We start from the raw sequence: 55,871 nt of genomic DNA, 5'->3' as shown, positions 1-55,871 counted from the left end.
TGGCGCTTCACCTGCCGGTCCACCACCTCCAGCGCCCGCCCCAGCCGCTCCGGCGTGAGGGCTGACGGCCCGCGCTTGAGCCCCGCCAGCAGGCTCTGCACCTGGAGCTGCAGCGCGCTGATGGGCGTCTTCAGCTCGTGGCTGGCGATGGAGAGGAACTCCTCGCGCAGGCGGATGGCGTGCCGGGCCTCGCGGTACAGCCGCGCGTTGTCGATGGCCAGGGCCGCGCGCCGCGCCAGCTCCTGCGCCAGCGCCAGGTCCTGCGCGTCGTAGTCGCGCCGCGAGGTGACGAAGGACAGCGCCCCCAGCGTCTGTCCGCGCACCTGGAGCGGCACGCACAGCCACGCCCAGCAGCCCTCCCCGCCGGGCGGGCGCACGCACTCGGGCGCGTCCGCGCTCAGCCCGGTGCGCAGCTCCGCCTCGCCGGAGGCCACCACCCGCGCGACGACGGCGAGCCCCGGCGCGGGCTGCCCGTCCGACGCGCGCAAGCCCGCGTCCGCGTGCGCCGAGGCCACGCACCGCACCTGTCCGTCCTCGTCCGCCAGGAAGACGCCGCAGCAGTCCGCGTACGACGGCACCGCCAGGTGCGCCACGCGCTCCAGCGTCTCCTCCTGCTCCAGGCTGGTGGCCAGCACGCCGCCCGCCTCCGCCAGGAAGTGCTGCGCGCTCTCGCTGCGCTGCCGCTCGGTGACGTCCACCGCCATGCTCAGCACCTGCTCGGAGCCGCCGCTCGCCGGCTGCACCACCGCCGTCCACAGCGCCACCTGCAGGGGCGTGCCGTCCTTGCGCATGCGCTGCATCACCGCGCCGCCCAGCGACTCACCCCGGCCCGCGCGGGCCAGGTTGCGGCGGAACTCCTCCTGCTTGCCGGGCGGCACCACCGGCAGCACCTGCCCCATCGCCTCCTGGGCCGTCCACCCGAAGATGCGCTCCGCGGCCGGGTTCCACATCCGCACCGTGCCATCCGCGTCCACCAGGATGATGGAGGCCGGCGAGGCCTGGATGATGGCCGCCAGCCGCTCGTTGACCTCGGCCAGCTGCGCGCGCGCCCGCTCCTCCTGCTCCAAGAGCCGCGCCCGCGCCAGCGCCTGTCCCGCGTGGTGGGCCAACAGCTCCAGGAACGCGCGCTCGTCCGCGTCGAACACGCGCGGCGCGGAGAAGGCGAACAGGAGCGTGCCCAGCGCCCGGCCCTCCACCGTCAACGGCAGACACGCCGACGCGGGGGACGGCGCGCGGATGGCGTGGTGGCGCTTCTGGTCCACCTCCGGATAGCGCGCCGTCAGCGCCTCGGGGGACTCCAGCCACACGGCCCGCCCCTCCCGCAGCGCCTCCGTCACCGGCCCCCGGCTCTCCAGCGGCAGCAGGCCGAACGCCTCCTCCACCGAGTCGGCGTCGTCATAGCCCGAGCACCTCAGGAGCCGCGCGTGTCCGTCCTCCTCCACCCACAGCCCGCCGCGCGCCGCGCCCACCGCCTCCACGCCCTGCTCGACGATGACCTCCGCCACGCGCGACGCCGACAGCACCTGGGACAGCTCCGCCGTCACCCGCTGCAGCCGCGCAAGCCGCCCCGCCGCCACCTCCGCCGCCTGCCTCGCCTGCTTCTCCGCCGCGTACGCGCGCGCCACGTCCAGCGCCATCGCGGCCCGGTCCGCCAGCTCCTGCAGGAGCAGCTGCTCCGCGGCCTCGACGGTGCGCTCGGGCGTGGGGGCCTTCCACACCGTGAGCGTGCCCAGCGCCTTCCCCCGGGCGCGCAGCGGCAGCACCATCCACCGCGTGAAGGGGAAGTCCTCCAGCAGCCCGTGCTGCTGCGGCGGCACCAATTGGCGCAGCTCCTCCGGGCTCGAGTCCGGCGCCCACTGCGCCTCGCCCGTGCGCAGCACCTCGCGCGAGGGGCCCTCGTCCGCGCGCAGCGCCGGAGGGCTGAGCGTCTGGAACAGGAGCCGGGCCTCGGGCGAGGCGGCGGCCGAGGCCATGGTGCGCAGCCACAGGCCATCCTCGGACAGCAGGCGCAGCGTGCACGCGGCGCCCAGGAAGGGCACCACCAGGGCGCACAGCCGCTCCATCACGGCGGGAGGCTCCAGGCTGGCGTCGGCCAGCACCCGCGACGCCTCCGCCAGCAGCGCCAGGCGCTCCTCCACCTCCGGGGCATGCGCCCCGAACTGTCGTGCGTCCGCGTACCGGGATACCGCCATCGTCATCGCGCCCCCGCGAGGTGGCATGGGAGCACGTGAAAGCAGGCAGGGGCATGTCCCCCGTGGCCCCCCGGCCTTCCTTCATGGCCAATCAACATACGCCCCCCTCTGACTGTTCGTTCCGGACGCCTGCTCCGTCGCGAACCGACGGAAGGAGCCGGCCTGGGGCTACCTGCTCGCACATGGGCGCACCTGGACGTTGGAATCCACGGGGCCCGTCTCCGGGTGGGTTGCTACTCATGTGGGTTCGGCTAAAGGGGGGCGCGTGAAAGCCACCACCACCGGAGTACCGGGCGGCGAGGAGATTCGGGAAGGCCCCGATACCTTCAAGCGCACGGCGCTCCTGGCCCTCGGGGCCCTGGGCATCGTCTATGGCGACATCGGGACGAGCCCGCTCTACGCGCTGCGCGAGTGCTTCACCGGCCCGCACGGCATCCACCCCACGCCGGAGAACGTCCTCGGGGTGCTGTCGCTCATCTTCTGGTCCCTGCTCATCATCGTCTCGGTGAAGTACCTCATCTTCGTGATGCGGGCGGACAACCGGGGCGAGGGCGGCATCCTGGCGCTGATGGCGCTGGTGATGCAGCGGCAGAAGGGACAGACCCACCTGAACCGCCCGGTGCTCATCACCCTGGGCATCTTCGGCGCGGCGCTCCTCTACGGCGACGGCCTCATCACCCCGGCCATCACGGTGCTCAGCGCGGTGGAGGGCCTGAGCGTGGCCACCCCCGTGTTCGAGCCCTTCGTCGTGCCCATCACCCTGGCCATCCTCTTCGTCGTCTTCATGGTCCAGCGTCACGGCACGGCGGGCATCGGCGCGGTGTTCGGCCCGGTGATGTGCGTGTGGTTCTTCACGCTCGCGGCGCTGGGCGTGAAGGAGCTGGTGCACAACCCCGCGGTGCTGGGCGCGCTGTCCCCCGTACACGGGGTGATGCTCTTCGTGCACAACGGTTGGCACGGCTTCCTGGTCATGGGCGGCGTGTTCCTGGTCGTCACGGGCTGCGAGGCGCTCTACGCGGACATGGGCCACTTCGGCTGGAAGCCCATCCGCTGGGCGTGGTTCGGCGCGGTGCTGCCGGCCCTGATGCTCAACTACCTGGGCCAGGGCGCGCTGCTCCTGCGCGACGCGAGCGCGGCGCGCAATCCGTTCTACCTGCTGGCCCCCTCGTGGATGCTCTATCCGCTGGTGCTCCTGTCGGCGGTGGCGGGTGTCATCGCCTCCCAGGCGCTCATCTCCGGCGCCTTCTCGCTGACGCGCCAGGCGATGCAGCTGGGCTACAGCCCGCGCATGGAGGTGGTGCACACCTCCGCCGAGGAGATGGGGCAGATCTACCTGCCGGGCATCAACTGGGCGCTGATGGTGGGCGTCTTCACGCTGGTGCTGACGTTCCGCTCCTCGAGCGCGCTGGCGTCCGCGTACGGCATCGCCGTGTCCACGACGATGCTCATCACCTCCGTCATGGCCTATGTCGTCGCCCGCGAGCGCTGGGGCGTCAGCCGCGCGCTGGCCCTGCCCGTGGCGGGCCTGTTCCTCACGGTCGAGCTGGCCTTCTTCAGCGCCAACGCGATGAAGGTGGCGGACGGCGGCTGGTTCCCGCTGCTGCTGGCCGTCGTCATCTTCACCCTGATGACCACGTGGAAGCGCGGCCGCGACATCCTCGCCGCCAAGCTGCGCGCCGCGAGCATCCCCCTGAAGGAGCTGCTCGGCAGCTTCGGCGACCACCCGCCCGTGCGTGTGCCGGGCACCGCCATCTTCATGACGGGCAACGCCGAGGGCACGCCCCCCGCGCTGCTGCACAACCTCAAGCACAACAAGGTGCTGCACGAGCAGGTGGTGCTCCTGACGATGCAGACCCAGGACGTGCCTCACGTCCCCGCCGAGGAGCGCGTGGAGGTGGAGCCCCTGGAGCAGGGCTTCGTCCGCGTGGTGGCCACCTACGGCTTCACCGAGAACCCCAGCATCCCCGACGTGCTCAAGCGCTGCCGGGAGAAGGGGCTCCAGTTCCAGCTCATGGGCACCAGCTTCTTCCTGGGCCGCGAGACGCTGATTCCCTCCAAGAAGCCGGGCATGGCCATGTGGCGCGAGGCGCTCTTCTCCTGGATGAGCCGCAACGCCCGCAGCGCCACCGCCTACTTCCGGATTCCGCCCAACCGCGTGGTGGAGCTGGGAAGCCAGGTCGAGCTGTAGCCGTCATGCGGTCACCCCGGCCCGAGGCTGGCCCCGGGGCGCGCCCTCCACCCGCGCGCCCCGGTGTGGCCCCTCCCGCCCGGTGGAAAACCCCCGATGAAATCCCCCCCGAAATTCCGCCTCGAAGCGGGAGTCCCCTGTCCGGTTGCGTCCGGCCACGTGAAACCCGCGTGGCGGCGTCCCTGGAATCCGCGTTTACGTTCCCGGAATCACCGCCAGGGCTGTAATCCTCCGCCGTTGGCATCACTTCCGCTTGGGGGTCAGAAAAGACGCGCTGCGTCTGGGCACCCAGTGACGGTGTAACTCTCCGGAAACACGGGCCGACTCGTCCCGATAATGGGGTGCTGCTCACCCCAGTCAGCGCGTTGACGCTACGCGTTGGGTGTGGGTGTGGGGGGCTCTTCGGCGCACTCCTGGTGCAGTGAAACGGTGATTTATTTCCTTCCACGGTAGAAAATTACCGCTCACCAGCAACATTCGGCACGCTGTGGCGAGAATATTTTCATCAGGCAGAAATAATCCTGTACTGACGGAAGGCAGCTCGTTTACAGTGCTTTCAGGTGTCGCGCAGAACCCCGTGTCCGAACTGAGGTCATCCCCCATGCTCGACGTCGCCCCCGCCTCGCTCCTCTCCTCCGCTCTCTCCTCCGGCGCCCCCTCCGCGACGCCGTGGAACGACGTCCCGCAGCGCGACTGGTCGAACCTGGCCCCGCACACGGTGCTGAGCGCGCAGGAGCTGTACCCGCGCATCTGCGTGCGTGATCCGTACTTCGCGCTGAAGGACGTGACGGTGATGGGCAAGGGCGAGGTGGTGGCGCGCATCCCGGTGCAGCAGGACCCGGACGCGGAGGCGGGGCTCATCGGCATCGCGGAGGCGGGCCGTCACCTGGCCATCCTGGGCTCGTGCGCGTCCGCGCTGGTGGCGCCCAAGGACGGGCAGCACTTCTACCTGGCGTGCGGCGCGCGCGGTGAGTGGCTGCGCCGCGAGCCGATGGCGCGCTCCACGGACCTGCTCTGGGGCCTGGCGCAGGCCAGCCTCACCGGCAAGCGCACCGCCACCGCGCGCACGCTGCTGTCCGCGCCGGACGGCACCCCGGTGTTCCGCCTGGAGGTGGACTACAACGTGCTGTCCGCCGCCGCCTTCACCCGCCTGTTCGGCGAGGCGCGCCAGGACATGCGCCGCGAGCCGCGCCGCGACGACGGCATCCAGCGCACCCCCGAGGAGTGGGCCCGCCTGCGCTCCAACCCGTACGGCAAGGCGCTGGCCCTGCGCGACTGGCGCCCGGACGATGAGAGCCTCACCGCGTCCCTGGGCCCCGTCACCCCGGAGATGTGCAAGGGCCACTTCGCCCTGCACCCGGTGATGCCCGTGGCGATTGTGGCGAGCGGCATGACCCGCGTGGCGACGACGCTCCTGCGCAAGCTCGAGGGCGCGCCGTGGGCGCGGGTGCTGGCCAAGGACGTGCGCCTGAAGGCGGACAGCCTGGCGTACGCGGGCCAGACGGTGGTGTTCGGTGCGCACCGCCGCTCGCGCGATGGCGCCAACCACGTCTTCTCCTGCCAGGCCTCGGTGGGCGAGCGCGTGGTGGCGGAGCTGGACGTCACCTACGAGCGCGTGGAGTAGTCACTCCCAGGTGATGTCGTAGTCGACGCGGTCGATGCCCTGCGGATGGGCCTTCGCCGTGCCCTTCAATCCCAACACCTTCAATGCGCCGGTGAGGATGCCCTCGTGGTACGCGGGGGGCAGCATGTCCCGACGCACGCGCAGGGTGCCGGACTTGGGCCCCGTGGTGACGTACTCGCGGGTGCCGTACGTGACGGCCGCGCTGTAGCCCATCTGCGCCCCGGAGAAGAGCTTCTGCGGGTCTCCTCGGGAGATGATGCCGAAGATGAGCATCCCCGGGCCCGTGGAGTAGCGCGTGACGTTGGACTCACCACACGCGTGGTACACGGCCTCCTCGGAGCCCATCGGCTCCTCGAGCGCGTCCGCCGCCAGGTACAGCAGGTTCAGGAACTCCTGCACGGGGTAGGTGCGCAGGTCCGAGTAGTCCTTGGCCAGCGCCCCCACGCGCACCTGCTCCATCGCGGCCAGTCCGGCACGCTGTTGGACCAGGCTGAACACCGCCTTGAAGAACAGCCCTCGCACCGCGTCGCCGGGCTGCGTGGCCGCCAGTCGCGCGGCGAGCTCCGACTTGTTGGACGGCATCTCTCCACTCCTGCCTCGGTGACCGGCCCTGGGTGTATGGACGATGAGCGGTGGAGCTTATCCTCACGCCTCGTCGAGCAGCACGGGCGAGAAGCCCGCCGCGTCGCACGACGCCAGCACGTAGCGCACGCCGGCCCGCTCGCCGGTGAAGCCCGCGGGGATGCCCGTCGAGTGCAGGTGACCGTACACGCACACCTTCGGCTTGAACGCCTCGATGGGGTCGCTGAACGCGGTGGCCTTCTCGTTGGCGTACAGCGGCGGGAAGTGCACGGCGGCCACGCGCACCAGCGGCGTGGGACTGGCCGCCTCCTTCTTCTTCGCGTCCTCGATGGACGTCGCGAGCCTGCGCGTCTCGCGCTCCACGTAGCCCTGGTCGATGGGCTCGTCGCCCATCTCTCCGCCCGGCATCGGCGGGGCCTCGGGCGCCGTCCACAGCCGCGTGCCGGCAATCACCCACGGCCCCATCACCGCCGCGCTGTTGTGGAGGAACGCCTCCAGCGTCTTGAACGGCTCGAGCAGCTTGCGCAGCTTCGACGCCGAGTCGCCCCACCAGTAGTCGTGGTTGCCGCGCACCAGGAGCTTGCGCCCCGGCCGCTCGTCCAGCCACTTCAGGTCGTCCATCACCTCGTGAGGCCGCGTCGCCCAGGAGATGTCCCCCGCGACGATGACGATGTCCTCCGGCCGCACCTTCTCGTCCCACGCGCGCTGCAGGGGCCGCGGGTGCTCCATCCACCCGAAGCGCTCCATGTCCTTGTTCCGCGTGGAGGGCAGGTGCGTGTCGCCGATACCGAAAAGCCGCATGGCCCCCTCATAGCGGATGATTCGACCTCCCGCGCCTGGAACCCGGCCCGCCCCCCAGGACGCCTCCCACCCCTTGGGCCAGGCCCCATCCGACCCGGTGGGAAAAGACGAGGGACACCAGAAAAATAGTAAAACGTGTTTACGTGGCCCCTGTCCCGAAACACGCCACTGCGACACCGGCGGCCATTCCGGACGCGCCGGATGGGTAGCCCTCTGTGGGCGACCTCGTGAATTCATGGGCTTGAAATGTTGACTCAGCTTCCGGGGCCCGCGTGAGGGGAGGTAGGCGCTGGAGCATCGGTGCTCCAGTTCTCGAGGGTTGGGAGGCTAAAAGCGGGGAAGTCGGGGTTGGCACGCATGGTGCTCAGGGCACGCCGCACCGCCGCTCCCGAGAACGGGTGCGGAGCGCAGAGCTGCTGATCCCCTCTCAAGGAGCTCCCATGCACGTGTTGAGTAAGACGTTCGCGGCCACCGCCGCGGCCCTGGCCCTGTCTGCGTGTGGTCCGCAGCAGGAGGCGCCGCCGCCGGAGGCCCCGCCTTCCACGGAGGTGCCCTCGGGCGCGGCGGACGACGCGGCCCGCGCCATCGCGGACCAGGCGCGCCGCACCCCCAGCGAGCTGGACGCGCTGTTCGCCCAGGCGGCGAAGGAGTTCGACGTCCCGGTGAGCCTGCTCAAGGCCATCTCCTACACGGAGACGCGCTGGGAGCACGTGAAGGGCGAGGAGGAGTTCGAGGGCCGTCCCGCGGCGTTCGGTCTGTTGGCCCTGCGCGGTGAGAAGATCACCCAGGGCGCGGCGCTGGCCGGTGTGACGGAGGACCAGGTGCGCGGCGAGCCGCTGGCCAACCTGCGCGCGGGCGCGGCGCTGTTGTCCAGGCACGCGGCCGAGGCCGGCATCGACCGGAAGGATTTGGGCGCGTGGGCTCCGGTGGCGGTGGCGCTGACGGACATCACCGACCCGGACGTGCAGGCGTACTACGTCCACAACGAGGTCTACGCCACGCTGCGCGACGGCGCGGGCGCCTTCACGCCCGAGGGCAAGGTGGCCGTGTCGCTCGAGGGCGCGGCGGTGGAGGCGAAGTTCGCGCTGCCGAGGATGCAGGCGATGGCGGCGGGCCCGGACTACGCGGCCTCCATCTGGCGCGCGTCGCCCAACTACAACGCGCGTCCGTCCGGCACCAACGTGTCGATGATCATCATCCACACCTGTGAGGGCGGCTACTCCGGGTGCTGGGGCTGGCTGACGAACTCCGCGGCGGGCGTGTCCGCGCACTACGTGGTCAACGAGAGCGGCAGCGAGATTTCGCAGCTGGTGCGTGAGTCCAACCGCGCATGGCACGTGGGTGCGTCCTACGACTGCAACCTCAACGGCAAGGTGGACTGCGGCCTCCAGGGCACGTCGGTGAACCACTTCTCGGTGGGCATCGAGCACGGCGGCTTCGCCAGCCAGTCGTCCTTCCCGGCCGGGCAGATCGACGCGTCCGCGAAGCTGTCCTGCGACATCACCAAGGGGCAGGGCATCGTCCGCGACAGCTACCACATCGTCGCGCACGGCCGGCTCCAGCCCGCGTCCCGCACGGACCCGGGTCCGAACTGGCCGTGGAGCAGCTACATCAGCAAGATCAAGAGCTACTGCGGTGACGGCGGCACGCCCACGGGCACCATCGTCGTGGACAGCCACAACGCCAACAACGACACGAGCAAGGCGCGCGCGGACGTGCCTGCCTCGTGGGCGGCCGGCACCAGCGCGGGCTACTACGGCAGCGGCTACTACTACGCCTCCACGCAGCCCATCTCGGAGCCGGTGGTGTTCAACTTCTACCTGGCCTCGGCCGGCACGAAGACCATCGACGCGTGGTGGGTGGCGGGCACCAACCGCTCCCCCGCGGCGCCCTTCATCATCAACCACGCGGGCGGCAATGCGACGGTGACGAAGAACCAGCAGACCGGCGGCAGCGCGTGGAACACGCTGGGCACGTACTCCTTCAACGCGGGCTGGAACACGGTGCAGCTGAGCCGCTGGGCCACCGAGGGCTACGTCGTCATGGCGGACGCCATCCGGGTGCGGTGACGTGAGGATGCGAGGCCTCGAACGGATGCCGCGTTCCTGGCCGTGGTGGGCGCGGTGGAGTCTCACCGCGCTCGCCGTGCTCGGCGTCGGATGTTCCGGCCGGTGTGGCGGGACGTCGGGCGCCGGGCCGCTGTCGAAGGAGGAGGCGCGCGCCATCCCCGGCGCGGTGGTCTTCCTGTCGGAGCGGGCGGGTCAGAAGGACGTGTGGCAGGTGAGCCCTGACGGGACGGAGACGCGAATCACCAAGGGCCCCGAGGACGAGTACCCAGGCCCCGTGGCGCCGGATGGGAAGTCCCTGCTCGTGGTGGCGGTGCGGGATCAGGGCGGGATGCAGTTCCAGCAGCTGCGCGTCCAGCCGCTCGCCGGTGGAGACGCTTTGCCGCTGCATGCGCCCCGGGCGCGCTCGCGCAACGCGAGCTGGGCGCCGGACGGCACGTGGCTGGTGGCCGAGTCGGACGCGCAGGGCTTCAGCGACCTGGTGCGACTGGAGCCGCGCGAGGGGGTGCAAGAGGTGCGGCTGACGCAGGTGAAGGAAGGCTGCTTCGAGCCCGCCATCTCCCCGGACGGTCAGGAGGTGGCCTTCGTGTGCAGCCGCGAGGGCGACCCGGAAATCTACGTGACGAAGGCCGACGGGACGGCCGAGCGGCGCCTCACCGCGTTCCATCGCGAGGACCGCTCCCCGGGTTGGAGTCCGGACGGGAAGTGGCTCGTCTTCATCAGCGACCGGGAGAACCGGGAGCGGCTGTACCTGGTGCGGCCGGATGGCTCGGAGCTGCGCGCGGTGTCGGGCGAGCACTTCTCCGGTGACGAGCGCGAGCCGGCGTTCAGCCCGGACGGCCAGACGCTGGTGTACGTGAGCCGGGCGTCGGATGGCAGAAGCCGCATGTGGCGCGTGCCCGTGGCGGGCGGCGTGCCGGTGGCGCTGACGGACGGCCAGCGGCGCGACGACATGCCGGCGTGGAGCCCGGATGGGAAGTACCTGGCCTTCGTGTCGGAGCGCGAGGGGAACACGGACGTGTACCTGATGCGCGCCGATGGCAGCGGCCAGACGCGCCTCACCACCGCCCAGGCGCCGGACTGGCTGCCGCGCTGGGTGGCGCGACGGTAGGGCTCACTCCTCCAGGCCCTTGGGTCCCATCTCTTCCTCGGGAGGGTGGGGCTCGGGGCCCTGGGGCGTGGCGGGCAGGCTGAAACAGAAGGTGGAGCCCTGACCCGGCTCGCTCTCCACCCAGATGCGTCCGCCGTGGGCCTCGATGATGAGCCGGCTGATGTAGAGGCCCAGCCCCAGGCCCTGCGTGTCGGACGCGCTGCCCTGACGGGTGCGGAAGTACTTGTCGAAGACGTGCTCCGCGTCCTCGCGCGCCAGGCCCGGGCCCTCGTCGCGCACCGCCACCACGACGTGGTCCTCCGGCGAGGCGGACACGCGCACGTGGATGGGGCGCCCGGCGGGGCTGTACTTGGCCGCGTTGCCCAGCAGGTTGGTGAGCACCCGCTCCAGTCGCGCGGTGTCCACCCACGCCAGGGGCACGGGTGTGGCGACCTCCAGCAGGAAGCGCTCGCGCAGGTCCGGCGGGACGTCGCGTTCGAGCACGCCTTCCAGGAAGCGCACCACGTCCGTCGGCTCGCGGCGCAGCTCCACGCGGCGAGACTCCAGGCGCGAGCCCTCGAGCAGCTCTTCAATCATGGACTTCATCCACTCGACGTTGCGGAGGATGGCCTCGGTGAGGGCCTCCTCGCGCGCCATGCCGCGCTCCTTCAGCGCGTGGGTGAGCAGGCTGGCGCGCAGGGTGATGCCCTGCAGGGGATTGCGCAGGTCATGCGAGATGAGGCTCACGTACTCCTCGCGCAGGCGCTCCAGCTCGTGGCGGGTCGTCAGGTCCTGGCCGGTGACGACCACGCCGCGCGGCTCTCCCTGGGGGCCGAACACCGGCGCGGCGGTGATGAGCACGGGCGTCGTCCCGCCATCGGGCCGCGTGATGAGCAGCTCCTCGGGGCCCACGACCTCGCCGGTCCGCACCGCTCGGGTGGAAGGCAGGTCCTCCATCGTCAACGGACGCCCGTCGGGGTGTCTCAGCCGGTCCAGGTAGGCGCCGCGCCTGGGATGCTCCGGCATCGGGCCGAGCATCGTCTGTGCGAAGGGATTGGCCATCAGCAGCGAGTCCCGCGTCGGGTCCGTGAAGAGCACGCCCACGGGGGCGTGGTTGAGCACCGCCTGCACGAGCCCGCGTTGCACCTCGGCCTCTTCGTGCGCCGCCTGGAGCCGGGCAAGGGCCTGCTCGCGCTCGGTGACGTCGCGCAGGACGACGAGCAGGCTGGGGCCCTCGGGGCCATGGACGTTCCGCAACCGGGCTTCCAGCGCAACCGGGGTGCCGTCCGCGCGTCGTCCGCGCAGGGCGCGCGCGGTGGAGTCTCCGTCCAGACGCTGGCCGCCGAAGAGTCCCTCGGGGACGAGCACCTCGACTCCGTGTCCGAGCAGGGCTTCTCGGGGGTGGCCGAACACGCGCTCCGCCTCCGCGTTGACGAAGCGCATCCGTCCGCTCGCGTCGACCATGAGCAGGGGCTCGGGGGTGGTCTCCAGCAGGCCGCGGTAGCGGGCCTCGGAGGCGGCGAGCGCGGCGGTGGCGCGGCGTTGTCCTGCTTCGAGCAGCTCCAGCGCGCGCGCCACCAGCAGCACGAGCACCGCGCCGCCCGCGCTGAGGAGCGTGGCGAAGAGAGGCAGCTTCGCCTCGCGTCCGAGCAGTCCCGCCAGATGGAGCAGGGCCAGGCTCGCGCCCAGCACGGTGGGGCCCAGCAGGGCGAGGGGCACCATCCGCCGCGCGAGGAAGCCGCCCAGCGAGTCCCGGGTGAGGCGCTCCGCCAGCCCTCGCTCGGGCCGCGAGCAGGGCACGCCCACGCCCAGCAGCAGCACGGCGATGGCGGTGTAGAGGCCCATGCTGCGCTGGGCCGGGAAGGTCTCTCCCGCCGCGCCGACGAGCGGGCCGAGCAGCAGGCCATTGAAGCCCAGGAGCGCCACCAGCACGGCCGCCATCACGAGCGCGTCGTTCCACGACAGTCGAGGCCCCTTGCGCTCGGGGAGGAGCATCGCGGTGCCGAGCAGGAGCAGGCACAGGGCGGTGAGCGGCGAGGGGCGGATGCGCAGGTCGAGCACGCCGGACGCCTGGGTGAAGAGCACGTCCAGGGGGCCCATGGGAGGCATGACGTCCTGCGCGGCGCTGACGCAGCCGATGAGCCACATGCCGGCGGCGCAGAGGGCGGACAGTCTCCGGCGCGTGCGGGAGGAGCGGGCAGACGACCTCAGGGCCAGGGCCAGGCCGCCGAGCACGAGGGCCAGGCTGGTGCGAGGCGCGGTGGCGGGTCTGCTATCGCCCTCGGGAAAGAGGGGGCGCGCCGAGAGCAGCCAGCCGGTGAGGGTGGCCAGTCCCAGCAGGAGGACGACCAGCGCCGCGACCCAGGCGAGTGCGCGGGCCACGCTCTGGTTGCGGGTCTGGCCCCCGCCATTCGGCTGCATCGGCGCCCCCCTGGGCCGCGCGGAGGTGGCGGTCGCGCGCGGACGATGTCGTCACACGCGTCGGTCCTCCGACTCGCTCCTCACGCACCTGTCCGGGAGATGGATGCACATCGCGTCCGAGCCCCGCGTCGCACGGCGGGGCAGGGTGGACGCTCGGCTGCCCAGGCCGCCGCGCGCGGGGCTCGTGCGCCCAGTCAGGGCGCGGCGGGCGCGTAGATGCCGGGGTAGACAGTGAGCACGAAGCCCCACCCGGGCGCGACGGAGGCGTTGCGAGCCACGTACGTGTCGTCACCCTCGACGCCGAGTCGGAACGTCTCCGCGTCCAGGCCGGTGTGGACGTAGATGAACAATCCATCCGAGGACGTGCCGACCTGGTCGACGCCGTTGAAGTCCGCGGACGGGTAGAAGATGCGCTCGGCCAGCTCGCTCCGGTCCGGCACCACGCGCACGCCCGCGCGAGGCTGTCCGCTCGCATCGACGACGCGTCCCAGCACGAAGCCCGCGTCGCGCAACGTGCGGGCGCGGTCACTCGTCAGCCCGCGAAGGAGGGGCTCACCGAAGGTCGTGCTCAGCGCGTCATGGAACTGTTCGGGCAGGGCCCACACGCTCGCCTCGATGACGTCCGTGCGGGGGCGTGCTCCGGTGAAGACGGTGTCGTAGACGGGCGTGAGCGTGCGCACCAGGCCCGCGCCTTCCAGGCTCGTCGCCAGCCCCTGGTGGACCTCGCGGACGGGGACGTCCTCCACGGCGAAGGCGCCATCGGCTTCCACGGTGCCGGCGCCGAACGTGGGGTTGTCGTCATTCACCGCCACCCGGAGCGGCTCCTGGATGGCGATGGGGACTCCGTCCAACGTGGGCGTGGGTTGTCCCTGGGCGGCGAGCCATCGCTCGGCCTCGGGGAGCACGCGCGCGCGTCCGCTGACGCGGATGCGGAGGTTGTCCAGGTCCACCGACTCGGCATCCTCGGTCTGGAAGCCAGGGTCGGGGGCAGGGCCCCCGGAGCCACAAGCGGACGACGCGAGCCCGAGCAGTACACAAGAAGTCAGAAGAAAAGGGCGCTTCATCGCTCGCCAACATTTCCATGCCCTCTTCGCACGGCAATCCACCGCCGAGCTCTCCGTCCCCTGTTCGACGACTCGCCCCCACCCCGGAAAGCAGACACCGGGCCGCCCACCCGTCCGAGAGGGACGTGGGACGTGGCCCGGTGTCTTGAATCCATCAACTCCGAGGCGCGCTCGCGCCATGTGTTTCAGGGCCAGCCCCGCCTCGGAAGCGAATCCAACAACCTCCGAGGTGCGGCCGGTGAGTCAGCACCCGCCGCCAGGCCCATCGACTCCGAGGCGCTCGCGGCCGGTGTGTCCCGTCGCCAGGTCCCTCGACTCCGAGGTGCTCGCGGCCGGTGAGTCAGCACCCGCCGCCAGGCCCATCGACTCCGAGACGCTCGCGGTCAGTGAGTCCCGCCGCCAGGTCCCTCGACTCCGAGGTGCTCGCGGTCAGTGAGTCCCGCCGCCAGGTCCATCGACTCCGAGGTGCTCGCGGCCGGTGAGTCAGCACCCGCCGCCAGGTCCATCGACTCCGAGGTGCTCGCGGCCGGTGTGTCCCGCCGCCAGGTCCCTCGACTCCGAGGCGCTTGTGCTCGATGAATCAGCGCCAGCCGCCGCCGCTGCTCTTGGAGCCGGAGGAACCGGAGCGGCCACTCGGCGCCGAGGAACCACCGCCAGAACTCCGACCGCCACCGCTGCTTGAGCCGCTGCTGCCACGCCCGCCACCGTTGCTCCAGCCGCCGCCACTGCTCCCGCCGCTGCTGCTGCCGCTGCTGCCGCGCCCGCCACCGTTGCTCCAGCCACCACCGCTGCTGCCGCTGCTCGAGCCGCTGCTGCCGCTGCTCGAGCCGCTGCTGCCGCGTCCGCCACCAGTGTTCCAGCCGCCGCCGCTGCTCCCACGTCCGCCGCTGTTCCCACGGTCATTGCCACGGTCGTTATCGCGGTCATCGTCGCGGTTGCCGCGGCCGTAACCACCGCCGGAGTTGCCGCCGCCGCTCGGAGGCGTGCCGCCACCGCTGTTCCCGTACCCACCGCCGGAGCTACCACCGCCGCTCGGAGGCGTGCCGCCACCGTTGTTCCCATAACCACCGCCGGAGTTGCCACCACCGCTCGGAGGCGTGCCGCCGCCGTTGTTGCCGTAGCCGCCGCTGTTGCCCCAGCCGCCGCCGTTGTTGCCACGGTCGTCATCGTCGCGGTCCCGACCGTGGCCGCGTCCCGGACGCGAGCCACCGTTGTTGTCCCGCCCGTAGCCACCGCCGTTGTTGTTGCCCCCGCTGCTGCCCCAGCCGCCGCCGTTGTTGTTGTCGTTGTAGCGCGAGCCGCCGCGAGGAGGCTGCGTGCCCCAGCCCGTGCCACCCGGAGGCGGACGGTCATTGTCGCGAGGCGTGTAGTTGCGCGTCGTCGTCGGCCGCGAGCCGGGCCGCGTGTAGCTGTAGACCGCGGAGGCCGCGTGGGTCCGGTCGTACACGTAGCCGCGGTTGCGCTCCCAGCGGTACGCCCGACCCGAGGAGGGGTAGTAGTCGTGCGAGTGCCGCCCGTGGTGGTGGCACGCGACGCCCAGCGGATCCAGGTGGAAGTCCCAGTACCAGACCACCGCCGGACCCCGGTAGTAGTACACGTCGTCGGTGTACGTGTAATACGTCGTCGACGGCTGGTAGCCGTGCGAGTGCACGTGGTCATACGGGCACCAGCCACCGCCGTCGTCATCCGGAATGGGGTGGTAGCCCGAGTAGCTGTACTCCACCACCACGGCGCGGCGAGCGGCGGGGCCGTGATAGTGGGCGTAGCAACCCGTTCCCATCATCAGGGCCAGGGGGATGGCGAGTGCGAGCAATCGGCGCATGTGACGAGTCTCCCGCGCGAAGGGCCTCTGCAGCCAGTCCCCCTTCGCGACCACGGAATTCCAGACGGGCAGGCCCCGGGAAAATTCACGCCCCCGCGCTTCCCGCCCGCCCGCCTCCTGCTTAAGCGCCCCTGTGCCCTGGTGAACACAGGGCTGGCTGGTGTAGGTCCTTCACGCAAGGACGGCGCGAGTCGAGGCAGCCGGGGTGTTCCGGACCCGTCGCGCGAGGAGCAGGGCAATCATGTCGTATTCGGATGACGGAAGGGCGAGGGGCGCGACGTGCCCGCTGCACCCGGATGACCTCGCGCAGCGCACCTGTACGCGCTGCGGCAACTTCATGTGTGACACGTGCAGCGAGCGCGGCACGCAGTCGCACTGTCCCCCCTGTCGCGCCCGCGAGGGCCTGGGCCGGGACTTCCCGTTGGACCGGGACAACTGGTCCTTCAGCCGCCTGTTCGACGTGTGCCTGGACGCGTTCAAGCGCGAGTGGGTGATGCTCAGCGTCGGCGCGCTGCTCGTCTTCGCCGCGTCCATTGGCGGCAACCTCCTGTCCCAGATGTTCTCGTTCATCGGCGCCGCCACCGACAGCGTGGTCGCCATGGTGATGACGACGCTGGTGGGCATCGCGCTCACGTGGGTGATTCAGGGCGCGGTGACGCTGGGCTTCCTGCGCATGGCCATGGACGTGCTCCAGGGCCAGCGCGCGGACCTGGCGCGCGTGTTCTCCCAGTTCTCCAAGCTGGGCACCTACCTGCTCACGATGCTGCTGACATTCGCGCTGGTGCTGCCGCTCGTGCTCGTCGGCCTGGGCATCCTGGTGGCCATCTTCGTCGCCGGCGCGGGCATCTCCCTGGCCGAGCTGAACTCCCTCTCCGAGTTCGACGGCGCGATGCGGGGCGTGTCGCCCGGTCTCATCGGCTTGATGGTGCTCGTGTCCGCGGTGCTCTACCTGGGCCCGGGCATGTGGCTGATGCTCCCGCTGGTCCTCGTCCAGCCCGCGCTGGCGGACCAGGAGAACCCCACCGCGCTCGAGACCATGCGCCTGGCCTACACCCACGCGAAGGGCTTCCGGCTCTCCATCTTCGGCGTGCTGGCGCTGGGCGGCTTCATCCTGGTGCTGGGCTTCATCCTGTGCTGCCTGCCCGCGCTGCCCGCCATGGGCTTCTTCCAGCTGCTGCTCGCGGGCCTCTACCTGGCCATCAGCCGCGGCGGCCGCCAGGAGCGCTTCGGCTGAGTCGGAGGACGTGAAGCCCACGGGGCCCGCGCGGCATGGCGGGCCCCGGTGACGGCTTCGGTGCTTCAGTGCACCAGCCGCTCGGAGGAGCCCGAGCGCGGCACGGCCACCCGGCCCATGCAGGCCAGGATGTGCTCGCGGTACTCGGACAGCTCGCGCAGGCCGCACAACATCCAGCGCCCACCGATGACCAGCGTGGGCACGCCGCGCACGCCGCGCCCGGCCGCGTCGCGGTGCTCATCCAGGATGAGCCGGCGCGTCTCCTCGGAGCGGAAGGCGGCGGAGAACTCGTTCATCGCCAGGCCCACGCGCGACGCCAGCTCGAACACCACGTCCGGCCGCGACACGTTGACGCCCTGCTCCAGCGCCGCGCGCTGCATCGCCCGCGCGAGGAACATCCGCGCATTGGGGCCCTGCAGCCGCGCGGCCTCCAGCGCCGCCAGCGCCGGCACGCTGCTGCGCGGCGGGTCTCCGCCCAGCCACAGGTCCGTGGAGAGCAGTGGCGCGGTCAGGTCCGCCTCGCGCTGCGCACGCTGCACTTCTTCCACGAGCCCGCGCTTCTCGCGCTCCGTGGGAAGCACGTCGTGAACGCGCAGAGGGTAGGGCCTCACGCTCCAGCGGACGGCGTCGCCAAACTCCTGGCGCAGTACGTCCAGGCGCAGGTCGGCGAGATAGCACCAGGCACAGAGCACGTCCTGGTAGACGGTAACCTGCAGCGGCTTGTGCAGCGTTTTCATGGGGGGCCGCCAGATTAGAGGCCACGCCGCGCCGCTGCCAACTCCCCATGACAACCGGCCCGTGAAGGCATTCCTGTGTTCCTGTGGAGCATCCAAGGTACCTGCGGCCCTGGCTGCTCGCCTGCTCCAGGGCATGCGAGCAGTCTTGGACACCGCGCCTGCTACCCGCCGGACACCCGCGTGCCACCGGACTTCGCCGCCGCGTAAGCCAGCGCGTGCTCGACGATTTCTCCCGCGATGTCGCGCCCCGTCGCCCTCTCCAACCCCTCGAAGCCGGGGCTGGAGTTGATCTCCATCAGCCGGGGACCCGCGTGGCCCTCCAGCATGTCCACGCCCGCCACCTCCAGGCCGATGATGCTCGCGGCCCGCACGGCCGCCTCCGTGTATGCCGCCGGAAGCTCGATTGCCTGCCCCTCGCCGCCGCGGTGGATGTTGGAGCGGAACTCGCCCTTCTTCGCGCGCCGCCGCATCGCCCCCACCACGCGCTGGCCCACCACCAGCGCCCGCACGTCCCGGCCCTCGCTCTCCGCGACGAACTCCTGGAGCACGATTTCCTGACCCAGGTCCCAGAACGTATCCAGGATGGTCTGCACCTCCGGCAGCGTGTGCGCAATCATCACGCCCACGCCCTGGGTGCCCTTGATGAGCTTGATGATGACGGGCAGCCCGCCCACCTCCTGCACCAGCTTCTTCACGTTGCTGCGGTCGTGCGCCATCACCGTGCGCGGGATGTCCAGTCCGGAACGCGACAGGAACTGCAGCGCGCGCAGCTTGTCCCGGCTGCGCGCGATGGAGGTCTGCGGGTTGAGCACCGGCACCCCCATCATCTCGAAGTGGTTCACCACCGCCAGCCCGTACGCGGTGATGGACGCGCCGATGCGCGGCACCACCACGTCCACGCCGCGCATCTCCACACCGCGGTAAGTCATGCGCGGCGTGCCCTGCGCGAGCAGCAGGCAGCAACGCAGCGTGTCCAGCACCAGCGGGCGGTGTCCCCGCTCCCGGATGGCCGCCACCAGGCGTCGGGTGGAGTACAACGAGCGCTTCCGGGACAGGATGGCCACCGTCTTCTTCACGCGGCCACGACGCGGCGCGGGATGCTCGGGTGCCTTGGACCCAGGCATGGCCGGGGCCTTCTTCTGCTGGATTTTTCGGGGAGACATGGGCGGAGCAATCGAGCGTAGCACGTACCCGCGGACACAGGCGGCTGCGGGGGGCGCGTTTGCTATCCTCCCGTGACAGATGAGCGCGACAGATCCGCATCCCGACGACATCCACACCAGCCCCGGAGATGCCGCCGGGTTAGACCTCGCCCACTCCCCGTTGTTGGGAGAGACGCTCGTGGTGGACCCGCGCACCACGGTGAAGCTCCACAAGTGCCGGCTGGCCGTGACGTCCGGGCCGGACACGGGCCGCTCCGTGGTGAGCGACAAGGAGCGCCTGCGCTGCGGCGCGCACCCGGGCAACGACCTGATTCTGGTGGAGGACCGCACCGCCAGCCGTCACCACTTCGAAATCCAGTTCACCGAGCGCGGCTACCTGCTCGTGGACCTGGGCTCCACCAACGGCACGTTCCTGGACGGGCGCAGGATTGAGCGCGCCTACCTGTCACCGGGCTCGCAGATTCGCGCGGGCTCGTCGGTGCTCACCTTCGCGCCGCTCGACGAGGAGGTCACCGTCGAGCCGGACCGCGACGGCGAGCTGTGCGGCATGGTCGGCCAGAGCATGAAGATGCGCCAGATATTCGGGCTCATCAAGAAGATCGCCCCGCTCGACGTGTCCGTCATCATCCAGGGCGAGACGGGCACCGGCAAGGAGCTCGTCGCCCGCGCCATCCACGAGCTGTCGGGCCGCAACAAGTCCCCCATGGAGGTGCTCGACTGCGGCGCCATTCCGCCCAACCTCATCGAGAGCGAGCTGTTCGGCCACGAGAAGGGCGCCTTCACCGGCGCGGTGAGCGGACGGCCCGGCGCCTTCGAGCGCGCGCACGGCGGCACCATCTTCCTGGACGAGCTGGGCGAATTGCGCCTGGACCTTCAGCCCAAGCTGTTGCGCGTGCTGGAGAACCACGAGGTGCGCCGCGTGGGCGGCAACGACGTCATCGAGGTCAGCTGCCGCGTCATCGCCGCCACCAACCGCGACCTCATGAAGGAGATACAGGCCGGCAACTTCCGCGAGGACCTCTACTTCCGCCTCTCCGTCATCACCATCCAGCTGCCCCCGCTGCGCCAGCGCCGCGACGACATCCCCCTCATCCTCAAGGGGGCCCTCGCCGCCCCCGACGTCGTCCAGAAGCACGGCAAGAAGCGCTTCTCCGCCGAGGCCATGGGCCTGCTCATGGCCTACCCCTGGCCCGGCAACGTCCGCGAGCTCATGAACGTCCTGTCGCATGTCTTGACGTTCAGCGAGGGTGAAGAAATCCAGCCGTCGAGCCTTCCTCCGCGCGTGCGGGGTCAGGCGCGGGAGGGCCCGCTGCCGTTCAACGAGCACCTCTCCTTCAAGGACGCCAAGGAGCAGCTGCTGGAGAACTTCGAGCGCGAGTACGTCACCAGCGTGCTCACCCGCTGCGAGGGGAACCTCTCCCGGGCCGCGCGCGAGAGCGGCCTGCACCGGAAGTCCATCGAGCGGCTGGTGAAGAAGTATCAGCTCGACACCAAGGGCATGAAGCCGCGCTGACCCTGGGGGTGTTTCCACCCCGCTCCCGGTGCATGTGACAGACATGAGACATGACGCGCTCGGTCTGTAGCGCCCACTGACAGACATCCCGCCCCCACGGGCAAGTTGACGTATGTCCTCCCGGGGAGAACTCCCGGGAAACTGCGTGCTGCCATGAATTCCTACCCCCGAGGGAATGGTGGCCAGTCAGGACAGGCGATGGTGGAGGCGGCCCTCACGCTTCCATTGGTCGTGTTCTTGTTGCTGGGCACGCTGCAGTTGTTCCTGATGCTGCAGGCGCGCGTGTTGGCGCACTACGCGGCGTTCCAGGCCACCCGTGCGGGCAGCATCGCGCATGGCGAATGCGAGCGGATGACGCATGCGGCCATCCTCGCGTTGATACCTTCGTTCCATTCGTTCCTGGGTCTGTCGAGCGCGACGGACGAGGTGCGGCATGGCGGCGGCGGCGGCGCGCCGGCGAAGCTCGCGGCGGCGTTCGCGGCGCGGCGGGACAACCGCTACCGCGGCGGCCTGGACGGCGTGCACACGGGCAGCATCGTGTGGATCAACCGCGCGCTGGTGGGCGGCGGCATCGACGGGCCGCAGGACCGCGCGTTCGATGATCCAGGCCACTTGAGGCGCCTGGAGGTCCAGCTGGTCTACTGGTACCCGATGCGCATCCCGTTCGCGAACTGGGTGATGTCGCGCATGTTCATGGCGCAGGCGGGCATCGAGGACTACACGGCGGCCAACCCGCTGATGCCCGCGGAGGCGAACGCGAACTGGAACCAGGGGGAGTTCACCTCGCCCATCCAGCTGGCCTCGGACGTCCGCTCGGAGCTCGCCGCGCGCGTGGCCCGCCAGCAGTACGTGTTTCCCATCGAGACCAGCTTCACCATGCGGATGCTGACGCCCGCCAAGCGGCGCCACTTCGCCACCATGGATTGCCCCCGATGACACGCGCCCATTCCCGTGGTCAGACGATGGTGCTGTTCGTGCTGGGCACGCTGCTCATGGTGCTGATGGTGAGCCTGACGCTCTCCTTCTCCATGAAGGTGCGCGAGCGCATCGAATTGCAGACGGTGACGGACGCGGCCGCGTACTCCAACGCCGTGGCCACCGCGCGCACCTTCAACAACATCGCGGTCATCAACCGCGCGCAGATTGGCCACGCGGTGGCGCAGGCGGGCGCCACCAGCCTGGTGAGCTGGGCCAGCCTCTACCGCGCGCAGCTCAACGCCGCGAACACGGGCTTCGGCATCGGCAAGAAGCCGTATCAGGCGGCCATCGCCAGCGGCTGTCCCTGCGCGCCCAAGAAGTCCTGGTGTCGCCAGCGGTGCCGCTGCGGCAAGAAGGGCGTGGCGGACCTGAACATGCTGCAGACGCAGCTGCGCATCGAGCAGGCCCGCGTGGAGGCCGTGTTCCAGTCCATGGAGCCCATGGTCAACCTGCAGATGCTCTCGCACCAGATTGCCCAGGGCGTCTTCTACGCGGCCCAGCAGCAGAACTACCAGGAGCTGCGCGACGCGGTGGACGACCAGGCCTTCGCCAACCGCATCCTCGGCAACGTGGTGGGGCGCGGACGCAACCCCCAGGACGCCGCCTGGCGCGTGCCGGACGTGGGCAACGTCAACGAGGACGAGCTCACCGGCGGCATCGCCTGCGCGGGTGATGGCGCCGTCTGTGACTTGCCGCTCACCGTCGCGCACGCCGTCAACGCGGCCATGGGCAGCCGTGGCTTCCACTTCGTCACCCACCGGCAGTGGCGGCTGGGTGACTACAGCGCGCACCAGGCCAACCTGGACTTCGTCATCTGGTTCCCCGACGAGGTGGTGGTGCTGCCGGACACCAACGGCACCACGTACTTCGGCAAGCCGGGCCGGAAGATGCCGATGCTCCCTCCGTACGCGCCTGCGCTCACGGGCGACGACACGGGCCGCATCGGCTGGATGTACGACCACCTGCTGCACGGCGGAGACCCGGTGGCCTGTCCGGCGAGCGTCGCGGGGGTGCAGTCCACCAAGGCCTCGCTGGTGACGTCCGGCGGTATCATGCCCCGCCCCGAGCACACCTGGACGGGAGGCAGGGACCCCGGCGGTCCGTTCAACCACATGCTGGTACCGTGTCTGGGCGGGCCCTCGTCGTGCCCGGGCATCTGGCCGCCGTTCCTCGACTACAACGTCGTGCGCATCAACAATGACGACAACAACTACGGGCAGCCGAAGAACTTCGCCGTCGTGCAGCGCGACCTGATGGCACGCAGGCTGGACCCGTGGGACCTGTCCTTCCGCTACCGCTTCGAGTCGGGCGGTGGGGGCAACGTGTATGACGCCCGCAGCTTCAACCTGGCGGACGGCACGCCCAACAACACGCAGACGGCGCTGTCCACGGGCATCGCCTACTACCACCGCGGGCAGAGCCTGGGCTTCCACCACTGGAGCGAGCCGCCCAACCTGCTCAACCCCTACTGGCGCGCCACGCTGGTGGGCGTGGACGTGGATGAGGACGGGGTGGGGGACGCCATCGACACGCTGGGGCTGAGCGCTCCCGTCGCGGCACAGACCTTCCGCGAGCTGCGCAACGCGGGCTTCAAGGGGCTCCAGAGATGAACGCTCGTCACGCACGTCGCTCGAAGTCCCGCGTGGCCCGTGGACAGGCCTTGCTGGAGGCCGCCATCGGCGTCACGCTCTTCGTCACCATCGTCGCCTTCGGCATCCACTTCGCGGAGGTGGGCTTCCTGTCGCTGAAGGTGCAGGAGGCCGCGGTCTCCGCGCTGTGGGACGGCACGCACGGGCAGATGCACCACATCCCCGTCACGTACACGCAGGCGGGCAGCTCCATGCGGGACGCCGCCGCGAGCGCGCAGGAGCGCTACGCGGACTTCAAGGGCCTGTCCTCCACGCCGGGCGGGGGCCGCGTCACCATGGCCTTCACCCGCGGCACCGGCATGCAGGTGAGCTGCGGCATGGACGCGGGCGTGGGCTGGGCGGGCGCCATCGCCACGCGCCTGGTCTACCGGGACAACGGCGGCACCGCGTGTGGTGCCTCGGCCACGTTGAGCGCGTGGCGCTTCCCCCGCTCGTTCCTGGACGGGCCCGATGACGGCGCGCTCTACCAGAAGCAGAACCTGGACGACTCGCTCGCCAACCTGCAGGTGTGCGCGGTGGGCCGCGCGGTGGGCGGCGCATGCCAGGGCCGCTTCTCCATGCTCGTGGACGACTGGGGGCTCGCGGGGGCGCTGGAGTCCGCCACGTGCAACATCCTCATGCAGGACCAGCTCATCCCCTGCACCAACGTGCCCTTCCACGCGGCGGCGTGGTCCACCTACGCGCCCACGACGCTGCCCATCCAGGCGTCCGCGAGCAACCTGGCGGAGGCCACGCTGTTCTGGAACCCGCTGCCGCCGACGGCGCTCGCCATGGTGGGCCTGGGCATGAAGGAGCACACCTTCTGGATGAGCGCCGCGGGTGAGGACGTCGTCAACTTCGTCCAGACGCCCCCGCTGATGGACCCCATCTCCCGCTTCTACCCCACCACGCCCGGCTCCTACATCGGGCTCACCACGTTCCCGTACAGCCTGGCGCACGCGCAGCGCTTCGGCAACGGCGCCTGCTTCCTCGGAAGGGATTGTGATTGAGATGACGCGAGGACTCCTCTCGTGGACCCGGGGTGCCTTCCTCCTCGTCGCCGTGCTGACGGCCGGCCTGGCGCGGGCGGATGGCAGTCAGTGCAGCGCCGATTGCATCACCAAGTCGGACGCGATGATGCGCTCGTGCATCGACAAGTGTCCTCCGCCCCCGGATGACCCGACCCGGCCCGGGCCCTTCCAGTCCTGCATGGCGCGCTGCCAGGAAAAGCAGGAGAAGAAGTTCGCGGAGTGCTCGGAGCGCTGCGTGGACCCGGAGGGAATCGAGACACCGCGCAAGGGCAAGAGCGGGCGCGTGCGCTAGCGGAGCGAGTGATGACCCACGCGAAGAGCTGGCTGCGATGCGCGGTGATGGCAGGGGTGCTCGTGTCCGGTGTCGCGGCCGCGCAGCGCGCGCCGTTCAAGTGGGAGGTGCCCGGCGTGGTGGGCGTGGTGGACGTCTCCGCGCCGGTCATCGCCAGCGGCATCCCGGTGAAGATGACGGCGGTGCGCAGCAAGGAGCGGCCGGAGGTCATCCTGCGCTCGCTCGTGGACCGCTTCCTCGTCTGGGGGCTGCACGTGCCCGCGGCCTCGCTTCAGCCGCAGCTCCTGCGTGAGCCGATGGTCACCGCGCTCGATACGCGCGAGTTCATCTCGTACACGGCCATCGTCCAGCCCAACCCGGACGGCACGACGACGGTGTTCCTGGGACAGGCGGACCTGTCCAAGGCGCCGCGCGTCCAGTCCAGCGTGGCCCCGGTGTACCCGGGCGGCTCGGGGCTGTTGCAGTCGGAGATGGAGGGCGCGCGCACGCTCGTGTACTCGGCGAGCGCCAGGGCGTTGGACGTGGAGGTCTACTACCGCAACGAGCTTTCGCAGGCGGGCTTCGAGGAGGTGGAGCCGATGCTCTTCCGCTCCTCGCAGGACGAGCTTCATGTCCGGGTGACGCCGGCCAAGGAGGGCAAGGTGTCCGTCGTCGTCGTGCGACGGGGCGTCGCGCCCGAGGAGGCGCCGAAGCCGGCCGGTGATTGAAAGCGCCGCACCGAGCGTGTTACGGGCGCTGTCGACATGAGCGACGCGCCCTCCCAGGACAAGGACTTCAAGGACACCGTCAACCTGCCGCGCACGGACTTCCCGATGAAGGGGAACCTGGCGCAGCTCGAGCCGAGGATGCTCGGCTGGTGGGCGGAGCGGGGCATCTGGGGGAAGCTCCTGGAGAAGAACGCGGCCGGTGAGCCCTTCGTGCTTCCTGACGGTCCGCCGTACGCCAACGGCCACCTGCACGCGGGCCACGCGCTCAACAAGGTCCTCAAGGACATTGTCGTGAAGTACCGCAACCTGGTGGGTCGCCACTGCGACTTCATCCCGGGTTGGGACACGCACGGTCTGCCGATTGAGCAGGCGGTGGAGAAGCGGCTGAAGGACAAGAAGGTGGACAAGCGCACCCTGTCGCGCGACGCCTTCCTGGAGCTGTGCCGCGCGTACGCGCTGGAGTTCATCGACATCCAGAAGACGGAGTTCCAGCGGCTGGGGGTGTTCGGCTCGTGGGAGGCGCCGTACAAGACGCTCGACTTCTCCTACGAGGCGCAGGAAATCAGGGAGCTGGCCGGCTTCGCGCGCCGGGGCATGCTCTACCGCCGCAAGAAGCCGGTGTACTGGTGCCTCCAGGACCAGACGGCGCTGGCCGAGGCGGAGGTGGAGTACGAGGAGCACGAGTCCCCGTCCGTCTACGTGGCCTTCCCCGCAGGCCCCGAGCTGGCGGACCGGGTGCCTTCGTTGAAGGGCAAGGCCGTCGACTTCGCCATCTGGACGACGACGCCGTGGACGCTGCCGGCCAACCTGGCCATCGCCGTCAACCCGGAGCTGGAGTACGTGTTCTACCAGCTGGGCGCGCGCGTCATCTGCGTGGCCAAGGACCTGCTGCCCAAGGTGCTGGCGGAGGTGAAGTCGGACGAGCTGGCGGTGAAGCACGTGGAGCTGCCGGGCGGTGAGGTCTCCGCGGCGGCGCTGGTGGACCCCGCGCGCATCCTCGCGTACGCGCGCGGCGAGGAGCTGGAGCACCTGACGTACCAGCACCCGTTCTACGAGCGGCGTGGGCGCATCCTGCTGGGCGAGCACGTCACGCTGGATGCGGGCACGGGCCTGGTGCACACGGCGCCGGGGCATGGCCAGGAGGACTACGAGGTCGGCCTGCGCTACGGCCTGGACATCTACAACCCGGTGCGTCCGGACGGCCGCTACGACGACACGGTGGGCCCGGCGCTCGCGGGCAAGCGCGTGTTCGAGGCGAACCCGCTGGTCATCGCGGTGCTGGTGGAGAAGGGCGCGCTGCTCAACGACGCGAAGGACACGGTGGCGCACAGCTATCCGCACTGCTGGCGCTGCCACAACCCCATCATCCTGAGCGCGACGTACCAGTGGTTCATCCCGATGGATGCGCCCTTCCACGGGGAGAAGACGTTCCGCCAGGAGGTGCTGGCGGAGGTGGACAAGGTTCGGTGGGTGCCCTCGTGGGGGCACAGCCGCATCCGGGGCATGCTGGAGACGCGGCCGGACTGGACCATCAGCCGTCAGCGCACGTGGGGCGTGCCCATCTGCATCGCGTACTGCGAGGGCTGTGACGAGGCGCTCGTGTCGCCGGAGCTGATGGAGAAAGTGGCCCAGGCGGTGGAGAAGGAGGGCGCGGGCGTGTGGTACCGCACGCCGGTGAAGGACTTCCTGCCGGAGGGCTTCGCGTGTCCGCGCTGCGGCAAGGGTGAGTTCCGTCGCGAGACGGACATCCTCGACGTGTGGTTCGACTCGGCGTGCATGTTCTCCGCGGTGCTGGAGCGCAGGCAACGGCTGCCCGCGGACCTGTTCCTCGAGGGGAGTGACCAGCACCGCGGCTGGTTCCACTCGTCCATGCTGGTGTCGGTGGGGACGCGCGACCGCTCGCCCTACAAGGCCTGCCTCACGCACGGCTTCGTGGTGGACGGCAAGGGCGAGAAGATGTCGAAGAGCCTGGGCAACGTGGTGGCCCCGGAGAAGATCATCAACCAGTACGGCGCGGAGGTGCTGCGCCTGTGGGTGGCGGCGAGCGACTACCGCAACGACGTGCGCCTGTCGGACCAGATTCTCAAGGGCCTGTCGGAGGGCTACCGGAAGATTCGCAACACGGTCCGCTACGCGCTGAGCAACCTGTACGACTTCGACCCGGCGAACGATGCGGTGCCGTACGCGCAGCTGTCGCCCTTGGACCAGTGGGCGCTGGGGCGGCTGGCCGAGGTCGTGGCCCGGGTGAAGCAGGCGTACGAGGACTACGAGTTCCACCTCGTCTACGCGACGGTGGTGGACTTCTGCGCCGGTGACTTGTCGGCGGTGTACTTCGACATCCTGAAGGACCGGCTCTACACGTGGCGCAAGGACGGGGCGCCCCGGCGGGGCGCGCAGACGGTGTTGCATGAGGTGGCGTCCGTGCTGCTGCGGCTGCTCGCGCCGGTGATGAGCTTCACGGCCGAGGAGGCCTGGGGCTTCCTGCCGGGCAAGTCGACGGAGAGCGTGTTCCTGGCGGGCTTCCCGGAGCCGGGGACGAAGCTGTCGCCGGAGCTGGCGGAGCGCTACGCGAAGCTGTTCGCGGTGCGCGAGGCGGTGCAGGGCGTGCTGGAGGCGGCACGGCGCGAGAAGCGCATCGGCGCGTCGCTGGAGGCGCGCGTGTTGCTGATGGCGTCCGCGTCCGTGCGTGACTTCCTGATGCAGCACCTGGACGAGCTGCCCGGGCTCTTCATCACCAGCCAGGTGGAGGTGGTGGACGCGGAGGGCATCGATGCGGCGGTGCTGGACGTGACGCGGGTGTTCGGCGACGGCGCGAAGCTCCTGGCCGAGGTGAAGCCCGCCGCGGGCCACAAGTGCCCGCGCTGCTGGACGTACTCGGAGGCGGTGGGGCAGGGCGGCGACGTGTGCCTCAAGTGCCGCGAGGCGCTGGCGGCGTGAGCGCCGGATGCCCGGTGGGCTCGCGCCAGTCCCAAGCGGACGGCGCGGGCTCTGGGGCGCGCTGAGATGAAACGGGCCCGCGCTTCCGTGAGGAGACGCGGGCCCGGATGTTTCAGGTGGTGTGTCGAACGCCTACGGAGGCGGAGGCGTGGTCGTGCACTCGGCGACGGGAGCCTGGGTTGCCCGGACCGAGTCACAGTCCAGCAGGGAGGCGAGGCCCGTGAGCGGCTCCACCATCAGCAGGCTGCGCGGGCGGCCCGACTTCGCCGAGAAGTTGAGCTGAAGGTTGCCCGGCGCCGCCGCGGTGAGCGCCGCGGTGTTGTCGAGCTGACCGCGCATACAGGTCAGGTTGCTGACGGCCCGGCCCGAGCCCGGCAGGTAGCAGAGCCCATGGACTGGCGTGGCGTTCATGGAGTCCGGGATGACGACGTCCGGGCCCGTCTCGGAACAGCACTCCGGGCTGGCGCGGCACGTGGTGCCGGTGCAGGCATCCCTGGGGCAGGTGTTGTTGTCGAAGTCGTTGTCACACGTCAGCCGCTCCCAACGGGCCACCCGCTTGCGGGTTCCATCGGGCAGCAGCACGTTGTTCTCCACCACGATGCGGACCGGCTGGTTGGTGGCGATGGCCCGCTGACGCGCGCGCAGCGCCGACGACCACAGCTCGCGGGTCGCCGTCGCCTCTCGCTGGCCATCCAGCGGCTTGCTGATGCCCACCACCGCCAGGGTCACCATCATCCCGACGACGGCGATGGCGATCATCAACTCCAACAGCGTCATTCCTCGCGTGCGCATCATCCTCAAGGCCCCGGAGCGGGCTGCAGGCCCGCCGACACGAAGTTCCGGGGAGACACCCGGAGGGTATAGGTCCGGCGCCTGAAGCCGTCCTGGGGGAAGCCGTCCTCATCCGGGATGTTGATCTTCGCCGGGTCCACCACCGTGCGGTCCGAGCGCGGCGTCCGGATGACCAGGTCGATCTCCACCTCGCGAATCCGTCGGCGAAGCAGGTTGCGAAGGTCGGCTTCGTTGGTGGGCGCAGCCTCGATGGGCGCCACCACGTTCACCGCGCATTCCGCATTGCCAGTCGTGCACTGGTCGATGGGCGGGCGAACCCCTTCCTCGGGGTACCACCGGTAGGCGAGGGCCGGCTGGGTCAGGTCGATGACCGCGAATCGAACCTGCATCCGCTCCACGTCCCGGCTCACCACGGCCCAGTTGGCCGCGCCGGGAGCCAGGTACTCCAGCGCCGGGTGGCCGCCCCGCCAGTTCACGCGATACGCCGCGCTGACGGTGCGCATGATGTTCCACCCGGAATCGGTGAACATGCCCACATCACTCGTGCAGGGCCCACTGGTGGTCGCGGCGGCGCCATGGCCTGGAGAGGCCTCGATGACGGAGTCACCGGTGCGGACGTTGGTCACCCGGAAGTGGCAGGCGAGCGCACCAGCCGTCGGGTTCGCGACGAGCGCGGGGGTCGGCTGGCCCGAGGTGGGCTGCAGGCGCGTGTGGGGGGCCGGGGCGGTGCACAGGATGTTCCCCGACTTGACGGATGTAATGTTGGGTCTGCCGGGGGCCGCGAATGCGTCACATCGCTCCATCGTCACCATCGTCCGCGGGTCACCCCAGTAGAGCTGCAACACATCGGACGTCATGTCGGCGTAGGGCGTGCCCGCGGGAGGCAGCGCGAAGGTCGCGTCCGCGGCGAACGGCGGGGTGGCCGTCGCCATGTCCAGTGCGGTCCAGCTCTGGATGGCATAGCGCTGGTCGCCTTCCGAGAACTGGATGGGGGAGTTGCCCATGCCGATTCCCGCGCGCTGCACGTCCAGGGTGAGCAGGTCCTTCACCGCCCGCCCCGTCACCTGCGCCACCATCGTCTGTTCCTCGGTGAGGGCACGCCGCTGCACCTGCATGCCCGCGACCAACCCGATGCCGAGCACGATGACGCCCAGCGCGCTGGCGATCATCACCTCCAGCAGCGTGAAGCCGCCCATGCGACGAAGGGTCTTCCTCATGGCGCCATCCGGGTCTGCATCACCACCACCTGGCGGCCCTGCCGGCCCCGCTCCAACCAGCTCACCGAGACGCGGACGTTGGCCACGTTCCCGGCAAGTCCCCCGCCCAACTGCCGGGTGACGGCCGGCAGCCCCGCCGCGCCGTTCTCGATGGAGCCCGGAAGGCCCACACTGGGACTGTCGATGTCCACCGCCACCTCGTACTCACGCGCGACCACGCCCGCGGCGGGCGCGACGGTCCGCAGCTCTCCAGCCGCCGTCTGCCACACCTTGGTGCGCCGGTTGTCCCACGGTGCCAGGTTGGCGCAGGGCGGGGTGGCCGTGCAGCCCTCGGACATGATGCTCTCGAGCGTGCGCTCGGCGATGAGCTGGGCCTGCGTGGCGGTGAGGGTGCGCCGGTTGGACGCGCTGATCTGCGTCACCAGCATCATCACCGCCGCGATGCCCACGAGCATCACGGCCATGGTGGCCAACACCTCCAGGAGCGTGACGCCCCTGGAGGCCTGCAACCGCGACGACTTCATCGAGGCAGTCTCCCGTCCGGAATCGGGTCGTAGATGAGCACTCGCGAGCGGGTCTCTCCCGAGTTCGCCGCCCCATTGTTCCACTTGTTCTTCTCACCCACCAGCAGGGGCTGTCCCGTGGCGGGCAGGATGAAGACGTGCTCGTCGTGCACCACCGGCGCGCTGGTGCCGTGGCCCACCAGGATGGAGCTCGTCATCGTCGTCTTGCCCGCCCCATCCGGCGCCTGGTTCGCCGTGTAGAACCGGCCGCTCGTGGTCTCGCTCAGGTTGCAGACGTCCGCGGCCGCGCCCACCGCGGTGGTGGTGAACACCTTGTCCCCGCTGAGCGACACGCCGCCCCACACCGCCTGGCCCGGGTCGAGCGGCTGCACCCACAAGGGGTCGAGCAGCGCGCAGGGCTTGGAGCCGTCCGGGTTCGGGTCCTCGAAGGCCATCAGGTGGTAGCGGTAGTCCTCCTTGTTCGGGGGGCCATCGCCAATCTCGTCCGGGTTGTCACCCGTGCCGAAGTAGATGCGCACCACGGGCTTGGCCGTGTCGCGCAGCACCTTCACCGCGAGGTTGGAGTGGATCTGCTGGAAGTGGGCCGTCCCCGCCGGGTTCGAGGCCGCGTCCGTGTGGGTCGAGGCCGCGACCGGCGCGCTCGCCACGCGGCAGGTCCGCACCTGCCGGCCATACGTCCGGGTGGAGTCCACCGAGTCCAGGTTGATGCGGTAGACGCTGCCGGCCGTGGTGGGCACGTACATGACGTCGTAGTGACCATCGCGGTTGAGGTCCAGCATGGCGGTCGCACCCGCGATGCCGGAGCCCTCGTCGAGCGTGATGACGCCCGCGTGGGCGCCCTTGCCGGTGCCCCGCTGCAGCGGCTTGCCCGTCTTCATGTCCAGCAGGTAGAGCGTGCCGGCGCGCCCGGCCGTGGGCTTGAAGTCCGTGCCGATGATGGCCGCCCAGGTGCCGGTCGTGTCGCCGGAGCCCCACTGGATGCGCGTGACGGACGCCGGGTGACGTGAGCCGGTCTGGTCCGGCAGCAGCACGTCATCGTCGTCGTCGGCCTCGTCCGTGAACGCGTCCAGCAGGGCGTCGTTCTTCAGGTTGTACTCCCACAGCGGCATCGGGTAGTCGGCGCGCGTCGCGGCCGGGTCCGTGCTGGGGTGGGTGACGTCGAGCGCGAAGATGATGGGGCTGCCCTTGCCCGTGGCCGACACGAGCGTCGTGCGGGCGCCCTTCAGGGGCCGCTGCAGGGCCGTGGTGGCCGTGGCGGGCGTCCACGCCTCGCCGAGCCCGCCGAAGTCCACATTGGCCAGCGTGGGCGAGGCATCCATCGTCGGCTTGGGCTTGGTCCCCGAGCCCGCGTACTTCACGTAGTGGTAGACGTAGTCCTTCAGCAGCCCGCCGGGCATGTACGCGAACAGCTCCTTGCCCGTGCCGTACTGCCGCGGCGCGATGGGCTTGGCGCAGGTGGAGCCCGAGTGCAGGAAGTAGCCGCGCAGCATGATGTCGTCGGAGCACTCGTCCTTCCCGTTGAGCCGGAAGGCGCCCGAGTCGAAGGCGTGCAGCACGCCCGTCATCGTGCCCACGTAGGCCACCGTCGGACGCTCGGAGAGCTTGGACATGAAGTTGCGGCGGTAGACGTCGCGCTCGGCCGGCAGGGCGTTCATCGCCCAGTTGTCGAGGTACGGGGGCACGGCCACGGCCACGGTGGACAGGTTGATGCCGCCCATGGCCCACGGGCGCTTCACGTTCGTCGCACCGGGCAGCTGATGGTCCTCCCAGCCGTAGAGCCACTCGCGGAAGACGTTCCGGTCGTTGAAGCCCTCGGTGATTCGCGCGGCGGGGGCCATGGTGGGCGTGCCGCACTTGCCGTCGCTGTTCATGTCGAAGATCTTCTTGCCGGCATCGAGCTGGTTGCAGAGCGAGTCGGGGAACGCGACGCTGTTCGCGTTGTCCATGTCATCTTTGAGCGTGATGCGGCTCTGGTCCGGCTTCATCGTGTAGATGGTGCGGTTGAGCGGATCCTCGTTGCGCAGGGTCATGGCCATCACCCGGCCACCGTCCCAGCGCTCGACGACATTGGTCAGGTTCGTGTTCTCGGGGTCATAGAGCGAGCGGAAGTACAGCCGGCCTCGCAGCGAGTAGTCCTTGCGCCCGTCGTACAGCCGGGTGGAGGCCTCGGGCATGCCCACGCCGGGCCAGTTCTTGCCCCAGGCGCTGCCGGGCGTCTCGTTCACACCCCAGAGGATGGCGTTGCCCACCGTGGAGGGCGACGAGCGGGAGTAGCTGCCCGAGCGCACGGCCTGGTAGCCCACGTTGACGTTGTCGACCACGGGGACGCAGCGGTCGTCCGGGCTGGTGATGTCCACCTTCCAGCACAGCTGCGAGCCGGTGAAGCCCATCTCCAGCAGGTCCAGCTCCTTCACGTTCGGGTTGCCCGTGTCGAACTGCACCGGAATCCAGGTGCGGTTGGGGTTGGGCTTCTTCACGTAAACGCCACCCTGGAACTCGAAGGTGTGGCAGTCCACCGCCACCGAGTAGGTGATGGTCGGCGGCGCGCGACCCGGAACCGAGCAGGCCCCCGGCGTCTCCTCGGTCCAGCAGGGCGGGGACGAGCACATGTGGGCGGCGGCGGGCGCGACGTCGTCGTAGCGCGTGAAGCGCACCTTGGTGATGACGAAGTCCTCCGCGTCGCTCAGGTCGATGTCGTTCGACAGGCTCGCGGAGCGGAAGGTGCCGCCGTTCACCTTGTTGATGACGAACACCACGTCGTTGAAGTCGCGGTCACCGCCACCCGGGAGGTCCTCGAAGCCGAGAATCCAGCGGAAGGGGTCCGTGGACGGTGCGCCCACGATGACGTGGGGCATGGCGTTGCGTGTGCCGCCGGGTCGGTCGATCTTCGCGCGCTCCTTGGGCATGACCAGGTTGCCGTACGTCGCCTCGTTCTTCAGGCGGTAGAGCGTGTCGTCGTCCAGCCAGCCGCACAGCTTCGTGTTGCTGGTGCCGGCCACCACGCACTGGTTGGAGGCCGTCCCCTGGGGGTCGTCGGCGGTGCAGTTGTCCTGGTACGGGCAGCCGATGTTGCGCTCCGCCACGACCGCGGCGGAGCTCGAGTTCTGGTCCAGGTTCCAGGCGGACTTGGAGAAGAACACGTTGATGGGGGTCTGCAGGTGCAGCAGGCACTTGCCCGCGCTGTCCTGCTTCAAGCACGGATAGACGGTGCCCTCGTTCGGGCCGTGGTTGGAGCTGTAGTAGACGATGAGGAAGAACACGATCTCCCGGTTACCCTGGATGGTGCCCAGGTCCACCGTGCGGTCGCCGAGGTCGATCTTGTCCGCGGAGTCCGGCGCGGGCAGCGGAACGCCCCGGTTGTCATACGTGCTGACGTTGTAGTCGGGGACCGCGTCGTAGTCGTCCGACATGTCCTTGACGGGGGTCATGCTGAGGAAGGTCGTCTTGTCGCTGTCGTCGTCCGCGAGCAGGAACACCATCTGCCCGATGCCCTTGCCGCCGTTCTTGTCGTCCGCGGGCTCGAGCAGGTTGGGGATGCGCGGGAAAAGACCCTTGTCGGAATAGTCATCGGTGGCGGCCGTGCCACTGCTCTGGGACGTGCCGACGATGTCCGTGTCGATGTGCGTGGAGCCGCCGCCTGGGCGGGCATCCGCGAGGCCAGCGCCGCCGGTGACGCGGCGCCAGGTGTTCGCGCAGCTCGCCTTCATCGCGATGGCAGGCTGAGAGTACGACTCCCCGTCGGAGGTGAAGACAGAGCTCGCGCAGCGGCGGTCGGCCGGGTCTCCGATGAAGTCCCGCTTCTTGGGGCCCGACTGGGGCGCGATGTTGAAGAGGTCCTCGTGCAGGTCGAGGACTCCGTTGCCGTTCGAGTCGATCAGGTCTCCGTCCGCGTTCAGGTACTTCGCGGCCTGGTCCAGGTACATGTAGCCCAGCGCGTGCGAGGCGCCTGCGGACTCGAACACGTAGCTGATGGTGACGCGCTGGTCGTACGGGAAGACGATCTTCTCGGGGTTGAGCTTCTCGGGCGGCAGCAACTGGATGTCGGCGTCGCCGCTGCGTCCGGTGGGGACGAGCTTCAGCTCCTTGGGGAAGGTCATCTGGCCCAGGTCGTTCTCGGCGTTGCCGAAGCCGGGCTGCTTGTCCTGCGCCAGGTTGTCCTTGCAGAGCTGGGCCAGACCGTCATCGGCGAGCGCGGCGGGCGTGGCCAGCAGGAGGAGCGTCGAGAGTGCTCGGTGGAGGGCTTTCATCGGGACTTCCCCTGGGCCGGCTTGTAGGTCTGGATGCCGTCGGTCCGCTGCTGCGCGCGGCGGGTCTCGAGGTCTTTCTGGAGCTGCTCACGCAGCCGTACGTCCTGAGGCGGCGACGGCGGGCGGGAGCTGGTCTTGAGGTAGGCCAGCAGCGCGTCCATCTCCGTCGGGGACATCCCCCGCGTGTCGCAGCGGGTGTCGTCCTTGACGCGATGGGGGTTGGCAATCCAGGTGCGCAGCTCCGCGCTGGGCGTCTGGCGCACCTTGCTGGTGAGCTCCACCCGCTTCTCACCCGCGGGACGTTGCTGCTGCTTCATGTGCGCGCCCCCCGACTTCTTGAGGGTCGCGGCCGAGGGCTGGGGCGTGAGGGTGTGGCAGCCGACACAGGCCTTCTGGAAGATGCGCTCTCCTTCAGGAGTCGCCGTGGCGAATCCTGGCAGGAGCAACAACGCGAGAAGCAAAGGGCGTTTCATGGATGACTCGCGGGACGGCGAGGAGTTCGTCAGGGAGGCGTGTTGTTGGGGAGCGTTTCGATCTGCGTGGTGTCGGGCGCGTTCTGCTCCCGCGAATTGTTGTAGTTGTTGTCAGAGCCGCAGCCGGCCATGTTGCAGCCGGGGCCGTAGGCCACCGCGCCGCTCTGGTTGGCGATGAGGGCCTGGACGACGGAGCGCGTGGGGCGGCCGTCGCGGCTCAGCACCTCGCCCACCGCGGCTACCCAGATGAGGCCGTTGCCGTCGGACGTGGGGTTCGAGTCGATGTCGTCGCGAACGAACACGCGGTAGCGGACGTTGTTCTGCTCCGGGTAGTCCGCGTAGGCGACGTTGTCCGCCCCCTGCTTCTCATGGGCGGGCATGTCATTCGGCGTCAGCCGCAGGTAGTTCCACGGGTCGCCAGGGCTGGCGGGCAGCAGCTCGTACCAGGGGGGATTCGCGCCCGCGAGGCCCAGCTCCGTCACCTCGGCGCCCGCGTTGATGATGGTCGTCAGCGTGTTCTCGTAGGTGGTGGCATCGAGCGCCGTGCGCAGGCGGATGGCCTCGCGACCCTCGGCCAGCCCCGCCTCCGCGGCGAAGAACGCCTCCTTCTGCCGGCGCGCGTCCGCCTGGGTGTCCGCCTCGCGGCCCACCACCCGGTAGCTCAGCATCACCGCCATCGTCACCACGAGCACGACGCCCAGCGCGACGAGCAGCGTGAAGCCTCCATTCGCTCGGGTTCGGGCCAGGTCTCGGTGCGTCATCGTCGCGGCTCCTCTGCGCTCCCCCCGTGCGGGGAAGGCTGGAAGTGTCGCGAACTCAGCAACTCACGTGCCCGCTGGGGCATCCCCGCAACCCTCTGAAATCGTTTCGGTGCGGGCTTTCACCCTGGCGTCGCGGGTCATTGGTGACCTCGCAAAAAGTGCGAGGTGCGACTCTTTGCGAGGTGCGGGCTTCAGCCCTCGAGCTCCAGAGCGCGCAGCCGGTCGATCAACGCCTGCATGCGCTCCTGGTGTGTGCCGGGCCAGAACACGCGGCGACAGTCGTTGCACTGCTGGAAGTGGGTGTACCTGCGCGCCACGTCCGGGGGGACGCGATGGGTCACCTCGTGGGGTTGGGCGGGACTCAGGAGCGCGTTGCAGGCGATGCACCGGGAAAACGGCTTCATCCGGGAGCCGAGCCCATAGCGCCGCACCACCTCGACCAACTGCTCCGCGGGGTCCGTGGCGCGAGGGAAGTAGCCGAGGACGACCTCGCTCCGCTTGAGCACGCCGAGGTCCCGGGTCAGCAGGACGCGCTCCTCGGTGCTCGAGATTCGCGCCAGCTCGGGGTCGTTGAAGTCGTTGCGCCACAGGGTGTCGAAGCCGAGCATCCGCAGGAAGCCCGACAGCCGCCCCAGTCCCACGTCGAGCACGAAGCGCGGCATGCCCTCGACGTGCCCGAGCGCCGGGAAGGCCTCGATGTGGGCTCCGGGCGTCACCCGATGCGTGAGCACCACCGGGGCGCCGTCGACCAGCACCCTGTCCAGCTCGGGATGCGGCGGGCCGAGTGACTCGATGAGGTCTTTGAGCGACGGCGAGCCCTGGGGCGCCACCTGCAGCCGCGTGCCCCGCTTCTCCGGCGCGACGAAGTCGTTCAGCCTTCCATGAAGTCGGACGGTCACCACGGTGGGTTGCTCCCGATTGCGTGACGAGGAGGACTCGGACCCTGGCCCGTGGGACGCCCCCGCTCGCGATTTTCACCGCTGTAAATGTACGATTTGGCGGTACGTAGCGGGACTGCGGGCTTGGCGCACTTCTATACTCCGCGCCCCGTCGGGCCGTCGTCGTCGGCCCGGACCATCTCTCGAATCGTCTCCACGGAAGCAGGCAGAGCGAATGAAGAAGACCCTTTCCTATCTGGCGTGCGCGGTGGTCTCGCTCACGGTTTTCGCTCTGGCGTGTGGGGATTCTTCGGAGCCGAAGACACCGCTTCCGTTGCCGGATGGCGGCGTGATGTGGGCCGAGTGCAATCCCCAGCAGGATGGCGGCGGCTGTGGTGCGGGTGAGGAGTGCCGCTTCGTCCCGTTCTACGACCGGTCCATCTGTGTCCGGCCGTGTGATGAGCAGGGCGCCTGTGGTCAGGCCGAGGCGGCGTGCTGTCCCACCGGCGAGGCGCGTGACGGAGGCGACGCCACCTTCTGTCTGCCGACCGAGGTGTGCGAGGCCACGCCGGACGCGGGCGCGGGCGATGCGGGCGAGGACGCGGATGGCGGCTCGCTGACGGACGACGGCGGGACGCTCGAGGACGCGGGACCGGGCACCGAGACCGACGCGGGCACGACGGACGCGGGCGGCCCCGTCATCGTGGACGACGCGGGCACGACGACGGACGCGGGTGGGCCGGTCATCGTGGACGACGCGGGCACGACGACCGATGCGGGCACGCCGACGGACGCCGGTGGCCCCGTCATCGTGGACGACGCGGGGACGACGATTGACGCGGGTCCCGGCACGACGGACGACGCGGGGACGACGATTGACGCGGGTTCTCCGGTCGACGCGGGTCCCGGCACGACGGACGACGCGGGCACGACGTTTGACGCGGGTTCCCCCACCGACGCGGGCACGGACGCCGGCACGCCCATCGATGCGGGCACGGACGCGGGCTCCCCCGTGGACGCGGGCACGCCGGACGCGGGCTCGTCGACGGACGCCGGGACGCCGACGGACGGTGGTCCCGCACCGGGCAGCTACACGAACATCCGCATCATGGCGTCGAACCTGTCGAGCGGGAACGGCCAGGACTACGACCCGGGCCACGGCATCCGCCTGATGCAGGGCGTGGATCCCGACGTCGTGCTCATCCAGGAGTTCAACTACAGGACGGACTCGGCGGCGGACATCGCCTCGCTGGTGAACCAGGTGGGCCCGGGCTTCTACTACTACCGCGAGGGCGGCGCGCAGATCCCCAACGGAGTCATCAGCCGCTGGCCCATCATCGAGTCTGGTGAGTGGAAGGACCCCGAGGTCGACAACCGCGACTTTGCCTGGGCGCGCATCGACATCCCCGGGCCCAAGGACTTGTGGGCAGTCAGCGTGCACCTTCTGACCCGCAGCTCCGGGGCTCGCAACGCCGAGGCGAGCGCCATCGTCACCGAGGTCCGCAAGAAGATTCCGGAGAGCGACTACCTGGTCATCGGCGGTGACTTCAACACAGACAGCCGCGATGAGAACTGCTTCAACACCTTCAAGAACGTGGTCGTCACGGAGTCGAAGACTGGGCCGTTCCCCGCGGACAAGAACGGCAACGGCAACACCAACGCCAGTCGCGGCAAGCCCTATGACCACGTCCTGGTCGACGCGGACCTGAACCAGTACCGCACGCCCACGGTCATCGGCTCCAACTCGTTCCCCAACGGCCTCGTGCTCGACAGCCGCGTCTACACCCCGCTGTCGGAGATTGCCCCGGTGCAGTCCAACGACAGCGGCGCTCCCAGCATGCAGCACATGGGCGTCATCAAGGACTTCCGCGTCCCCGCCTTCTAGCCGGACGCGGTGGGCGCGCGGCGGCTCCGAGACAGGCCGCCGCGTGCTCCGCTCAGAAGTTCCACTTGTGCTTGTTGCGCTCGATGAAGCGCGCCACCGGCGGGATTCGCGCGATGAGCGGCGTGAGCACGAACACCGCCGCCAGCCGCAGGGGCTTCACCACCTGCGACGCCGCGTAGGCCGCCGCCCACGTGCCCGCCTGCTCGCCCGCACCGGACGGCTGGAAGCCCAGCCGGATGGCCGCGTAGAAGCCCACCAGCACCAGGCCGAAGATGACGTAGTTCGTCACCAACGCCAGCGGGCCGTACTCCAGCATCAGCGTCTTGAAGCGGGCCATCAACGACGGCTTCCCAGCCTTCGCCTCGGGAGTCGTTGTGGGTGGGGGCGTGTCGGAGACTGAAGGATTCACGTCGGGCTCAACAGGCGGCATGTCCACACCATGCCCCAAACGAGCGATGTCCGGGAAACAGAGCATGCTGCCCGCCGGGGGCCGGTCGGCCCTCCGGGTTGTCAGGGCTTGGGGGGGCGGGTTAAGGGATTGGGACGCGTCATGAAAGCCTCCCTCCGCCTCCTCATTCTCGTGGCCACCACGGTCCTCGTCGCGGACCAGGTGACCAAGTATCTGGCTGTGTCCCGGTTGACGGATGCCCTGGACGGGCGTGAAGGGATGGCCCGGGTGACGGGCTACTTCACCCTCCACAACCTCGACAACGACCCGCCTCGCGAGGACGGCGAGCGCAACGTGCTGCGGCCCCACCGCTTCGTGGAGGACTACTGGCACTTCCGCTACGTGGAGAACCCGGGCGCGGCGTGGGGCATGTTCGCCGACCTGCCCGACAGCGTGCGGCGCACGTTCTTCCACGTGGTGAGCGTGGCGGCGCTGGCCTTCATCTTCCTGATGTACCGCCGCACCCCGCTGGACCAGCAGCTGGCGCGCCTGGCGCTGGCGCTCATCACCGGCGGCGCACTGGGCAACTTCCTGGACCGGCTGATTCGCGGCTACGTCATCGACTTCGTCGACTGGCATTGGCGCAACCAGCCGGGCATGCGCTGGCCCACCTTCAACGTCGCGGACGCGGCCATCTGCGTGGGCGTGGCCTTCATGCTGCTGGACTCGCTGAAGGTGCGCCGCCCGGAGACCGTTCCGGCGCCGCTCGCCCAGAGCCCCAATCCGTGACGGGTGGGGGCCGGGTGGTGTAAGCCCAGGCCCGTGCCTCGCAAATACGTCATCCTCCTCGCCGTCACCCTGGGCGTCATCGCCCTGGACCAGTGGACGAAGTATCTCGTCGTCCGTGAGCTGACCTCCCAGATGCAGGGGCAGCAGACGCTGGGCGGCCGGCTGGGCGCCATGTTCAGCGCGCCGCCCGAGCGCGGCTTCGATGGGCTGCACTACCGCTCCCGCCGCAGCATCGAGGTGTCGGAGTCCTTCTTCCGCCTGCGCTACGCGGAGAACCCGGGCGCGGCGTGGGGTCTGTTCAGGAACCTCCCGCCCGAGCAGCGCGGCCCGCTCTTCCACGTGGTGAGCCTGGGCGCGGTGGTCCTCATCGTCTTCTACTTCCGCAAGCTGTCCGGCTCGGACCCGGAGGAGAAGTGGGCGCTGTGGGGCCTGCCGCTCGTCCTGGGGGGAGCGCTGGGCAACTACATCGACCGGCTGGCCCGGGGCTTCGTCATCGACTTCCTGGAGGCCCACTGGTTCGACAAGGCGGCGTGGCCGTCCTTCAACATCGCGGACGCGGCCATCTGCGTGGGCGTGGGCCTGCTGCTGGTGGACGCGTTCGTGCGCAAGGAGAAGCCCGCGCCGGCGCCCACCAAGGCCGCCTGAGCGTCACCTCGCCGGAGGGCCGCCCGAGCGGGCCGGCGTGCTCCCCGCCTTGCTCCGACGCGTGGCGCGGGTAGCCTCCCGAGCGCTCACGCCGCCCCTCTCGTCCGCCGGCAGGTCTCCATGCTCCCCGTCCTCTTCCGCCTCACCTTCACCAGCCTGTGGGCGCAGTTGCTGCTGTACGCCCTCGCCGTGGGCACGGTGGGCTACATCGCCTTCAACGGGTGGCGCGGCGCGGTGGGGGAGGTGGACCCGAAGACGGGCACGCGCAAGGCGGTGGTGCTCGCGGACCGGCTCCTGCGCGCGGCGGGCTTCGGGCTCGCGGGTGCGGGGCTGGCGTGGTTCGGCCTCAAGTACGCGCTGCCGGAGGGCGCCTTCCCCGGCGGCAAGGGCGAGGGCATCCCCCTGCACACCTACGGCGTGCTGCTCGCCACGGGCTTCATGACGGCGGTGACGGTGGCCGGGCGGCTGGCGCGGGACGAGTGGCGCAGGGTCGAGCTCGTCGATGGCCAGTGGGTGGACGTGGAGGGGCCCAAAAAGCGCGAGCAGGTGATGGACCTGGCCTTCTGGGTGCTCATCGGCGGCATTGGCGGCAGCCGGCTGCTCTTCGTGCTGGTCAACTGGAAGGACTACTCGCGCGACTGGACGCAGGCGTTGTCGCTGGGCGGCGGGCTTGTCTTCTACGGAGGGCTCATCGGCGCGGCGGTGGCGGCGTGGTTCTTCGCGCGCGCCCATGGCATGGACTTCCTGCGGCTGGCGGACGTGTGCATCCCCACCGTGTCGCTGGGACAGTGCCTGGGGCGGCTGGGCTGCTTCAGCGCGGGCTGCTGCTGGGGCGACGTGGCACCGGCCCACTCCGCGACGGCGGTGCACTTCCCGGGCTCGGGGCTGGCGCAGGACCTGTTCGGCCAGGTGGGCAATGCCTCCAGCCTCGCGTACACCTCCCAGCTCGACGACACGCGCTTCGTCGTGGAGGCGACAGGCCAGATTCTGCACCAGGCCGCGCCGGACGCCGTGCGCATCTCCGACTGGGTGGCCCAGCACGGACACACCCTGGGCGTCTACCCCACCCAGCTCTTCGAGTCCCTGGGGCAGCTCGTCCTCTTCGTGGCGCTGCTGTACGCCCGGCGCTTGCGCCGCTTCCACGGGCACATCTTCGCGCTGTGGCTGATGGCCTACGCGGTGCTGCGCACCACCGTGGAGCTGTTCCGCGGAGACGTGGAGCGCGGGACGCTGCACGGCCTGCTCGAGTCCCTGGGGGCCCAGGGGCTGGCGGACGCGGTGCCGTTGGAGGCCTGGTTCAACATTTCGACCAGCCAGTCCATCTCCCTGTGCATGTTCGCCCTCGGGGCGACGCTGCTCTACCAGAAGGGGCGACGAGGGGCGGGCGAGGCGGCGGGCGAGGCCGGACCGACACCGTCGGCGGCGTGAGGTTGATCCCCGGACGCCGGTTGGGGACACTCTGAGACGTCATGCCGCCCCCCGACGCCCGACAGTCCGCCGCGAAGTCCCCCGCCACGAAGGCCCCGGCGGACACCAGCTCCAGCGAGGCCGTCCTTCATGAGTGCGAGGCGCTGGAGGCGGAGCTGGCCGCGCTGCGCAACCTCTTCGAGCAGTACTTCCTGGGCAACGAGCGCAACCCGCCCACGCGCGCCCACGAGGACTTCAAGAAGCGGGTGAACAAGCTGAAGACGTCGTTCATCCGCAGCACCGCGGCCAAGTTCCGCGTGGGCAGCATCCACAGCAAGTTCCTCACGTACGAGCGGCTGTGGGTGCGCACGCTGCAGGAAATCGAAGCGGGCACGTACAAGCGCGACCTGTTCAAGGCCCGGCGTCGCGCGGAGGTGCGCGGAGGCTCGGCGAACAAGGACGCGAAGAAGGGCGTCGTCGAGCTGCCGGAGGACATCTCCGACATGGACTTCGAGGAGGTGGAGGAGGTGCTCCGCCCCCGCCCCGTCAACGAGCCACCCCTGGCCGCGGCCATCGCCGCCGCGGCGGTCGCCGCCTCCACGCCTTCCGCCGGGGGCACGCCCTTCCGTGGCACGCCCGCGGTGGCCAGCGCCTCGGCGGCGCCGAGCGTGGCGCCGGTGGCGGCCCCCGCCGGGTCGCGCGGAGGCATCCCGGGAATCGCCCCGCTGACGCCCGCCGTGGCGCCGGTGACGGGGACGCCCGCGCGCGGACTGCCCACGGTGACGTCGCCGCTCGCGGGCACGCCGGCGCGAGGCTCGGCCGCGGTTCCTCCGGGCATGGCCGCGAAGCCCGCGGGGACCCCCGTGCCCGTGGCACGTCCCTCGGCGGCGCCGGTCGCGGCGTCCAGGCCCGCGGCGCCCGTGGCCTCGGCGGCGCCCAAGCCCGCGGCGGCGGGAGGCGGCGGCATGTCGGACGACAAGCTGCGCGCCGTGTACGACGCGTACGTCACCGCGAAGCGGCGCTGCCAGGAGGACACCTCGAAGATGTCCTACGAGTCGGTGGCCGCCACGCTGCGCAAGCAGGTGCCGGAGCTGCTCAAGCAGCACAACGCCAAGGCGGTGGAGTTCAAGGTCGTCATCAAGGACGGCAAGGCCTCGCTCAAGGCCGTGCCGAAGTAGGCGCCTTCGCGATGAATCAGGACCTGGAATCGCTCAAGGCGCGCGTGTCGCGTCTGTCGGTGATGATTTTCGACATCGACGGGACGCTCACGGACGGGCGCATCTTCTGGGTGCCCAACTCCGGCTGGACGCAGATGTACAGCGTGCGCGACGGCATGGGCATCAAGCGCCTGCAGGAGGTGGGCATCGAGGTGGCCGCCATCTCCGGAGGAGACAGCCTGTCCGCGCAGATGCGGATGCAGTCGCTGGGCCTCAAGCACGTGCACTTCGGCAGCCAGGACAAGGTCGCGCACTTCGAGAAGCTGCTCGCGCTGCTGAACGTCTCCGCGGACCGGTGTGGCTACATGGGGGACGAGGTGGTGGACCTGCCGCTGCTCAAGGCGGTGGGCTTCTCCTCCGCGCCACCCGAGGCCCCTGACGAGGTCCGCGCCCAGGTGCACTACGTCGCACAGAAGCCCGCGGGCTTCGGCGCCGCGCGCGAGGTGTGCGAGTTCATCCTGCGGCACCGCTCGTAGCACCTGTCCGTCCCTCGAATTCCTCCAATCCACGCCTGGGTGCGGCGAATCGTCGGCTCCTGAAAAGTCGACGGGGTCGCTTGCCCGCACGGGTTGTCGCGTCATGGGGCCCTCCCTACCTTGGGCTTCGCACATGAGGCCGCTGGCCGGCGCGAGACACGTGGGAGGCGATGTGGGGATGCAGAGGTGGCTCGGGCTGTCGGTGGTGGTGGGCCTCGTGATGACGACGGGGTGCTCGACGCCGTCTGAAGAATCTCGGGAGCGGCTCGCGGTGCTGGAGGCGGAGGCCGAGGAGCTGGATGCGGTGCTGGACAATGTCGAGGAGCGACTGCTCGGCAACCAGGCCATGCTCCAGACGTGGCAGGAACTGGGGCGTCGTCATCAGGAGGTGACGCAGCTGCACTGCCAGACGTCGGAGCCGCACATCCTGGCGCGCATGAAGCACTACGAGAAGATGGAGGAGCGCGGACGCCAGACGCGCCGCCGCAACAGCGTGGCGGCGGTGGACCCGGTGCTCACCTCCGGCAAGTCGTCCAAGTCGCAGCACGGCGCCAACTGACGCGCGCTCACAGGCTCATGCGCTCGCGGAAGCGTTGGGACTGACGGCGTGACATCTCTATCTCCGGGCCTCCGCGAAGGCGCGCCACCAGCGTGCCGCCGGGGCCCGGCTCCAGGGTGTCGACGAAGTCCAGGTTGATGAGGTGCTGTCGACTCGCGCGGAAGAACCGCGCGGGGTCCAGCTTCTCCTCCAGGTAGCTCAACGAGCGCAAGAGCAGCGGCTGATGTCCCGCCAGGTGCAGCCGTGAGTAGTTGCCCTCGGACGTGATGAGCGGGACCTGCGAGAGCTGCACGAGCCAGCAGCGCTCGCCCTCCTTCACGAACACGCGCTCCAGCGGCGCTCCCGGGGCCCGCGTCGGCTCGGACGCGCGCTCCGTCTGTCGGCTGCGCTGCCGGACCCGCTCCAGCGCCTCGGTGAGTCGCTCCGCTTCGATGGGCTTGAGCAGGTAGTCGAGCGCGTTGACGGAGAAGGCGCGCACGGCGTGCGCATCGAACGCGGTGGTGAAGATGACGTCGGGAGGTTCGTCGAGCCGGGCGAGTACGTCGAAGCCGCTGCCTCCCGGCATCTGGATGTCGAGCAGGAGCAGGTCTGGCTCCAGCGACTCCACCTGACGACAGGCGTCGTCCACGTGGGTGGCCTCGCCCACGACTTCGACGTCGGGGAATGCGGCGAGCAGTCGGCGCAGCTCCGCGCGGGCCAGGCGTTCGTCGTCGACGATGAGGACTCTCATGAGGGCAGGGGGATGCGGACGCGCGCGGTGGTGAGGGCGGAGCCGGTCTGGTCGAGCTGGAGCGACGCGGTGGTGCCGCACAGCAGCCGCAGCCGCTCGCTCGCGTTGTGGAGTCCCACGCCGCCGGAGTGGGGAGCGGGAGGTGTGCCGACGGGCGCGGGGGTGTTGGCGACCTCGAGGATGAGTGAGCCCTCGCGCACGTGGGCCTGCACCGTCACCGCGCCGCCCTCGGGCGAAGGGGCGATGCCGTGCTTGATGGCGTTCTCCACCAGCGTCTGCACCAGCATCGCGGGCACGGGTACGGCGAGCGCCTCGGGAGACACGTCCTCGCGCACGCGGAGCCGCTCCTCGAGGCGGATGGCTTCCAGGCTCAGGTAGTCACGCACCACCTGGAGTTCCCGCCCGAGCGGCACCGTCTCCGCGTCCTTCGAGGCGAGCGCGTAGCGCAGCAGCGAGGACAGGTGGGTCACCGCCTGCTGGGCGCGGGCGGGGTCCTCGACGATGAGGGCCCGGACGCTGTTGAGACAGTTGAAGAGGAAGTGCGGCTGGAGCTGGGCCTTGAGGAAGCGCAGCTCCGAGGTCTGCGAGGCGATGTGTTGCTGCAGGCGCTCGTGCTCGGCGGTACGCGCGCGCTCGATGAAGTGGACCGCGAAGTACGTCAGGAGCCACATCATCATGACCACGGACCAGAAGGCGCCGCCGAAGATGATGTTGGTGAGCGAGAAGTCCTCGAACCCCTGGATGCGGAACACGAAGCGGGACAGGACGTGGGCCACCACGGACTGGGTGGCCCCCATCGCCAGACAGACGAGCAGCACGCGCGGCGCGAGGCGGGACAGGGACAGCCGGGCCCACTCCCGGAAGCCGAGTCGGACCCGGGCGACGTGGGTGATGAGCACGCCAGAGAGGCTCATCGCGACGAGCCAGAGCATCCTGCGCGCGAACTGCTCGTCGGGCCGCTGCATCATCACGATGGACAGCACGGACAGCAGGCCATTGATGATGGCGTACAGTCCCCAGCCGCCCACCTGGCAGGCTGCGTAGACCCGGGCGCGTCGGGATGACATGCGTGCTCCTGCCGTCATGAGGTCCTCGAGTCCATCACGCTTCAACGGTGGGACTCCACGCGCGTCAGCGGGCGTGCTCGTTCAGGAAGCCGTCGAGCGTGGTGAAGAAGCCCTCGGGGTCGTCCCACATGATGAAGTGCCGGGCCGTGTCGTGCATGACGACACGCGCGGTGGACAGGCCCTGGTACTGGCCGCGATAGAGCGCCTCGATGTTCTCGCGAGGGACGCTGCCCTTGAGCGCGGCCCACGAGCCGAAGACGAAGGTGGGCGCGGTGATGCGCGGCAGCTCCGGGCGCAGGTCGGTGGTGGACATCTCGTACATGGCCTGTGCGATGGTCTCCGCGTCGGAGTCGACGCCCCATCGGACGCCGACCTCGCGCCGAGCCTCGTCGGTGGCGTAGATGCGCATCGCCTGTTGAGAGGCCTGGGTGCGCTGCTCCAGCGTCTGCTGGCGCACGTGGGCGCGGCCCTGCTCGGCGAACGGTCGGGAGGTCTCGACGGTGGCGCCGGGGTACATGAGGGCGGGCAGGAAGGGCACGCTGTCCACGATGAAGAGTCCGCCCACCAGGTCGGGCGCCTCGGCGGCCAGCGAGAGCGCCAGCACGCCGCCCAGGCTGTGTCCGACGATGATGGGCTTCTCGAGCTTGTGCTCACGGATGTACGCGATGAGCGCCGTGCGCATGGTGGCGAAGAAGGGCGCGGGGATGGCGGGCTGACCCGCGAAGCCGGCGAGCGTGAAGACGTGGCTGTCGTAGCCGCCCTTCAGGTGGGCCACCGTCTCGTCCCACACCGCGCCGGACGAGGCGAGGCCGGGGATGAACAGGACGGGGCGTCCCTTGCCGGAGCGCTTCACCTGGAAGGCGGCCGGGGCGGCGGGGGCGCTGATGGCCGCGGCGGTGGTGGAGGGGCTGGAGGTGGTGGCGCAGCCGACGAGCAGACAGAGGGTGCAGAGCGCGGTCAAAAGTGGCGTGGGACGCATGGACCTTCCTCGGGTGACGGACGCCGCGGGAGGCGCGGTGTCGGACGAGGAGAAAGGTACGCCCCGGAATCGTGCTCGCTCCGGATACTCCATGAGCGGTCCGTCCCGGGGATGAGCGGTGGGCAGCGGGGACGTGCTACCGCGCGCGGAGCTCCTCGCGAATCTCCATGAGGATGCGGCCGAGCATGTTCTTTCCGCTGCCGTCTCCGCCGTCGCCCCAGTAGTCATCCTGGTCCGTGTGCTCGACGAGCCGTGCGTCACCCGTGTCCAGGAGCAACCGGGCCAGGTCCTCGTGCTGGGTGAACTTGGCGCGCACGGCCTCGCGCATGACGGAGACCTTGATGGACTCCCAGTCCCGACGGAGCTTGCGCTTGCGGTCGCGCCCCATGCGCGCGGCGAGCATGGGCGTGCGCGCCTGACGGAGGGACTCCTGGTCCTCGGGAGCCTCGAACTTGCGAGCCTGGAAGTAGTGCTCGCTGGTGGGCCACGTCCTGCCGCCGAGCTTGATGGGGTAGGGCGCGAAGTTCGAGCACCAGCCATGTGCGTCGGTGACGCTGTAGAAACGGATGACCTCGCTCATGGGTGTCCCAAGCGTGCCAGGACTTCACCCGGTTTGCCTTTGCTCGCCGGTTCCACATGCAAGGCCGTCTCGAATCCGCCCATGTGTCGCGCTTTCGGGAGTGCCAACAGGCGTCATGCCCCGCGTCATGGCGGGTACTTCATGACACGCTCGCTTTCCAGACTTCACCCCCTGTGGAGCCGGGTCGCAAGGGATTCCGCTGGGCAGGCGAGCGGGCACACCGGTCCGTGACGACGTGGTCGAATCCAGGTAGAACCGCCGCCGTGACACGCACCGCGCACACGGTCCTCGCCGCCCTTGGAGCGGGGTTGTTGGGATGCAACGACCTGGAGGTCTGTGGCTCGACGTCCCAGGACGTCACCCGTGACGACGGGAGCGTCTATCGGTGTGTCACCTCCGAGGACTGTCCGCGGACCTCCCGTGTCGATGTGTGCGTCACCGACGTCTCGCCCATCGCCGAGTGCGTGAGCTGCGTGGAGTCGCGCTGCGTCACCATCATCCCGGAGAAGTGCTAGTGCGGACGCTGCGACTGTCGCTCGTGGTGCTGGCCCTGGCGGGTGCCGGGTGTCGCGACAAGCCGGTGGACCACCTGCAGCGCGCTCGCGACGCCACCTTCGAGAAGCGACCGGACGAGGCGCTCGTCGAGTACCGCAAGGCCTTCGACATGTTGCGCCACGACAGCACGCCGGAGGCGCTCGTGCTGCGCGCCCGCTCGCTCAAGGGCGCCGCGGACGTCTACTGGCTGGAGCAGCGCAAGGTGAAGGAGGCCGTGGGCGTCTACCGCGAGCTCATCCAGCAGTGCCCCGAGTCCCCCGAGGCGCTCGAGGCCCGCATCATCCTGGCGGAGCTGTTGCGCGTGCACTACCGCGACCTGCGCGGCGCCATCGACCAGCTCACCGCGGCGCTGCAGCGCAACCCGCCGCAGGGCGCGGAGCTGCACTACCAGGTGGCCAAGCTCTACTTCGAGCTGGGTGACTATCAGCAGTGCGAGCTGGAGACGCGCCGCCTCGTCGAGCGCTTCGCCACCAGCGTCTTCGTGGACGACACGCTGTTCCTCCAGGCCCAGGCCATCGCGATGATGGAGGGCCGTCGGCAGGAGGCCTCGCGCGCCTTCGCGGACCTGCGCACGCGCTTCCCGGACTCGGAGCTGTCCCCGCACGCGCTCTTCGAGATGGGCAAGCTGCGCTCGGACGCCGGCGAGCACGAGAAGGCCATCGAGACGTGGGTGGAGACGCTGAAGACGCATCCCGACCCCACGCTGGTGCAGGACTACATCGCCCGCGCCCGCAAGCGCATCGCCAACACCACCGCCGAGGGTGTGGGCCAGCGCGAGGTGGCGTTCGACCGCGCCCGTCCCGCGCGTTCCTCGCTCGAGGCCGTGGGCGGCAGGCCCGAAGAAGCCGCGCACGAGCACGACTGACCGGCGCCGCTACGCCGGGACGTCCAGCACCGCTTCCAAGAGGGGCGCCGCCACGGACGGGTCATCCGCGTCCGCCACCAGCAGCAGGTGCACGCGTCCACCCTCCACGCGCGCGTCCACGCCCTCCAGCTTCACCTTCGCGTCGACGACGTCCAGGAACAGCGGCGTCCCATCCGGCGCCAGCAGGCCCACCGCGGAGCCCGCCACCGCGCCGTCCGAATAGGTATCCGGCGAGGCCTCCGCCGTCGCGGTGAAGATCATCCGTCCATCGGGCAGGGGCGAGGCGTCCGTGAAGGACAGCCGCACGCCGCCCGTGCGGCCCAGCTCCCAGCGCAGCGTGGTGCGCACCACCTCCGGCCCCAGCGCGCCCACCTCGATGGCGCGCATCGCGCGCTCCCGGTCCAGGTCCACCAGCGCATCCACGCCCGCGTCGCCGTTGCCCCGCTGGAGCAGCCGCAGCCGTCCACCCACCACCGCCGCGCCCTCGATGTTGAGCGAGCCCAGCTCTCGCGAGAGCTGCTGGTACATCGTCGCGCAGTCCACCGTCCGGACCTCGCCCGTGAGCGAGCCATCCGCGCCCAGCGTCACCAGCGCCCCGCGCATGCGCGCCAAGGTGGAGCCCGAGGGCAGCGCCAGCAGGGCCCCATGAGGCGCACCCGCCAGGGGACCCAGCAGACAGAGCGCCTCCAGGTCCGGCTTGGCCGCCTTGCGCGCGGCGGGCTCCTCGGGCAGCTCACCTTCGAACAGTCGCGACAGCCGCCCCGGTGCATCCCCGCGCGCGGGGAACGTCGCCAGGTGCAGCGAGTCATCCGCGACGACGTGCAGCCAGTCTCCGACGCGCACCAGGCCGCTGGCGGCGCTGACATGCGCGGGGAGGCCCGGGGACTCGGGGGCCTCCAGGGTGAGGGTGCGCCGTGGGGTGGTGCGAATCATGGCCGGGCTCCCGTCGCGGCAGGCGCGTTCAGAGCAGCGTACCGCGCAGCAGGAGGCTGGCGACGGTGAAGTAGATGACGACGCCGCTGACGTCCACCAGTGTGGCGACGAAGGGCGCCGAGGCGCTCGCGGGGTCGAAGCCGAAGCGGCGCAGCACCAGGGGCAGCATGGAGCCCGCGAGCGTTCCGAACGTCACCACGCCCAGCACGGACAGCGCCACCGCGCAGCCCAGCAGGAACGCGTGCTCGCCATACGCGCCGGACACCTCCTGCCACACGACGATGCGCGCCAGGCCCACCGCGCCCAGCACGAAGCCCAGCACCAGGCCGGACAGCACCTCGCGCCGCGCCACGCGCCACCAGTCCTTCAGCCGCATCTCGCCCAGGGCGAGCGCGCGGATGATGAGCGTGGAGGCCTGGCTGCCGGAGTTGCCGCCGGAGGAGATGATGAGCGGCACGAAGAGGCTGAGCACCACCGCGCGCTCAATCGCACCCTCGAAGCTGCTCATGGCGGTGGCGGTGAGCATCTGCCCGAGGAAGAGCACCAGCAGCCAGCCGATGCGCTTCTTGAGCATCCCGAAGAAGCCGACCTCGAAGTAGGGGGCCTCGAGGGCCTCCATGCCGCCGACCTTCTGGATGTCCTCGGTGGCCTCTTCCTGGACGACGTCGACGATGTCGTCCACCGTGACGATGCCCTTCATCCGGTTCTGCTCGTCGAGCACGGGCAGCGCCATGAAGCCGTGCTCGGTGAACAGCTGGCTCACCACTTCCTGGTCCGTGTTCTCCGACACCGTGACGACGTCGTGCTGCATGACGTCCGCGACCTTCTTGTCGCTGGCGGCCTGGAAGAGCTGGCGCAAGGACAGCACGCCCTGCAGGCGCTGCTCGGCGTCCAGCGCGTACGCGTAGTAGACGGTCTCCACCTTTTCGCGCGCCTGCTTGCGCAGGTAGCCGATGGCCTCGTCGATGGTCATCTCCGGCCGCACGCGCGCGAAGCGCGGGTTCATCAGACCACCGGCGTCGTCCTCCGCGTAGGCGAGCAGGACGTTGACCTCTCGACGGCTGGCGTCGTCCAGCTGCGCGAGGATGGCGTCCGCCTGCCCCGGCTCCACCGCCACCGCCTGCACCAGGTCCGCCAGGTCGTCCGGCGGCAACAGACGCACCCAGGTGCGCCGCTCGCTGGCGGGCAGGTGGGTGATGAGCTCCGCCTGTTCGCGCGCGGACAGGTCGAGGAAGAAGTCGTCCGCCACCGACGTCGGCAGGAGCCGGAAGCCCTCCAGGCGCTCGTCGATGGAGAGCACCGGCCACACCTCATGGAGCTCCTCCACGGAGAGGGAAGCGCTCTGAGGGCTGTCCATCATGGGGCTCGCCTCGGCTGGTGTACGCGCGCGGCCAGTCGCGACGCGCCGGCCTCTCTACACCCGCACGGCGAGCGCGGCGAGAGGCAGGCAACCATCCCCGCGCGCTTTTTCCACGGACGTCACCGCCTCGCGTGGAAAGCTCGCCCGTGTGGGCTCCAAGGGAGGGTCTCGGCGGGGCCTCTCAGGGCCAGGCCTGCTCGTAGACGGTGGTGAAACCTCCGAGGGGACGCGAATCGCCACCCCAGTAGAAGCGGGGGGAGGCGTCGCGCGAGCCCTCGGAGAGGGGGAAGTGGGTGGGCAACAGCTCCAGTCCGAGCACGGGCCGTCCGCTCAGGCGCCGGGGTTGGGACAGCCGGGCTTCACCGGTGGTGGAGTAGAGGGTGGGCACGGTGGGGCCCAGGTGGAGGAACGCCTCGGTGACCCCCAGCGACAGCTCCAGGCCGAGCGCGCCGTCCTGCTCCAGTCGGCCTCTCTCGAGTGTCCATCGGTAGAGCGTCCGCTCGGGGAACAGGGGCTGGGCGGAGCCGAGCAGGGTCCACAGGGCGCCGTCCTCCAGGCCCACGGGGCGGCCTCGCAGCGGCGCGCAGGGCTCGTCCGTCACCGGCAGGAGGCTGCCCTCGACGGAGGGCTCGAAGGGGCAGGCCTGGCTGTCCTGTGCGCCACGGAGCATCGACAGGACGAGGACGCGCCGCGCCGACGCGCGCACGAGCAGCCCCGTCGACTGGTCCCTCCCGAAGCGCCCCGGAGTCGCCGTCCCCCACCAGGGCGTGGACGGTGGCGCGGTGAGCACCCCGGCGTCGGTGAGCACGAAGCGGTGGAGCCGTTCGCTGTCGAGCACCACCAGCTCGTTCTCCGAGGCCAGTCGCGCCTGGAGGGGCCGGGTGCCCAGCGCGTCCGTGAGCAGCGAGTCGGTGAGCTCCAACTCGGCGCCGGTGTCCACGTAGCGGCGCACGCGCCCGTCTCCCACCACCCAGACGACGTTGCCGGAGACGGAGACGTCGGCGGGGGTGGTGGCGGTGCCCAGGCGCAAAGGGCGGTCCGCGGCGCCGCGCACGGCCACGCCATCACACAGCCACAGGCCTCGCGTGGTGCGGTCCAGCTGACCGCACCTGGGCAGCGGCAGGGTGACGGGCGTGGGGCTTCCACGCCACGCGCCGGCCACATGGACGCCGAGCTGGCGCACGCCGCCCACGGGCGCGAAGGAGAGCAGGACGTGGTGTCGTCCCACGGAGGTGGGAGTGAAGCTCACCGTGGCCTCGCCGCCCATGTCGCTCAGGGAGACTTCCGCGGGGACCCGGTGGTTCTCCGGGTCCAGCACCTCGGCGGTGGCGGTGTCGGGGGCCTGGGCGGGACTGCCGTTGTCGCAGGCCAGCATCAGGGTGGCGACGTCCATCCTCAGCGAGGCGGCGGTGCCCAGGGGGACCACCACCGGGTCGCGGGTGAACAGCCCCGTCGCGGGGCTCACGGTGCACAGGGGCGCCTGGTCGTCCGCCGAGCAACCGACGCTGGCGAGCACCGCGGCCAGGGTGAGGGGGAGGGAGGTCTTCATCCAGCGGCCATCTCACCCGACGTCCGAGCCTCCCCCGGCCAGGGAGCGCTGCGACGCGGGCTTCCACGAACCTCATAGCGCGAACGGGGGACGCGGTCAGCCCTGCTTCCGGGGTGGGTGTCACCTCGTGGATGCCCGGGGCTCTGGCGCGTGACGGGATGGGAATCACTCGCATGTCAGGGATGAAATATCCGCGCGTCTCTTTTCGCTGAAAGGAGCGGTGACCATGACGACGGCGAACCTGACGAGCCCGATGAACCCCGAGATCCTGAACGACACTGTCAGCGGCATCGATGCGCTCGCGCCCGCCGCGCTACGTCCCGCTCCTCTTCCCGCCCTGCTGGGCGATGCCGCCGGCGGTCGACCGCCCGGAACCTGAGACCCCAGGCCCGTCCCCTCGAGGACGTGGCCGAAGGTACCAGGGCCGGGCTCCCCTCGAGGGAACCCGGCCCTTCTCATGTTCCGGGCCTCCCGCCCCCCAGCACACGCAGCCTTGGCCGAGAGGCGAGGCACCTGAGCGCCACTCAGGACCACGCGGGTTCGACTCCCGCAGGCTGCTTCACGAGCACACCGCAGGGACGCAACGCAGCCTTGGCCGAGGGGAAAGGCACCTGAGAGCCACTCAGGACCGCGCGGGTTCGACTCCCGCAGGCTGCTTCACGAGACACATGTGGGGTCGTAGCTCAGCGGGAGAGCGCTCGGTTCGCATCCGAGAGGTCCCGGGTTCAATCCCCGGCGGCTCCATTCAATCACAGTCGTTGTCGTCTGTTTCAAACGCCGCGGTAGCCCAATTGGTAGAGGTGCTGCGCTCAGAACGCAGAGGTTGCGGGTTCGACTCCCGCCCGCGGCATGGTGCTTCACGGGACGTAGCTCAGCTTGGACAAGAGCGCGCGCTTGGGGTGCGCGAGGTCGCTGGTTCGAATCCAGTCGTCCCGACTCGTTGCAGGCAGTGGTGGTTTCCTGGATGTAGCTCAGTCTGGCCAGAGCGCACGGTTCGGATCCGTGAGGTCGCAGGTTCAAATCCTGTCATCCAGATGTGAAGTGTTTCATGCTCCGGGATGCGATTGGATCGCAGCACGGCCGTCTACCGTGTGAACAGGGTTCGATTCCCTGTCGGAGCGCTGGAAGCACCCCTTCAGGGACCGTGGTTCAACGGGAGAATGCTCGGACGGCATCCGAGCGGTCCGGGTTCGATTCCCGGCGGTTCCATTCACCTCAGGCGGAGATGGGGGAGCAGATCTCCACCAGCACGCCGTTGAGGTCCTGCACGTAGGCCACCGACTGTCCCCAGGGCTTCTGCTTGGGTGGTTGGACGGGGCTTGCGCCTGCCTTCACCGAGTGCTCGTAGGCGCCCGCGACATCGGGCGTGACGAGCGCCACCTCCACCGCGGCGGGAGTCTCCTTCGGCCGATGGAAGCGCACGGTGAGCCCGTTGTGTCCGGCCATCTCCTCTGACGCGAAGGCCAGGGCGGTGGTGCCCGTGTCCAGCTCTCCGTACGTGTTGCTCTCGTGGAGGAAGCGCCGCTTCAGGCCGAAGGCCTTCTCGTAGAACGCGAGGGTGGCGGGGACGTCCGGGACGTAGAGGATGACATAGCCGAGCTTCATGAGAGGGCTCCGAGGTGGGAGTGAGGACGCCGATGGAGGCGGTCTCTCATGGGCCCGCTGGGGTGTCTTGAAGAAATCGGACGCGGCTCATTCCAGCAGGCCGGTGGGAGACACTCCCGCCAGCTCTCGGACCTCCCGGGTGAAGTGGGCCTGGTCCGAGTAGCCGCAGTCGAGCGCCACGGTGCTCAGCGCGGAGTTCCCCGCGCGAAGCTGCCCCAGTGCTCGCTGGAAGCGCAGCACCCGGGCGAGCAGCTTGGGCGCCGTGCCTGCTTCCTCGAGGATGTCGCGGTGTAGGGTCCGCTCGCTGATGCCCAGCTCGCGCGCCAGCGCGGACATGCGCACCTGTCCCGAGGAGGACTGGAGACACTGGAGCGCGTGGGTGGTCCGGGCCTTCGGCAGGTGTCGCGGCGAGGCATTGCGGCGCAGGAGCTCTTGTTGGAGCAGGGCCTGGGCGTGCTCGAGGGAGCGGCAAGCGGACAGCCGTTGCTGGAGTGAGACGAGGGCTGGCGCGCAGTCCTTCACGGGGACGTTGAGGTTGCACAGCTCGCGAGGGCTCACGCCGAGCAGCGCGAGCGCCCAGCCGGGCTTGAGCCGGATTCCGAGGCTCACCGAGCCGGGGGCCTCCTTCACGAGCGCGAAGGACTCCATGGGGCCGACCACCGTCACGCGGGGCTCATCGCCGCGGCCCAGGGCGCGCACGTCCGGGAAGCGCACGATGAGGTCCGTGCAGCCGTCGGGGAGAATGCGGTGGAGGCCTGGCGCGGCGGTGGAGGGCGTGACGTAGCGCCAGAGCGCGTCCACCCGGTCGGCCATGAAGGCCGGCGGCGCCAGCTCCGTGTATCCACCCTCGAGCATCCCTCGGTCTCCTCCTGGGGAGAGGATAGTACCGGGCGGCTCATTCCGCGCGGGCCTCGAGCCGGGCGAGGGGGATGGCGCCAGAGGGCTCGCGGGCCGCTGTGCACGGTGTGCTCGCATTGAAGACACATGTCTTTGTCAGGGCGAGAAGTCGAGCGCGTCTGTCGTTGGCGAAAGGAGCGGTGAATCTGCCGATGGTGAATCCGATGAGCCCGATGAATCTCAAGCGCAAGAACGACACTGTCCGCGGCATCGCCGTGCTGTTCGCGAACACCGAGCAGGACACCGTCTCCGAGGACGAGCTGTGGGAGGGAATCGCTTCCTTCCGTAGCGCTCCACCCGGCCGTTGAGCTTCCTGGCCACGTCTCGATGACGTGGCCGGGCGGTTTCAGACTCGACTTTCGCCATTTTAGAGCGAGGGAGAGAGCGCGGCGGTCTACTCCGCGCTCTCCAGAGATGGCGGGG

General features: G+C 70.0%; 48 protein-coding genes and 7 tRNA genes (1 of these 55 running past the window's edge). 30 read left to right on the top strand and 25 right to left on the bottom strand.

All coding sequences use genetic code 11. The annotated features are described in order from the left end of the window. Positions 1 to 2,219, bottom strand: partial view of a GAF domain-containing protein gene (locus tag K8640_RS37220; RefSeq protein WP_223751441.1) — the 5' portion only. It extends 517 nt beyond the left edge of the window; 2,219 of the gene's 2,736 nt are visible here — the first part of the coding sequence; its start codon is at positions 2,217 to 2,219; its stop codon lies beyond the left edge, outside the window. A gap of 214 nt (positions 2,220 to 2,433) precedes the next feature. Between K8640_RS37220 and K8640_RS37215 the strand changes: the two genes are divergently transcribed. Together K8640_RS37215 and K8640_RS37210 are read left to right on the top strand one after the other, a co-directional pair. Further along, positions 2,434 to 4,380, top strand: a complete 1,947-nt coding sequence (locus K8640_RS37215) for a potassium transporter Kup (protein ID WP_370640435.1) — start codon at positions 2,434 to 2,436, stop codon at positions 4,378 to 4,380. A gap of 601 nt (positions 4,381 to 4,981) precedes the next feature. Further along, entirely contained in the window at positions 4,982 to 6,004 is a 1,023-nt protein-coding gene (locus K8640_RS37210) for a hypothetical protein (RefSeq protein ID WP_223751439.1), read from the top strand. Here K8640_RS37210 and K8640_RS37205 read toward each other — a convergent pair whose 3' ends face one another. Both K8640_RS37205 and K8640_RS37200 read right to left on the bottom strand, forming a co-directional pair. Beyond that, a complete protein-coding gene (locus tag K8640_RS37205) occupies positions 6,005 to 6,586 on the bottom strand; it encodes a TIGR02265 family protein (protein WP_141324176.1) in 582 nt (193 codons plus the stop codon). It abuts the gene before it with no gap. A 63-nt stretch (positions 6,587 to 6,649) separates the two neighbouring features. Further along, positions 6,650 to 7,387 (bottom strand): metallophosphoesterase, encoded by a 738-nt coding sequence (locus K8640_RS37200; protein ID WP_141324175.1) that lies wholly within the window; start codon positions 7,385 to 7,387, stop codon positions 6,650 to 6,652. Between the two features lie 440 nt (positions 7,388 to 7,827). On the opposite strand from K8640_RS37200, the gene K8640_RS37195 reads away from it, so the two are divergent. After that, complete coding sequence (locus tag K8640_RS37195) at positions 7,828 to 9,456, top strand: N-acetylmuramoyl-L-alanine amidase (protein ID WP_223751438.1); 1,629 nt, start codon at positions 7,828 to 7,830, stop codon at positions 9,454 to 9,456. 25 nt (positions 9,457 to 9,481) lie between these two features. Next, positions 9,482 to 10,564, top strand: coding sequence for a tolB protein precursor protein (locus K8640_RS37190; protein ID WP_223751437.1), 1,083 nt, complete (start codon positions 9,482 to 9,484; stop codon positions 10,562 to 10,564). 3 nt (positions 10,565 to 10,567) lie between these two features. Here K8640_RS37190 and K8640_RS37185 read toward each other — a convergent pair whose 3' ends face one another. The 3 genes from K8640_RS37185 to K8640_RS37175 all read right to left on the bottom strand — a co-directional run bounded on the left by K8640_RS37185 (position 10,568) and on the right by K8640_RS37175 (position 15,850). After that, positions 10,568 to 12,964, bottom strand: a complete 2,397-nt coding sequence (locus K8640_RS37185) for an ATP-binding protein (RefSeq protein ID WP_223751436.1) — start codon at positions 12,962 to 12,964, stop codon at positions 10,568 to 10,570. Between the two features lie 194 nt (positions 12,965 to 13,158). Then, the gene (locus tag K8640_RS37180) at positions 13,159 to 13,914 is read right to left on the bottom strand and encodes a carboxypeptidase regulatory-like domain-containing protein (protein WP_223751435.1); all 756 of its coding nucleotides are present in this window, start codon (positions 13,912 to 13,914) and stop codon (positions 13,159 to 13,161) included. 694 nt (positions 13,915 to 14,608) lie between these two features. Further along, positions 14,609 to 15,850, bottom strand: a complete 1,242-nt coding sequence (locus K8640_RS37175; protein ID WP_223751434.1) for a hypothetical protein — start codon at positions 15,848 to 15,850, stop codon at positions 14,609 to 14,611. 241 nt (positions 15,851 to 16,091) lie between these two features. On the opposite strand from K8640_RS37175, the gene K8640_RS37170 reads away from it, so the two are divergent. Next, the gene (locus K8640_RS37170; RefSeq protein WP_223751433.1) at positions 16,092 to 17,084 is read left to right on the top strand and encodes a hypothetical protein; all 993 of its coding nucleotides are present in this window, start codon (positions 16,092 to 16,094) and stop codon (positions 17,082 to 17,084) included. Between the two features lie 65 nt (positions 17,085 to 17,149). On the opposite strand, the gene K8640_RS37165 is transcribed toward K8640_RS37170, so the two are convergent. Together K8640_RS37165 and K8640_RS37160 are read right to left on the bottom strand one after the other, a co-directional pair. Beyond that, a complete protein-coding gene (locus K8640_RS37165; protein ID WP_141324169.1) occupies positions 17,150 to 17,821 on the bottom strand; it encodes a DsbA family protein in 672 nt (223 codons plus the stop codon). Positions 17,822 to 17,982: 161 nt separating this feature from the next. Then, positions 17,983 to 18,984, bottom strand: coding sequence for a RimK family alpha-L-glutamate ligase (locus K8640_RS37160; RefSeq protein ID WP_223751432.1), 1,002 nt, complete (start codon positions 18,982 to 18,984; stop codon positions 17,983 to 17,985). A 79-nt stretch (positions 18,985 to 19,063) separates the two neighbouring features. On the opposite strand from K8640_RS37160, the gene K8640_RS37155 reads away from it, so the two are divergent. The 7 genes from K8640_RS37155 (at position 19,064) to ileS (ending at position 28,070) form a co-directional block, all read left to right on the top strand. Further along, positions 19,064 to 20,497: a sigma 54-interacting transcriptional regulator gene (locus tag K8640_RS37155; RefSeq protein WP_194869094.1), complete on the top strand. Its 1,434-nt coding sequence runs from the start codon at positions 19,064 to 19,066 to the stop codon at positions 20,495 to 20,497. 153 nt (positions 20,498 to 20,650) lie between these two features. Then, complete coding sequence (locus tag K8640_RS37150) at positions 20,651 to 21,433, top strand: TadE/TadG family type IV pilus assembly protein (RefSeq protein WP_141324167.1); 783 nt, start codon at positions 20,651 to 20,653, stop codon at positions 21,431 to 21,433. Next, entirely contained in the window at positions 21,430 to 23,085 is a 1,656-nt protein-coding gene (locus tag K8640_RS37145; protein ID WP_141324166.1) for a TadE/TadG family type IV pilus assembly protein, read from the top strand. Before K8640_RS37150 ends, K8640_RS37145 begins: the two co-directional genes overlap by 4 nt. Beyond that, on the top strand, positions 23,082 to 24,113 hold the full coding sequence (locus K8640_RS37140; protein ID WP_141324165.1) for a pilus assembly protein: 1,032 nt from the start codon (positions 23,082 to 23,084) through the stop codon (positions 24,111 to 24,113). Before K8640_RS37145 ends, K8640_RS37140 begins: the two co-directional genes overlap by 4 nt. Before the next feature lies 1 nt (position 24,114). Further along, positions 24,115 to 24,426 carry a hypothetical protein gene (locus K8640_RS37135; protein WP_223751431.1) on the top strand — a complete coding sequence of 104 codons (312 nt, stop codon included), beginning with the start codon at positions 24,115 to 24,117 and terminating at the stop codon, positions 24,424 to 24,426. 11 nt (positions 24,427 to 24,437) lie between these two features. Further along, the gene (locus K8640_RS37130) at positions 24,438 to 25,133 is read left to right on the top strand and encodes a hypothetical protein (RefSeq protein ID WP_141324163.1); all 696 of its coding nucleotides are present in this window, start codon (positions 24,438 to 24,440) and stop codon (positions 25,131 to 25,133) included. A 36-nt stretch (positions 25,134 to 25,169) separates the two neighbouring features. Further along, positions 25,170 to 28,070: an isoleucine--tRNA ligase gene (gene ileS / locus K8640_RS37125; RefSeq protein WP_223751430.1), complete on the top strand. Its 2,901-nt coding sequence runs from the start codon at positions 25,170 to 25,172 to the stop codon at positions 28,068 to 28,070. Positions 28,071 to 28,202: 132 nt separating this feature from the next. Here ileS and K8640_RS37120 read toward each other — a convergent pair whose 3' ends face one another. The 7 genes from K8640_RS37120 to K8640_RS37090 form a co-directional block, all read right to left on the bottom strand. Next, positions 28,203 to 28,865 carry a Tfp pilus assembly protein FimT/FimU gene (locus K8640_RS37120; protein WP_141324161.1) on the bottom strand — a complete coding sequence of 221 codons (663 nt, stop codon included), beginning with the start codon at positions 28,863 to 28,865 and terminating at the stop codon, positions 28,203 to 28,205. 2 nt (positions 28,866 to 28,867) lie between these two features. Next, complete coding sequence (locus K8640_RS37115) at positions 28,868 to 30,079, bottom strand: prepilin-type N-terminal cleavage/methylation domain-containing protein (RefSeq protein ID WP_223751429.1); 1,212 nt, start codon at positions 30,077 to 30,079, stop codon at positions 28,868 to 28,870. Further along, entirely contained in the window at positions 30,076 to 30,603 is a 528-nt protein-coding gene (locus tag K8640_RS37110) for a prepilin-type N-terminal cleavage/methylation domain-containing protein (RefSeq protein WP_223751428.1), read from the bottom strand. The genes K8640_RS37115 and K8640_RS37110 overlap by 4 nt, the downstream gene beginning before the upstream one ends. Beyond that, positions 30,600 to 34,850 carry a DUF4114 domain-containing protein gene (locus tag K8640_RS37105; protein WP_223751427.1) on the bottom strand — a complete coding sequence of 1,417 codons (4,251 nt, stop codon included), beginning with the start codon at positions 34,848 to 34,850 and terminating at the stop codon, positions 30,600 to 30,602. Before K8640_RS37105 ends, K8640_RS37110 begins: the two co-directional genes overlap by 4 nt. Continuing rightward, complete coding sequence (locus K8640_RS37100; RefSeq protein WP_141324158.1) at positions 34,847 to 35,323, bottom strand: cytochrome c family protein; 477 nt, start codon at positions 35,321 to 35,323, stop codon at positions 34,847 to 34,849. The genes K8640_RS37105 and K8640_RS37100 overlap by 4 nt, the downstream gene beginning before the upstream one ends. Before the next feature lie 29 nt (positions 35,324 to 35,352). Continuing rightward, positions 35,353 to 36,084: a hypothetical protein gene (locus K8640_RS37095; protein WP_223751426.1), complete on the bottom strand. Its 732-nt coding sequence runs from the start codon at positions 36,082 to 36,084 to the stop codon at positions 35,353 to 35,355. A gap of 191 nt (positions 36,085 to 36,275) precedes the next feature. Then, positions 36,276 to 36,986 (bottom strand): Mut7-C ubiquitin/RNAse domain-containing protein, encoded by a 711-nt coding sequence (locus K8640_RS37090; protein ID WP_223751425.1) that lies wholly within the window; start codon positions 36,984 to 36,986, stop codon positions 36,276 to 36,278. A 211-nt stretch (positions 36,987 to 37,197) separates the two neighbouring features. Here K8640_RS37090 and K8640_RS37085 point away from each other — a divergent pair, with 211 nt between their 5' ends. After that, the gene (locus K8640_RS37085) at positions 37,198 to 38,847 is read left to right on the top strand and encodes an endonuclease/exonuclease/phosphatase family protein (RefSeq protein ID WP_223751424.1); all 1,650 of its coding nucleotides are present in this window, start codon (positions 37,198 to 37,200) and stop codon (positions 38,845 to 38,847) included. A gap of 52 nt (positions 38,848 to 38,899) precedes the next feature. Here K8640_RS37085 and K8640_RS37080 read toward each other — a convergent pair whose 3' ends face one another. Then, a complete protein-coding gene (locus K8640_RS37080; RefSeq protein ID WP_223751423.1) occupies positions 38,900 to 39,184 on the bottom strand; it encodes a hypothetical protein in 285 nt (94 codons plus the stop codon). 213 nt (positions 39,185 to 39,397) lie between these two features. Between K8640_RS37080 and lspA (K8640_RS37075) the strand changes: the two genes are divergently transcribed. The 6 genes from lspA (K8640_RS37075) to K8640_RS37050 all read left to right on the top strand — a co-directional run bounded on the left by lspA (K8640_RS37075) (position 39,398) and on the right by K8640_RS37050 (position 44,328). Then, entirely contained in the window at positions 39,398 to 40,024 is a 627-nt protein-coding gene (gene lspA / locus K8640_RS37075; RefSeq protein ID WP_223751422.1) for a signal peptidase II, read from the top strand. 33 nt (positions 40,025 to 40,057) lie between these two features. Beyond that, on the top strand, positions 40,058 to 40,669 hold the full coding sequence (gene lspA / locus K8640_RS37070; protein WP_223751421.1) for a signal peptidase II: 612 nt from the start codon (positions 40,058 to 40,060) through the stop codon (positions 40,667 to 40,669). A 120-nt stretch (positions 40,670 to 40,789) separates the two neighbouring features. After that, on the top strand, positions 40,790 to 42,097 hold the full coding sequence (locus tag K8640_RS37065) for a prolipoprotein diacylglyceryl transferase (RefSeq protein WP_223751420.1): 1,308 nt from the start codon (positions 40,790 to 40,792) through the stop codon (positions 42,095 to 42,097). A 41-nt stretch (positions 42,098 to 42,138) separates the two neighbouring features. Continuing rightward, on the top strand, positions 42,139 to 43,254 hold the full coding sequence (locus K8640_RS37060) for an MXAN_5187 C-terminal domain-containing protein (RefSeq protein WP_223751419.1): 1,116 nt from the start codon (positions 42,139 to 42,141) through the stop codon (positions 43,252 to 43,254). Positions 43,255 to 43,265: 11 nt separating this feature from the next. Continuing rightward, on the top strand, positions 43,266 to 43,769 hold the full coding sequence (locus tag K8640_RS37055) for an HAD family hydrolase (protein WP_141324151.1): 504 nt from the start codon (positions 43,266 to 43,268) through the stop codon (positions 43,767 to 43,769). A 178-nt stretch (positions 43,770 to 43,947) separates the two neighbouring features. Next, the gene (locus K8640_RS37050) at positions 43,948 to 44,328 is read left to right on the top strand and encodes a lipoprotein (RefSeq protein WP_046710570.1); all 381 of its coding nucleotides are present in this window, start codon (positions 43,948 to 43,950) and stop codon (positions 44,326 to 44,328) included. 7 nt (positions 44,329 to 44,335) lie between these two features. Here K8640_RS37050 and K8640_RS37045 read toward each other — a convergent pair whose 3' ends face one another. From K8640_RS37045 to K8640_RS37030, 4 genes are all read right to left on the bottom strand, one after another. Next, entirely contained in the window at positions 44,336 to 45,058 is a 723-nt protein-coding gene (locus K8640_RS37045; protein ID WP_223751418.1) for a LytTR family DNA-binding domain-containing protein, read from the bottom strand. Beyond that, positions 45,055 to 46,125, bottom strand: a complete 1,071-nt coding sequence (locus tag K8640_RS37040) for a sensor histidine kinase (RefSeq protein WP_223751417.1) — start codon at positions 46,123 to 46,125, stop codon at positions 45,055 to 45,057. The genes K8640_RS37045 and K8640_RS37040 overlap by 4 nt, the downstream gene beginning before the upstream one ends. A gap of 64 nt (positions 46,126 to 46,189) precedes the next feature. After that, positions 46,190 to 47,104, bottom strand: coding sequence for an alpha/beta fold hydrolase (locus tag K8640_RS37035; protein WP_223751416.1), 915 nt, complete (start codon positions 47,102 to 47,104; stop codon positions 46,190 to 46,192). A 136-nt stretch (positions 47,105 to 47,240) separates the two neighbouring features. Then, entirely contained in the window at positions 47,241 to 47,684 is a 444-nt protein-coding gene (locus K8640_RS37030) for an NADAR family protein (protein WP_223751415.1), read from the bottom strand. 263 nt (positions 47,685 to 47,947) lie between these two features. Between K8640_RS37030 and K8640_RS37025 the strand changes: the two genes are divergently transcribed. Together K8640_RS37025 and K8640_RS37020 are read left to right on the top strand one after the other, a co-directional pair. Next, entirely contained in the window at positions 47,948 to 48,199 is a 252-nt protein-coding gene (locus K8640_RS37025) for a hypothetical protein (RefSeq protein ID WP_141331850.1), read from the top strand. Further along, positions 48,199 to 49,104, top strand: coding sequence for a tetratricopeptide repeat protein (locus tag K8640_RS37020; RefSeq protein ID WP_223751414.1), 906 nt, complete (start codon positions 48,199 to 48,201; stop codon positions 49,102 to 49,104). Before K8640_RS37025 ends, K8640_RS37020 begins: the two co-directional genes overlap by 1 nt. 9 nt (positions 49,105 to 49,113) lie before the next feature. On the opposite strand, the gene K8640_RS37015 is transcribed toward K8640_RS37020, so the two are convergent. The 3 genes from K8640_RS37015 to K8640_RS37005 form a co-directional block, all read right to left on the bottom strand. Then, complete coding sequence (locus tag K8640_RS37015; RefSeq protein WP_223751413.1) at positions 49,114 to 50,037, bottom strand: DUF6929 family protein; 924 nt, start codon at positions 50,035 to 50,037, stop codon at positions 49,114 to 49,116. 28 nt (positions 50,038 to 50,065) lie between these two features. Next, positions 50,066 to 51,397 (bottom strand): magnesium transporter, encoded by a 1,332-nt coding sequence (mgtE, locus tag K8640_RS37010; protein WP_223751412.1) that lies wholly within the window; start codon positions 51,395 to 51,397, stop codon positions 50,066 to 50,068. Positions 51,398 to 51,578: 181 nt separating this feature from the next. Continuing rightward, positions 51,579 to 52,946 (bottom strand): hypothetical protein, encoded by a 1,368-nt coding sequence (locus tag K8640_RS37005; protein ID WP_223751411.1) that lies wholly within the window; start codon positions 52,944 to 52,946, stop codon positions 51,579 to 51,581. 226 nt (positions 52,947 to 53,172) lie between these two features. Between K8640_RS37005 and K8640_RS37000 the strand changes: the two genes are divergently transcribed. The 8 genes from K8640_RS37000 to K8640_RS36965 all read left to right on the top strand — a co-directional run bounded on the left by K8640_RS37000 (position 53,173) and on the right by K8640_RS36965 (position 54,155). Beyond that, complete coding sequence (locus K8640_RS37000) at positions 53,173 to 53,325, top strand: hypothetical protein (protein WP_170300441.1); 153 nt, start codon at positions 53,173 to 53,175, stop codon at positions 53,323 to 53,325. A gap of 108 nt (positions 53,326 to 53,433) precedes the next feature. After that, positions 53,434 to 53,505: transfer RNA gene (locus K8640_RS36995), tRNA-Gly, on the top strand. Between the two features lie 26 nt (positions 53,506 to 53,531). After that, positions 53,532 to 53,603 (top strand) — tRNA-Gly (locus K8640_RS36990). Between the two features lie 15 nt (positions 53,604 to 53,618). Further along, positions 53,619 to 53,690 (top strand) — tRNA-Ala (locus K8640_RS36985). A 32-nt stretch (positions 53,691 to 53,722) separates the two neighbouring features. Continuing rightward, a tRNA-Leu gene (locus K8640_RS36980) sits at positions 53,723 to 53,796 on the top strand. Between the two features lie 10 nt (positions 53,797 to 53,806). After that, positions 53,807 to 53,882, top strand: a tRNA-Pro gene (locus K8640_RS36975). A gap of 24 nt (positions 53,883 to 53,906) precedes the next feature. Then, positions 53,907 to 53,981: transfer RNA gene (locus tag K8640_RS36970), tRNA-Pro, on the top strand. A gap of 103 nt (positions 53,982 to 54,084) precedes the next feature. Continuing rightward, positions 54,085 to 54,155 (top strand) — tRNA-Ala (locus K8640_RS36965). 6 nt (positions 54,156 to 54,161) lie between these two features. On the opposite strand, the gene K8640_RS36960 is transcribed toward K8640_RS36965, so the two are convergent. Then, entirely contained in the window at positions 54,162 to 54,551 is a 390-nt protein-coding gene (locus K8640_RS36960) for a VOC family protein (protein ID WP_223751410.1), read from the bottom strand. Positions 54,552 to 54,638: 87 nt separating this feature from the next. Further along, on the bottom strand, positions 54,639 to 55,406 hold the full coding sequence (locus tag K8640_RS36955; RefSeq protein WP_223751409.1) for an AraC family transcriptional regulator: 768 nt from the start codon (positions 55,404 to 55,406) through the stop codon (positions 54,639 to 54,641). A 206-nt stretch (positions 55,407 to 55,612) separates the two neighbouring features. Between K8640_RS36955 and K8640_RS36950 the strand changes: the two genes are divergently transcribed. Continuing rightward, on the top strand, positions 55,613 to 55,756 hold the full coding sequence (locus K8640_RS36950) for a hypothetical protein (protein WP_223751408.1): 144 nt from the start codon (positions 55,613 to 55,615) through the stop codon (positions 55,754 to 55,756). The last annotated feature ends 115 nt before the right edge of the window (positions 55,757 to 55,871 follow it).

Source organism: Myxococcus sp. XM-1-1-1 (assembly GCF_020037095.1).
Lineage (GTDB): Bacteria > Myxococcota > Myxococcia > Myxococcales > Myxococcaceae > Myxococcus > Myxococcus fulvus.
Note: the sequence above shows the minus strand (reverse complement) of the source record. Positions and strands in the feature narration are given on the sequence as shown.

What these genes read in the sequence shown, in the direction of transcription:
- K8640_RS37060 (WP_223751419.1), top strand. Translation starts at nt 42,139, where the DNA reads ATGCCGCCCCCCGACGCCCGACAGTCCGCCGCGAAGTCCCCCGCCACG.
- K8640_RS37135 (WP_223751431.1), top strand. Translation starts at nt 24,115, where the DNA reads ATGACGCGAGGACTCCTCTCGTGGACCCGGGGTGCCTTCCTCCTCGTC.
- K8640_RS37080 (WP_223751423.1), bottom strand. Translation starts at nt 39,184, where the DNA reads ATGGCCCGCTTCAAGACGCTGATGCTGGAGTACGGCCCGCTGGCGTTG.
- K8640_RS37030 (WP_223751415.1), bottom strand. Translation starts at nt 47,684, where the DNA reads ATGAGCGAGGTCATCCGTTTCTACAGCGTCACCGACGCACATGGCTGG.
- K8640_RS37065 (WP_223751420.1), top strand. Translation starts at nt 40,790, where the DNA reads ATGCTCCCCGTCCTCTTCCGCCTCACCTTCACCAGCCTGTGGGCGCAG.
- ileS (WP_223751430.1), top strand. Translation starts at nt 25,170, where the DNA reads ATGAGCGACGCGCCCTCCCAGGACAAGGACTTCAAGGACACCGTCAAC.
- K8640_RS37195 (WP_223751438.1), top strand. Translation starts at nt 7,828, where the DNA reads ATGCACGTGTTGAGTAAGACGTTCGCGGCCACCGCCGCGGCCCTGGCC.
- K8640_RS36950 (WP_223751408.1), top strand. Translation starts at nt 55,613, where the DNA reads ATGAGCCCGATGAATCTCAAGCGCAAGAACGACACTGTCCGCGGCATC.
- K8640_RS37185 (WP_223751436.1), bottom strand. Translation starts at nt 12,964, where the DNA reads ATGCAGCCGAATGGCGGGGGCCAGACCCGCAACCAGAGCGTGGCCCGC.
- K8640_RS37200 (WP_141324175.1), bottom strand. Translation starts at nt 7,387, where the DNA reads ATGCGGCTTTTCGGTATCGGCGACACGCACCTGCCCTCCACGCGGAAC.
- K8640_RS36960 (WP_223751410.1), bottom strand. Translation starts at nt 54,551, where the DNA reads ATGAAGCTCGGCTATGTCATCCTCTACGTCCCGGACGTCCCCGCCACC.
- mgtE (WP_223751412.1), bottom strand. Translation starts at nt 51,397, where the DNA reads ATGATGGACAGCCCTCAGAGCGCTTCCCTCTCCGTGGAGGAGCTCCAT.
- K8640_RS37140 (WP_141324165.1), top strand. Translation starts at nt 23,082, where the DNA reads ATGAACGCTCGTCACGCACGTCGCTCGAAGTCCCGCGTGGCCCGTGGA.
- K8640_RS37145 (WP_141324166.1), top strand. Translation starts at nt 21,430, where the DNA reads ATGACACGCGCCCATTCCCGTGGTCAGACGATGGTGCTGTTCGTGCTG.
- K8640_RS37160 (WP_223751432.1), bottom strand. Translation starts at nt 18,984, where the DNA reads ATGTCTCCCCGAAAAATCCAGCAGAAGAAGGCCCCGGCCATGCCTGGG.
- K8640_RS37045 (WP_223751418.1), bottom strand. Translation starts at nt 45,058, where the DNA reads ATGAGAGTCCTCATCGTCGACGACGAACGCCTGGCCCGCGCGGAGCTG.
- K8640_RS37110 (WP_223751428.1), bottom strand. Translation starts at nt 30,603, where the DNA reads ATGAAGTCGTCGCGGTTGCAGGCCTCCAGGGGCGTCACGCTCCTGGAG.
- K8640_RS37120 (WP_141324161.1), bottom strand. Translation starts at nt 28,865, where the DNA reads ATGATGCGCACGCGAGGAATGACGCTGTTGGAGTTGATGATCGCCATC.
- K8640_RS37055 (WP_141324151.1), top strand. Translation starts at nt 43,266, where the DNA reads ATGAATCAGGACCTGGAATCGCTCAAGGCGCGCGTGTCGCGTCTGTCG.
- K8640_RS37175 (WP_223751434.1), bottom strand. Translation starts at nt 15,850, where the DNA reads ATGCGCCGATTGCTCGCACTCGCCATCCCCCTGGCCCTGATGATGGGA.
- K8640_RS37130 (WP_141324163.1), top strand. Translation starts at nt 24,438, where the DNA reads ATGACCCACGCGAAGAGCTGGCTGCGATGCGCGGTGATGGCAGGGGTG.
- K8640_RS37050 (WP_046710570.1), top strand. Translation starts at nt 43,948, where the DNA reads ATGCAGAGGTGGCTCGGGCTGTCGGTGGTGGTGGGCCTCGTGATGACG.
- K8640_RS37155 (WP_194869094.1), top strand. Translation starts at nt 19,064, where the DNA reads ATGAGCGCGACAGATCCGCATCCCGACGACATCCACACCAGCCCCGGA.
- lspA (WP_223751422.1), top strand. Translation starts at nt 39,398, where the DNA reads ATGAAAGCCTCCCTCCGCCTCCTCATTCTCGTGGCCACCACGGTCCTC.
- K8640_RS37085 (WP_223751424.1), top strand. Translation starts at nt 37,198, where the DNA reads ATGAAGAAGACCCTTTCCTATCTGGCGTGCGCGGTGGTCTCGCTCACG.
- K8640_RS37035 (WP_223751416.1), bottom strand. Translation starts at nt 47,104, where the DNA reads ATGCGTCCCACGCCACTTTTGACCGCGCTCTGCACCCTCTGTCTGCTC.
- K8640_RS36955 (WP_223751409.1), bottom strand. Translation starts at nt 55,406, where the DNA reads ATGCTCGAGGGTGGATACACGGAGCTGGCGCCGCCGGCCTTCATGGCC.
- K8640_RS37210 (WP_223751439.1), top strand. Translation starts at nt 4,982, where the DNA reads ATGCTCGACGTCGCCCCCGCCTCGCTCCTCTCCTCCGCTCTCTCCTCC.
- K8640_RS37100 (WP_141324158.1), bottom strand. Translation starts at nt 35,323, where the DNA reads ATGAAACGCCCTTTGCTTCTCGCGTTGTTGCTCCTGCCAGGATTCGCC.
- K8640_RS37040 (WP_223751417.1), bottom strand. Translation starts at nt 46,125, where the DNA reads ATGTCATCCCGACGCGCCCGGGTCTACGCAGCCTGCCAGGTGGGCGGC.
- K8640_RS37105 (WP_223751427.1), bottom strand. Translation starts at nt 34,850, where the DNA reads ATGAAAGCCCTCCACCGAGCACTCTCGACGCTCCTCCTGCTGGCCACG.
- K8640_RS37000 (WP_170300441.1), top strand. Translation starts at nt 53,173, where the DNA reads ATGACGACGGCGAACCTGACGAGCCCGATGAACCCCGAGATCCTGAAC.
- K8640_RS37150 (WP_141324167.1), top strand. Translation starts at nt 20,651, where the DNA reads ATGAATTCCTACCCCCGAGGGAATGGTGGCCAGTCAGGACAGGCGATG.
- K8640_RS37115 (WP_223751429.1), bottom strand. Translation starts at nt 30,079, where the DNA reads ATGAGGAAGACCCTTCGTCGCATGGGCGGCTTCACGCTGCTGGAGGTG.
- K8640_RS37015 (WP_223751413.1), bottom strand. Translation starts at nt 50,037, where the DNA reads ATGATTCGCACCACCCCACGGCGCACCCTCACCCTGGAGGCCCCCGAG.
- K8640_RS37190 (WP_223751437.1), top strand. Translation starts at nt 9,482, where the DNA reads ATGCCGCGTTCCTGGCCGTGGTGGGCGCGGTGGAGTCTCACCGCGCTC.
- K8640_RS37165 (WP_141324169.1), bottom strand. Translation starts at nt 17,821, where the DNA reads ATGAAAACGCTGCACAAGCCGCTGCAGGTTACCGTCTACCAGGACGTG.
- K8640_RS37005 (WP_223751411.1), bottom strand. Translation starts at nt 52,946, where the DNA reads ATGAAGACCTCCCTCCCCCTCACCCTGGCCGCGGTGCTCGCCAGCGTC.
- K8640_RS37170 (WP_223751433.1), top strand. Translation starts at nt 16,092, where the DNA reads ATGTCGTATTCGGATGACGGAAGGGCGAGGGGCGCGACGTGCCCGCTG.
- K8640_RS37095 (WP_223751426.1), bottom strand. Translation starts at nt 36,084, where the DNA reads ATGACGCACCGAGACCTGGCCCGAACCCGAGCGAATGGAGGCTTCACG.
- K8640_RS37205 (WP_141324176.1), bottom strand. Translation starts at nt 6,586, where the DNA reads ATGCCGTCCAACAAGTCGGAGCTCGCCGCGCGACTGGCGGCCACGCAG.